Consider the following 57,671-nt stretch of genomic DNA (forward strand, 5'->3'; position numbering starts at 1 on the left):
GAAAAGCTAATTCATCTTGAGCCTTGCGGGTAATTTGCCATTCTTTAACCATCAGTTCACAATGATCGCCCATGGATAGACCTGTTCGGGGTTCGCGAACTTCGGGTAATTGAGGTTTTAACATGCCTAAGCGGAATTCTTTGAGAATACCAAGTTTTTCTTTGAGGCCTTTCGCATGTTGAAGTTTAATTAAAAAATGGGTTAATTTTCTTTGACCAATTAATGGGGTGTCTGAATTCGTATCAGTCCCTCCTCCTATTCCTGCGGTAATTTGTCCACTGGCAATTTTGAGCGCAATCAAATTGATTGATTCTAAACCGGTACCACAGGCTCGTTGTATGGTTAATCCTGGGGTTTCAGGAGATAAGGTACTGCCTAAAACCGTTTCGCGTGCAAGATTCCAATCAAAAGGATGATTCATAATCGCCCCGGCAATAAAATCACCCAATAGCTCACCTTGAATCTTAGTTTTATTGATCAGATCAGCTAATGCTGCTCCTAACAAATCCTGATTGGACTTCCCTAAATAGTAGGTTTGCGATTTGACAAATGGGGTACGGGAACTGCCGAGAATGGCCACTTTTTCTTTGAAGCTCATGTGAAATCCTTTTTGCTGCCTATGATTTCTAAGAATAGCCTAAAAAAAATAACTAAGCATCTCCGTGTATCCAGGTTTTAGAGGTGATTTAAGTTTGGGAATAATCAATAGGTGTCAGATTTGGTTTCTTTAAAATTATAGTCTATCTTGTCATTAATTAGGCCGGGTTAATTTGCATAAAAAAATGATACGGCGCTTTATTTAAAGAATTAACACAGGGAGGTTCTCATGTATACCTTATACTCATTTGGTACTCCGAATGGGATTAAACCGACGATTATGCTTCATGAGTTGGGCCAATCTTATACGATTAAATTAATTGATATTTCCAAAGGCGAACAATTTGATCCGGAATTTTTAAAAATTTCACCGAATAATAAAATTCCAGTTTTATATGATTCGCAAAAAGATTTTTATTTGGCTGAAAGTGTTGCGATTTTGCAATATCTTGCAGAGAAACATCATAAATTTCTGCCAGAATCACCAGAAGATAAATACACGATTTTGCAATGGTGTTTTTTTCAAGCGGCACATATAGGACCTATGTTTGGTCAATTAGGTCATTTTCATCGCGCAGAGGAAAAGATTCCCTATGCAATCAAGCGTTATGCGGATGAAAGTGAGCGTTTGCTCGGTGTGATGGAAAAACAGTTAACGCATGCCATCTATATAGGCGGTTCCGATTATACTATTGCTGATATGGCTATTTGGCCCTGGATTTACTGTTTTCAAATTTTTTACCAACAAACAATTGATGAGAAACGATTTTCTCATTTACTCAAGTGGTATCATCGAGTTGGCGAACGCCCTGCTGTTAAAGCTGCCTTAGAGGCCTATGGTTTGAATTTAGAGGGTAAAAAGTAGTGACTAATCCAATTTTTTAAAATATTACAGCTATGATGAATACCTAAACGGGAAATTATACTCCTTATGCCATCAAGAGGAGGTGAAAATACGTCATCGTGAGGAGTTTACGAAGGCTCTCTTGGATTGGCATCATATTTTATTATGATGCCGTGCCATTTGTTGGAGATCCCTCACTGCGTTCGAGATGACGTATCGCGATAGGTGAAGAGGGGATGAATCAAATACTTTTAGTTAAACTCAGGCGAGCTCGTGGGAGTTACCTCACTTCCGGGTTTTTCTTGTTTTGGAGCATAAAATCCCTTCGTGCTCAGTAACTCGGAAACCGGTGTGGCGTTCGGTGTTTGTTCTGAAGGAACTTGCGTTTTAAGCGTTACGAGTGCATTTAAATGCTGCTCTTGAATTTTCAAAAGTTCTCTATATTGGTGGTTCGTACTTTCCAGGTCCTTTTGTACTAGTCCAAGCTGCTTTCCAGATTGCTCCATATGGGTAGCTATCCCCGAAAAAGTTCCTTCTTTCTGTTCTATGAAGGCATCTAGTTTTTCTTGAAAGGCATGGCGCTGATCTTCGCCCATGACAGTATTTGATAATTGACTTATGGTACTGCTTAAAGTTTCTACCATCGATCGCGCTTTATTTAACTCCATTTCAAGGTCTAACTTTACTTTTTTAATTTCCTCAATTTTTTCAGACAATTCTTTCCTGGTAGCCCCATAAGCCTCAGTAAAGTGGACTAACTTCTCTTGGTTTTGCTTCATTAAGTCAGTGTGCTGGGCGACTCCTTCTTTTAGGACGCTAGAAACTGCCACCAATCCATCTTTTGTTTCGCCTAATACTGTATTTATATTGGTAGTGGCTCTGACTTGTTTATCAATTTCATCAATTTGCTTACTTAAATCGCTGATATTTGCTACAAGTATTTCATTTTCTTTGGCGAATTTTTGAATTTCTACTACTAATTGTTTACGGATAATCTCCAACGCACTAATAGTTAATTCTAGAAGATCAGCCAGCCCCAAAATTCCTTTTTGTAAACTTTCTACAGCACTGGTACTGCATTTGTGATGATCATCAAGAATGACGCCACCTGCGGCATAAGTCACGGCGGTGACGCCACAAAGAGCCAAAAGAAAACCAACATGAGCCATGATACCAATGATTAAGGTAGGGACCGTTAATGCGACACCACCAATAATTTTTTGCCAAAGGGGTAGTTCCCCCCAGTATTCTGCAGCGCGTGAGAAAATACTTGGGTTTTTTTCCATACTTTGAATTGTATTTTGTAGGCTTTTTTTAATTTCATCAAATAGTTCTTTGGTAATGGTAATTTTTTGGAGCTTATCTTGTCCTGTATCCTCATTGAGAATTTTTAATTGAGACTTTATTTTTTCTTCTAAGGTGGTTGGTGCCGATTCTATTTCTTTTGTTTGGGTTGTATCAATTTCGATAAGATGTTGAAGCTCTTCTGCGTTGGTAGCCATATGATTTCCTTTCTGTTGAATAATCTTCCTGTGCCTACTATTTTTAACCAGGATAACTTAAAAAAACAAGGAAAATTTGTTTTTTAGAACGAATAAGAATCGGACTCAGTAAATAGGTATTATTTAACGAGTTAAAATTTACTGCAGTGATGAGTTGGGCTTTATAGCCCAACTTTAAATCAGTGAACTTAATTTATACTAGCAATTTTATAGCTGTCCTCATAATGATCTTCTTTTGCTTCAGAGGAACAAGAAGAGATGCACTTAGATGCTTCATTTACAATACTTGCACCAGAACGAGTAAGAAAATATACAAGAGCTACTGGAGCTAAAACAGCGGTTAATATAGCAGCAGCAATTGTGATGGCAGTACAAGCAGCAGCAAGAATACTTGCCTTTGCAGCAACCATAAGCGCTTCGTTTGTTGTTTCTTGAGCTTCGGGTTGGTGTAGACTATACAATCCAGAACCTGCAGCAAAAACTAAGCTTCCTAAAGCAGTTAATGCAGCCCCTGCCGCAGTGGCTGCTGCTGCAGCACTAGCAATGGCGAAAGCGATGGGAGCTACAATCGGGGCTGATGCTACAATCCCGAACTCTGTTTTGCTATTGTAGGGTGTGAAGAAACCAGGGATATTTTTTTGGAGAAAGGAATACGCTTTCAATGCGCCCGCGTCCAATTTATTGCGCGCGGATTGTTTTTTTTCTTTAGAGCCTATGCACAGATCAAAGATGGAGTCCTCATCTTCTTCAGTGTTAATTAAAATGGGTTGTGGCTTTTTTTCATAATTAATTGTTTGCTTTGAGATTCTTCTTGCGCCACTCAAATTGTCATCGTATTTTGCATCCATTGTATGACCTCAGGTTGTTTAAAACCGAGCCATGCTATTCAAAAAAAGAATACAAGTCAAGTTGAGTTTATTTAATTTTTTGATTATTTTATCCGCACTTAACAATTAAAGATGATTTTTTATGACTTTTAATATTGGGCAACGCTGGATAAGTAATACCGAAACACAACTGGGCTTGGGTATCATTATTGAACTGAATGGTAGGCAAGTAAGTTTGAGTTTTCCTGCTGCTGGCGAGGAGCGAATTTATTCTACGGATAGTGCTCCACTAAGCCGCATCATTTATAAAGCGGGTGAAGAAGTAACTACGTCTGACCAACAAAAGATGCATATTACACAGGTTGAAGAGCGTCAAGGATTGTTATTTTATACTGGAATTGATGAGGCAGGTAATGAGATTCGTATCAGTGAGCTTTCTCTGGATTGTTTTATCAATCTCAATACTCCAGAACAAAGACTTTTTAGTGGATTGCTTGATAAATTAAATACATTTAAATTGAGAATAGATACCCTAAATCATGCCAGTAGACTCCAGCAATCTATGGTAAGGGGATTGTTGGGGTCACGAACCAGCCATCTAAAACATCAGGTTTATATCGCGAGCGAAGTAGCACAACGTTATGCCCCTAGAGTTTTGCTTGCCGATGAGGTAGGGCTTGGTAAGACCATAGAAGCTGGCATGGTGCTCCATTATCAGTTATGTACCGGTCGTGCTAATCGAGTATTGATTGTGGTGCCTCAAACTTTGATTCATCAATGGCTGGTTGAAATGATTCGTCGTTTTAATTTGTATTTCTCCATTATCGATGCGGAGCGCTATGAACTGATATACGAGCTAGATGAAGAAGAAGGGGTGCAGATCGGTACAACGCAAGAGAATCTTTTTGAAAATGAACAATTGGTTTTGTGCAGTTTGGATTTTCTAATGGAAAATGAAAAAGCACGCCAACATGCGCTCAGTAGCCAGTGGGATTTGCTAATTGTCGATGAAGCGCATCACTTGCATTGGTCCGAGGAAGAAAAGAGTCCTGAGTATGAATGCATTGAAGAATTAGCGGGACAAAGTAAAGGTTTGTTGCTTCTTACTGCAACACCGGAACAAGCCGGAATTGCTAGTCATTTTGCTCGTTTAAGACTGCTCGATCCTTCTCGCTTTTATGATTTTTCTGCATTTAAAAAAGAAGAAGAAGGGTACCAGCAAATCAATAAATTGGTACAAGAGTTGATGACTTATGGGGAACATACATCAGCGGATGCTTTAAAACCAGAACATAAGTCGCAATTAGAAGCTTACTTGGGAAAAATAACGGATTTGAGTGTTAATCAGATCATTAAAGACTTACTCGACCGACATGGGACAGGTCGTGTCCTATTTCGTAATACACGCGCAGCGATTCAGGGTTTTCCTGAACGACGGGTGCATGCGAATCCTTTGGAATGTCCTACTATTTATTCTTCTCTGGATGAACAAAAAGGTCAGAGAAAGCTGTATCCCGAACAACTTGTAGCGAACGAACTGTGGCTCGAAAATGATCCTCGAGTAAAGTGGTTAGCAGACAAAATCAAAGAAGTGCACCCCCAAAAAGTGCTCGTTATTTGTGCCAAGGCAAATACCTCCATCGCATTGGATCAGTATTTAAAAGTAAAGATAGGGATTCGTAGTACTTCTTTTCATGAAGGGTTATCGATTATTGAGCGCGATCGGGCTGCAGCTTATTTTGCTGAACAAGAAAATGGAGCTCAGGCACTTATCTGTTCTGAAATAGGAAGTGAAGGTCGCAACTTTCAATTTGCTCATCATCTCGTCTTGTTTGATTTGCCATTAAATCCTGATTTATTGGAACAACGTATTGGTCGACTTGATCGTATAGGTCAGCAGCATACTATTGAAATTCATGTTCCTTATCTGATGAATACGGTGCAAGAAAAATTGTTTCGCTGGTATCACGAAGGGATAAACTTATTTACAAAAAGTTGCTCTGTTGGTTTTACCCTTTATGAAGAATTTGAAGATCAGTTACTCCCAATTCTTGATACGGTAGACATAAATAAGGAAACCTTTGAACATCTGATTACTGAAACCAAAACGCGAGCGGAACAAATTAATCAAGCACTTCATGAAGGACGTGATCGACTGTTGGAGTTAAACTCCTGCAATGCACCCCAAGCAGAGGCATTGATTGCGGCTATTGAAGCAGAAGAAAATTGTTTGGGCTTGGAAAATTATATGGCGCAAGTGTTTCAGGAATATGGTATCGATCATGAATACCATTCTGAGTCTTCTGAAATATTGCGCCCTACGGATCATATGAAGACCAGCCATTTTCCAGGGCTAAAAGAGGATGGGGTTACGGTAACTTATTCGCGCTTGAAAGCGTTAGTGCGTGAGGATGTTGAATTCCTAAGTTGGGAACATCCAATGGTCAGTGAATCCATGGAAATGATCCTGGATTCTGAGTTAGGTAATGCAACTTTAGCGACAATCTCAATTAAAAGTATCAAACCTGGAACGTTATTTTTGGAATCTTTTTTTACAGCAAATTGTGCAGCACCCAAATATCTGCAACTAGATCGTTTTTTACCGGTTACACCAATTCGTGTGCTTATGGATGCATCAGGAAAGAATCTTTCTAAAATCTTGGATTATACGCAATTGAATCAAATGTGCGAACCTGTGAAACGTCATTTAGGATACCCAATCATTCAGCAGATTCGTGGGGATCTTGAGAATATATTGACACAAAGTAAAAAAACAGCTGAAGCCCAACTTCAAGAAATCTTGAGAGAGGCAACAGCACAGATGACACAAAATATCGGTTATGAAGTAAATCGGCTTGAAGCCTTAAAAAGCATTAATCCCTCGATACGTGAGGATGAAATTGCTTTTTACAAAAAGCAGCTTGTTGACAGTGAGGAATTTATTCAAAGTACGTCTTTAAAGTTGCAAGCGTTACGTGTGGTAATCAATAAAATCTGATGATTTTTTTGTAGCTACTTTGACTCATGCTCTTGATGATAAGGTAATTCATAATGCCATGATTTTATAAATGGTTTATTATTTCTTTTGAAGGGGTGTGAGTTGCGTCAAATGCATCATTAAGCTACGGTTGACTCATGATATTTTTGAGCAATAATTATTTGCAATGGATGTAGAGTGGATGCATAGTGTATAAGAATCGGGGCATAGGCTAGGTAGGGTAATATTATTTGCTATCTATTACTCGCTATTTTCTTGAAGCAGGTAGTACAAAGGGATGAGTCTACTAATGAACCAACAGATTAAAAAAATTGTAACGGACCTTTTGCATTCAGCGGGAATCACTCCTAATGGGAATGAAGCCTGGGATATTCAAATTCACAATGAAGGGTTGTACCAGCGTATTTTTAACGGTGGTTCATTGGCACTTGGTGAGTCCTATATGGATGGATGGTGGGATTGTAAAAGTCTCGATCAATTTTTCACGCGCATTCTTCTGGCTCAATTGGATCAAAAAATTAAATCCGACAAATGGTTATGGCCAAAATTAATTTGGCTTAAGCTGATTAACCATCAATCTAAAAAGCATGCCCTGGAAGTGGGTAGAAAACATTATGATTTGGGAAATGATTTATTTAAATTCATGTTGGACAGTCGCATGAATTATACCTGTGGCTATTGGAGAAATGCGAATGATCTGGAGACCGCACAATTAAATAAATTGGAATTAAGCTGCCAAAAATTGAAGCTTGAGCCAGGGATGCGTGTACTGGATATAGGCTGTGGCTTTGGTGCTCTTGCAAAATATGCTGCAGAACATTATGGAGTCAGTGTTGTTGGTATCACTATATCCAAAGAACAATTTGAATATGCAAAACAGAATTGTTCCGGGCTACCCATAGAAATTCGCTTTCAGGATTATCGCGATGTTCATGAACAATTTGATCGAGTGGTCTCTTTAGGGATGTTTGAACATGTTGGTTATCGAAATTACCGCATCTATATGCAAAAAGCTCGCGATTGCCTCAAAGATAATGGTCTGTTTTTGTTACATACTATTGGCGGTGATTTGACGCGCACTACAGCGGATCCTTGGATTAACAAATATATTTTCCCTAATGGCATGATTCCTTCCATGGCACAAATCAGTCAAGCCTCGGAAGGCTTGTTTGTTATGGAAAACTGGGCTAATTTCGGTGCTTATTATGATCACACCTTAATGGCATGGCATGAACATTTTGAACAAAATTGGGACCGCTTAAAAGAGCAATATGACGCCCGTTTTTATCGGATGTGGCGTTATTATTTATTGGCCTGTGCGGGTAGTTTTCGTGCGCGTACGAACCAGTTATGGCAAGTTGTTTTCTCCAAAAATGGAGTTCCCGGGGGGTATCAGGAGCCTTTATTCACAGGTGTTAAAAAAAAAGGGTCTGAATGTAAAGAGGCGATCTCCGATCTTGAATTGTCTTAATTAAAATAAAGGGATACTGCATTGGTGCAGTATCCTCAAAGTGTATGGCTTAGTGCTTTTTGTCAAATACCATACGCAAATGGCTATTAATCGTTTCAATGGCATTGCGGCATGCTGGAGTATCAGCAAGCTCATTTATCATAAGAAAATCATGAATGGTGCCATGATGACGAATACCGGTAACGGGTACACCTGCTTCATTAAGCTTGTGCTCATATGCTTCACCCTCATCACGCAATACATCGCATTCACCGTTTATCACCAGCGCAGGAGGTAATCCTTTTAGTTGCTCAGTAGTTGCTCGTAAGGGGGAGGCTGTTATTTCTTTTCTTTTTGATTTATCAGGTAAATAATTATCCCAAAACCATTCCATTGCTTTTTTGGTTAACCAGGGACCTTCGGCAAATTCTTTGTAGGAATCATTTTCAAAATTTGCATCGGTCACAGGATAAATAAGCACTTGGTAATCAATTTTTGGGCCACCACGCTCTTTCGCGAGCAGTGTCATTACTGCGGCCATATTTCCGCCAACACTATCTCCTGCAACAGCTAAACGAGAAGTATCCAGATTCAATTCTTTACCATGCTCTGCAATATATCTCAGTGCAGTATAATCCTCTTCAATTTGCGTTGGATATTGTGCTTCAGGTGCTAAAGAATAATTGACAAATACAATGGCAGCATGTGCACCAACTGATAGTTCCCGTACAAGACGACCATGAGTTTGCCAGTCACCAAAAACCCAACCTGCTCCATGATAGAACATAACTACCGGAAGTTTTTCTTTTGAGCCTTTAGGACGAACAATGCGAAGCTTTAATTTGCCATTCGCGTGTTGAATAAAACGATCTTCAATATCCACTTCAGTTTTTTCTTTTTCTAAAGGTAATTCTTGTAATTTGTCAAAAATAGCCCTTCCTTCTTTTACCGGAAGATCATAAAGCGGTTTACCCCCAGCTTTCTTGATTTTTTCAACGAAAGCCCAGGTTTTTGGTTCTATACGTTTACTTAGATCCATTTTACTTGTCCTCATGGTTGAAGTTTAAAAATATAATTCATTATTTTTTAAAATATGAAGCCAAAACTGTCACTTTTATTATCGGGACAAAATAATTATAGACAATTTGGACGGCTTTTGTTTTGCACAGTAAAAAATCGAAAAAAATGAACGAATTAATTGATTGAGAAACACCTAGGTGGACAGGAGAGGGAACAGATTTTCAAGTGGTTTTACTTGAAGAGCTGAGATTGTTGTGCCTAAAATTAGTTCATAAAGGATCTTTTGGAGTTCAAAATGAAATCATTAATTGGCGGCATGCTCTCCTTGGTTGCTTTTTCTTGTTGGGCAATAGATCGCGGTATTAATTATGATCCTGCACACAGCAAAGCCTTTACGGATGCTCAGATAAAAAACAATTTACAGGGTATGAAAAATGAGATTATAAAAGATCTACAAGTCGCACAAAAAAATGGATTTACGATCATTAAAACATTTTATGCGGGAATTTCTACTGTAGATGGCAAAAGTACAGCAACTATGGCTGATTTAGCTTGCCCTTTAGGAATGAAATTAATGTTAGGAGTGTATGAGTTCGATCCAGGAAAAGATCATTGTGATAACTGGTGCGATATTGCCAGAAAAAAGCAAGTAGATGATGCCATCGCGAGTGTGAATAAATACAACAAAGATAATAAAAAATGCATTATTGGTATTGCGGTAGGAAATGAAGATATTTACAACTGGAATTTTACCCAGCCCAATACTTTAGTACAAAAACATATCTCTGAAGATCTTAGTCGTCTTAAAAGTGCAGTCGGGAATAAAGTAGTGATTGGCACGGCACAACAAGATGGGGCGTTATTAAAACTGGCAGCGAGCGATCCCAATGGAATTATTGGCAAGCTCGACTTCATAGGCGCCAATATTTACCCTTATTGGAGCAGTAAACCATACACCCCAATATCTGGAGCTGCTACTGAATTTACGACTCGCTATGAAGCCATCAAAACTAAATTCCCTGGTAAAGAAATTATTGTTACCGAGGAAGGCTGGCCAAGCCAGGGGTCCGCACAGCAAAATCCAGGCGCATCATTACCTAATGAAACGACCTATTATAATTGGTGGAAGGGCCGGTCTGATGATTTTGACTCCTATTATTTTGCCTTGTTTGATAAGCAACCAACGGATGGCGATGCAGATAAGTTTTTTGGATTATGTAAAGCAGATCGAAGTGACAAGATACTTAATGATTGTGATTAATAAATGCCTTGAAAAGTTTAGTGAGAAAGAGGTTATTATAGCTACAATATAATAACTTCTTTCATCAATTATCCCACACTATATTGTAGGGACCGAAGCAGATAAACCGGGCACGCTAATGTGTTGTAACTCATCAGGCTCACCCGCTAGATTGAATCCCTGCGGTGTGTAATATCCATCCTTGCCCTTCTCATTTCGATATGAAGTAAATCTTCCTCCTTGAATCATATGTGTATCATTGGCCTGTTTACCCGGTATTACATCTGCAGCCGCTAAAGAAATTTCAATTTCCTGGATTAAATACTCCCATTCGCTAATTGGCCTATTGTCGGAAATATAAACGGTTACATCCTTTCCTGCTGTATTCGCAGAGATGGGTTTGTCTTCTGGAGTAATCTTAAATAAAGGAATATTTTTTTCTACTAAGTGTTTTAGCACAATATTTATTCCTTTTTCATAATTTCCGGGTGTTTCACGATCAAAAGAGAAATGGAGTTTCCATCCATAATCGCTTTCATTCAATTGATAGGGTGTTAGTTGATATGATGTAAATTCTAACCATTGATGAGGGGTTCTTTGACAATAATAGTTACCTGCTTTTATAGTGGAACCTATATGTAATGCATTTATATTTTTACTATTAGCCCAACTTTCAGTATCTCCCTTGTAAACAAAAATCCGTTCGTTATAAAGAAGTCGTATTAAATCTTCTTTCACACTATTTAACAGTGTTTTCATTCGAGGATCAGAAGATTGTTGCGGATCCGCAAGGAGCATGTTTATTTTTTTTATTGCTAGATGGTTTCTTTGGAGAAGGGATAACTGAGTATCACTCAATAAATGAATTAACGACAGGACTGTTTTTTTCCCTTGGAATCCAAAAAAACCAAAAATGCCTAAACTTTTTTCCTGAGCCAAACAAAAAGCATTTAGTTTATCTACACATGATTCAAATGAAATTGGCATACCCACCTCATAATGAATTTTATTTTTAAGTATAGGTCTTCTTTTTCTTTTTGTTTGTTGGACGGTCTAGGATGGGGACGCTCATGAAAGCGGGTAACTATGTTCTACTTCCATTAGCTTAAAAGGAACAGAATCTGAGATTTAAACTTGGTAAATCCCAGTTCCACGGTATCAACATTCCCTTTGTTTATTCATTACCCACTGGGAAGGAACCATTTTCGGCGTTTCTATAGTCAGGAAAAGAACAATGCATGTGGGCTATCTTCCACGATCCGTCTTCTTTTTCAATAGTCAGGGTACCGCGTAAATGTTCAAATAAATGTTCTTCCCCTTCAATGATAATTCGTGCACGACATATGGCAGCAGCCCACAAAGCATCATCAGGAGTTGGGACAAAGCGAATTATTTCTATTTTACCTTGCTCTGATTGGCTCCAGTCCCTTCTTAACTGTTCTTCAATTTCTTCTAAACCAACGCGATATTCATCAATCCCTGACCCCCAGACGTTCGAATTATTATTAAACAGGCTTAGCAAAAAGGATGCGTTGCGCTGCTCATATCCATCACAGAATTGTTTAAAAAGTAGTTCCGCAGGTTTTTTTTCTAGAGTGTTCATGAAGCTTTTTCTCCTGGATAATAAAATCTTGGCGGAGTATAAAAAGATGAGAAAAAATTGTCTGTCCGTGCCGAACACGGACAAAACGAAGCGCTATAATGCTGAGTATAAATACAACATGCGTTCCATTTCTAGCCTAGAAGAAAATCCGGTGCGTTGTTTAATACGCAGCAAATAGGTCTCTACGGTCCGCGGAGAAAGTTCAAGCAACTGGGCGATTTGTTTGTGTGTTGCACCTTGCACCAATAATCTAAGGCAAGTTAACTCTTGAACAGTGAGGTATGTTTTCTCATTTTTTCCAAGCACCGGAATTCTGCCTTGCGTCAAGCACATCTCTTTGTAATTTACATCGCGATAGGCTTCGGGTAATGCGAGCGGATTTTTATTCAGTACATGGATTAAATCTTTATTTTGGATGTCAAAATCAAAAATAAATTGTTCAATCGCCTTGAGTTTATTGAGATAAAAGGAACCGGGATTTGCATGTTCATAGGGTAAGGCAACTGCAATCATATCGTAATAGTTTTTACTCCGACGTACTAAAGTAAGTCCGTTGTGAAAATTAAATTTTTCACGAGCAATTTGCACCGGTGTACGGGGTAATTCTTCATCCCAAAAGAACCAGTATGAATGGTTATTTTCATGCTCATCGTCAAATGAAGAGAATACTACTGGGGCATTATCAATGTGTTGGAAGTATTCAAAGAGCCCTGTGTGGTTGGTCAGGCAATTAATGGAACCGTCTGCAAAACAACGTAAATATTGAAAATAATTAAATCCAAATGCATCTAATAAATTTTTACTTGCTTCATGGACTTTGTTTTTTAATAAAAATATAGGGTGGTTTAAGTCAACTTTTAATGACATGTAAATAAAATAACCTAGGTAAGCGGTACAAAGTGAATGCTATTTTCTCAGTAATTTTATTATTGATCAAATTGGTGTCGCCTCACTTGGTAAATACTCACTCGTTTTGAATTAATAGAGGATGAACACTAGAGCAAGACCTTGAGCGTGTAACCGATGATCATTTGAGTTGATTATGATTGCATTTGCCAATTGATCTCATTACCCTTTTTCATTTTGAGATTATTTTGTAATGAGGAGAGCCCTGGGATGCATGAGGGAGAAGATGAGATACAAGAACCAGTAAAAAAATCCGTTCGAACCAGTGAAAAATTACTTGCCAAACTTTCAAGATACCTCGACGAACTGGATTCTGAAGAGGATCATGAACTACACAAAGAATATGAAATAGCGGCTGAAACCATTCTGGAAATCCATTATGAGCAAATAGTAACAGACGCAAGCCAAGTTCTAGTTGGATTATTAGAGAACTATATAAACAAAATAAATACCGATCTTATCTCTTCATCTTTTTTTGAGCAGCCCCACCGTAACAGCGATCTCATTCTCGCCAAACATTGCTTGAAGGTATTAAATCCTGATTTTGCTACTGGGCCTACGGGTGATGCCGCCATTTATCATTTACTGAAATATCTGAATTTACATCCTGAGAAGTTGGATATGAAACACGGCTCGGCACAAATACTATCTGCCTTTTTTTCTTTGTACAGACACTATACTGATGGCCTCTCTGAAGAGCTTACCAAGAAGTTACACGTTCACAATCTCTGGGATGCTATTACTTATGGGGATTGGGTGGACCCTTTACTGGTTGAAATGAGTTATAGCACTGGTGATGTCCGAAAAAGGGGTTTTGAACAATTAGCAGCCGTTCAAAGCTGGATGCCCGAGAATAAGTCCTCATTTCAGGAATTGTTTACCCTGAATGTCCTGGCCGCACTAAAAAGAAAATGGATGAATAGTGAAGACAGTAGAAGCATGATATCTGGGCTGGAGCAATTGACAGCCTGGGTTTCCCCCGCATCGAATGAAGAAATTGCGGAGAGCCTGGCTTTTCTTTTGGCACATGATAATTATGAGCTGGCATACCCAATCTCCCAAACCATAAAAAAATTAATGGAAGGTAGGATTTTCTATAAACCCATTGATTTTTGTATTAGTGCTTTACTCAATCACAGAGACTTTCTGCAAAAACTTGGCTCTAGAACGGGCGCATTTAATATACTTAATGATATTAATAAGTACAGCGAGCTGGCTTCCCCTGATTACCAAGCCATGTTGATGGCATCTTTTAGCCAAGAATTTTTACAGGTATCTGATGTTGCACTGAGTGGCCTTCTTTGCAAGTCGTTCAATCAATTACACGTACCCCTTCCCCCAGACATACAAGACGATGTGCTTGCAAAAATAGTCCGCTTGTTACGTTATGATAAAGATCGCTCGCCTCCTCGCCATAATTTTAATGATTTTTGCGATACGTTCATAAAATTCGGCGACAATATGACTCCCACATCGCAGGAAAACCTATGCTATGACTTATTTAAGAGTTTTATTCATTATCATGGTTGGGAAACTATTTCAAAACCGGTTAACGAACATTTTTCTAAACTCATTGAAATGATGTCGTCAGAAAAACAAAAACAACTTATTGAATATGCACGTTCGCAAATGATGATGGAATTCGTACCCGATCTATTTGATACACGGAAGACTTTTTTACAGTGGAAGAGTCAGGCAATAATTAATTCGATTACCATTATCGCAGCCTTAGTTGGTACTGTTACTGAGAAAATGGAAATGCAGACCCGATTTTTTGATGATCTCATGGCTCTGGTGATGGATAAGGAGCAATATTTTGAGACTATCTCAAAAGCAACAGATACACTGAATCACTTGCATTGGCATTTATCTGATGAATACAAAATCAAAGCAATTCAAGATTTGTTTGATTTAATTAAGCAAAAGGCAAAATATTATCACCGAAGCAAGAAGCCTTTTGCTTTAAAACTGATAGCGCATCTCTCCGCGGGGTTAGACGAGGCCACCGGTGAGGCTGTAAATGATGGATTGCTTGCTCTTATTCATAAAAAGGGAGCTCCCGGCCTAAAATGCGATGCTATTGCAGCACTTATAAAACTACAAGTGATGTTCAACTCCAAAAAACGTACTGCTGTTGCTGAGTCCTTAATTACCTATTTAAAAAACCCCAAAAAAAAGAAAATAGTCAAAGTAAGCATTATCAACTTTATTAAGGATGAGCAAAAAAGAAATCCGCTGCCCGTTTATGAAACGGTGGTTCCCATTCTTATTGACATTATTAAATTGAAAACCAAACATCTTAATTTTCAAATTGCTGCTTGTCGGGCTTTGTGTCAATTTAGCATGACACAAAACTCCGCATTAAAGCAAAGTATTAGCTCTGCTTTAATTGAAACAATGAACAATCCCACCAATAAGGAGCTTTGGCAAGTGCTTTACCAATCCATAGTGGCACTACAGCATTGGCTAACCCCTGAACAAAAAGCCAGGTTTATGTCTGATTTAATTGAAACCATACCAAACACTAAAAAAAATGACCAGGCTAAGCGTATAAAAGCACTTTTTACTTTAAGAGACTGGTTACCTGCTGAACAGCAATTTCCAGCCCTTGAAGCGACATTAAATAATCTTCTAATTCATCCCAACTGTGTTAGTGACTATCGATTATTAGAAGAGTTAATGCCTGTTCTCAATGAGTCTGAACGCACCAAGGTTCTCCATCATTTGATAGAACATTTGGATCATGATAGTCCCTATCAGACTCGCTGCCTGATAATGCTGTATGCTGCCAACATCAATGATAATGATAAAATATCCCTTTTGGCACGTCTGAGGAAACTTGGGTCACAGGGAGAAACTTGGGATACAAATAAAGCCAGGTCACTCTTCGTAATGATTTATAATAATTACCATCAAAGCATCAAAGAAAAACTCCTGGACAACGTTGCACAACAGCACAATTTGCCGGTGGAAATTTCACAGCATATCTTGAGCTATGCTGGAGCATGATTCTGGGCACGCTCTAAAGCCTGCGGTTTGGCGCAGGCTAATCAACCACATTCTGGTGTAGTGAATTCAGGGTAGTTTGATGTCTAAATTATGGAACATAATTAAATCCAAATGCATCTATAAATTTTAATTGCATTCGTAGACTTGGGTTTTAATAAAAATTTAGGAGATTTAAGCAATTTCTAATGACATGTAAATAAAACTAATTTAATTAGAAAAACAAAGTGAATGCTATTTCGCCAATAATTTTTTTATTGATCAAATTGAATTGTATGGTTTCATCTCCTTAGATTTGATATAAAGTTTTGGAGAACTATGGACTTCTATTTCAGAAAATAGAATAAAGGAGATATAAATGCTTAGGAATAATTTAGGAAGACCGCATAAAGATCTATCATCAACACGGCTAAAACGCCAGTTATCAATATTCTACACAGGCCCTGATGGCCGCATTACTTCAGATGACCCTGACTCCTACAAAGGATTAGAACGTATTGCTTATCAAGATGCGCTAATTAGTCAACACCCGGAGACAGGCTATGCCGATGGAATTTTAAAGAAAAGAGCCAAGGAAAAAAATGCAAACTTTTTTTCTGATGCAAAGACTAGTGAATCTTCTAAGTATGAGGTTTCGGTACCTACTTCTCCGTGATGTAATATAATTAAAAGAGATACCTTTCTTAAGGGGAGGTATCTATTCGCCTCATTCAGGACTGATTAATCTTAAACCTAAACGGATGTAAATAGAATGGCTAAACCAGTAATTCCACAAGAAGTATTTCATGAACTTATCAAGGCAAATGGATTTTTCCCAAATAATTCCCGCTACCCTTTAGTACTCTACAAACAAACTAAAGTAGTTAAAAGTCTGACGCCGCAGGCTATCCAGGCGCTTTTAGAGCGAAATCACTGGGGGAATTCATGGGTCGATTCGATTTATGATTATCATCATTATCACAGTACGACCCATGAAGTACTCGTCATGATTGCGGGAGAAGGATCTGTCCAATTTGGGGGGGATAACGGTACAGTTTATCAAGTAAGCGCGAGCGATGTAGTCATTATTCCTGCGGGGGTGGCGCATAAAAGTTTGTGCTTATCCAGTGACTTTCAATGTATTGGTGCTTATCCATGGAACGTCGATTTTGATATGAATTATGGCAAAGCCGAAGAACATCCGCGAGTGGTTGAGCATATTAAGGCTGCTGGGTTACCCAAAAGTGATCCTATATTCGGTGAGCAAGGACTGTTATTTAATTATTGGAAATAGCATATATGCTAAATCGGCATAGTAGCGATTGCATTAGTCTTTAGCGTTTTTTATCTCTGACTCGAGAAAGGTACGCAATACACCTGTTATTCGTCCTTGATGACGTTTGTGAGGATACCATCCTGGACATTGAGTTAACCGATAAAAACTCAAGCAGTATTTAATGGGGCTTAAACGTTTTGCCAACGTAAATGCCTGTAACAATCGCTCCCGTGATTCAAAAGCTTGCCAATGCTCCAAGTAGCTGTCACGCAATTGATTATAGGTTTGATCCTTTATTTGATGAGCGCGCATCATGTTCAGCAAAAACGAAATCAGAGAAAAAAAAGGATGAGAAAGTACACTTTCTCCCCAATCAATAATTGTAAGATGTTGCGCTTGATACAGAATATTATTTTCGTGAAAATCACTATGTTCTATTGTTTCTGGAATAGAATATTGAGCCAGCTGATGACAAAGCGTTGCAACCTTGGTGTGCATCGAGAGGAGTTGTTGCAGCTCATTTGCAGTTAATCCATCGCGCATTAAAAACGCAGACTCATCCAGTAATTTTAAATATAAATGAGGGAGGTTCGCTAATCGCCAATCGGGTATTCCAAGTGTCAGGAGCAAATCAATTTGACTTATAAGACCTGTCTGGATCACCACATAGGATTTAAGTGCTTCTCTGGACAAATCAATCTGATAGTTGATGGTCAATTTTTCTTTAAGCGGTGTGCCTCGGTCATTCATTAGAAAACAGCGTAAATTTGAATTGTGAGCCAGTACCTCGGGTACCAAAGCGGGGAAAAAACTCCGTAGATATAATAATAAATTAGGCTCAATAGCAAATAACTCGGGGACTTGTTTTAAATACAAAAAGCCTTTAGTTGTAACTAATTGATGAACCCTGGCCCAGGATGTGTTCTGTATTAATCTAAACGGTCCTTGTATGGAATAACCCTGCTGATGCAAATAGTTTTGTGCCCAAAGAAGGGCTGGTTCATTTTCTGCATTCATAGATAATTGTTTCATCCTGTTTATCTGGCGATGCAGTTCTGTCAAATGCTTTAAGTAAGCGAATTTCTCTAAAACCTGTTTCATGAAGTAAGTCAATTAAAAATGCTGGATCATCATAAAGACGAATCTTATATTCTTCGATTTCTGTTTTAATAAGTTGATTTGCTTCGACGAGCTCATATTTACCAATTGAATAACAAAGGGATTTTTCAAGAAGGGCCAGCTGACTGAGCAAAATAGTTTGTCCATCGGCACGGCGCCAACGCGAGCCCCGCCAAATCCCCAATTCTTTAGGGACTGCCTTTGAGGTTTCTGTTTCAAATACAAAAATACCACCATCCTTTAAATGATGATGGATTACCTTGAGCGACTGTTTTATGGCCGCGATGTCAATGATTAGGCCAAATGAACCACTGGGAATGAAGATTAATTCATAGTGTTTTGCTTGGCCGAGTTCTTCAACATACCCATGCCATACCTTAGGCTCTAACTGCTGTGTTTTTGCTTTGGCATGGAGCGCATCCAACATCGATTGACTGGCATCAAATCCTTCGATTGCAAACCCCTCCCTCAACATCGGAAGCAGAAAACGGCCAGTGCCACACATGGGTTCTAAAATAGCCCCTTCTGTTTCTTTTGCATAACTCAAATAAAAATTCCATGCATCTTGTGGGGGATGAGGCTTACTCAGATCATAGACCTGAGTGCAGAGGCTTAAGTAAGTATCCAGAGATTTATTGAGCATACACACGACCTTCATTAGAGTGAAAAAGGATAATTTTATCCACTGTTTTTCTCTTTTTTTATTGATATTATCTGTAATGAATAATCAATGCCAATTTTGTGTTCCGATTTTGAGAATCAATAAATGAATTCAATACCCCCGCACATCCGCTTAATGAGCGAAGAGGACATCGACTTAGTTGTAAAGCAATTCGCAGCTCATAATTGGCCGAAACCTAAAAGTACGTTTACAAACTATTTACAAGAGCAGGAGCATCAAGAACGTCTGATTTGGGTCGCATTCTATGACACCCACTTTGCAGGGTATGTTACCTTAAAGTGGCACTCACTCTATCCATCCTTTAATCAACAAAAAATTCCTGAAATTATGGATTTAAATGTCTTGCCTCCTTATCGAAATAAAGGAATAGCTACTGCTCTTCTTGATTGTGCTGAGGTAGAAGGATTTAAAAAACATCCGGTGCTTGGAATTGGCGTAGGACTTTATGCAGATTATGGTCAAGGGCAAAGACTCTATGTGCAGCGAGGCTATATTCCCGACGGTTTGGGAATCACTTATGCTTATAAAACTGTTGCACCGGGCGCTATGGTTTGCCTAGATGATGATTTAGTTTTGTGGTTTACCAAACGTTTTGCTTAATGAAGGATGATTGTGTCAAAAAATACATTGGTTTTTTTACCTGGGGTTTTGTCGGATCACCGCGTATGGTCCTATCAAGCAACTCATTTGCAAGATCTCGTGCACTGTCAAATCATTCCTTTCACACACGGGAATATGACTGAAGATTTACTCCAAAGGGTGTTAAATCATGTTGAAGGGAAATTTTTCTTGGCAGGACATTCTATGGGTGGGTGGTTGGCGTTGGAACTGGCCAGAAGAGCGCCCGAGCGCATTTTAAAATTATGCTTATTGAATACTTCCGCGCAACCAGATTCTGAAGAAAAACATCAAAGAAGAATAGAAATGATACGAACGGTGGAACAGGGCGCTTTTCAGACGGTTGCTGCTGCACTTGCAGACAACTATGTATACGACGAGCGGGTTAAGGCGGAAGTGCTTTCCATGTTTCTAAGTGTGGGTCCGCAGACGTTTCTTGCCCAGCAAAAAATTCTCTTAGCTCGTGACGAGTGCAACTCGTTTCTTGCATCATTGACCATGCCTACCTTAGTCATGCATGCGCGGCAAGATAAAAATTTTTCTCTGGCAGTTCATGCAGAACTGGCAGACAAAATTCCCCATGCCAAATTAGCGATTATTGAGGACTCTGGCCATATGTCCCCTATGGAGTCGCCACAAGCGGTAACTGCATTATTACGTTTATGGTTGGATTATTTTTGATGCAGTTAGTCTTCATAATCATTCAAATCAAATGCTTCCTGCAGATTTTCTAGCTGCTCTTCAACGACCGTTAATTTTTCAAAGCTCGCAATATGGAACAGGGCCTGTCCTGAATGCACGAGCGGTAACATATTTTCACCAATGATAATGCCAGAAATTGGTGATTTTAATTTATATTCTTCCGTACTGGTTGGATTGGCGATAACTGCAATCACTTGTCCTTTAGCCACTCGATCTCCTGATTTTTTAATATGTCTTAAAATGCCACTTATAGGTGCTCTTATCCAATAACTGCACCTGGATACAGTAGAGGTACATTTTTTTACTTTATATCTACCGGGTTGAACCATTCCTAATGCACCCATAACACTCAAAATACCATTAATACCCGTTCTGATGGATAATTCATCAAAACGCAAAGACTCTCCTCCCTCATATACCAAAATAGGAATGCCTTGCGCATTCGCATATTCGCGCATGGAGCCATCTCTAAAGGTTGAATGCAGAATGACTGGAACATTAAAAGCACGAGCTAAATCTTCAATACCGGGCATATCAAGATTTGCTCTAATTTGAGGTAAATTAAAGCGATGATTGGAGCCCGTATGTAAATCAATGGCATGCGTTGATTGAGATAAAATTTGTTTACTGATAATTTCAGCAAGAATAGAGGCAAGAGAGCCATTCGAGCTGCCTGGAAACGATCGATTTAAATCTCTGCGATCCATTAAATATCGTTCCTGGTATAAAAAACCGTACACATTAACAATAGGAATCGCAATGACATTCCCGTTGATATTTTTTAACCCCTTCTTTTTCAAGAAGCGTCTGATGATCTCAACCCCATTAATTTCATCACCATGAATGGCGGCAGTAATGCATAACGAAGGTCCTTCTTCCACCCCGTTAATGATATGTATTGGCAAACTAATTGGAGTCCAATCATATAATTTGGGCATGGGTAATAAAACGGTTTTGCGTTCCCCGGGCTTAATTTTCATGTCCCCAATTACAATAGGTGCTTTACTCATTATCACTATCCTTAAACGGGTTATATAACAAGTGTAGCTGTAATTGGACAAATATGTTCCAAAAAATAACCTTAAATTTAAGCTTATGAGCGAATCTATTAGTGAATAAAAACAAAAACTTGTTGAATAATTTTTAAATAATTTGTTTACACTTGCATATGAATCAGTTAACTTAAATAAAGTACAAATTGTAATAAAAGGAGTTATTATGTTTGCAAAAGGAATATTATTTTCTTCGGAGTTTACTTGGGATAACGATTTATCAATCAAAAAGAATGTTTGTAATATAATGCGGGGTTATATTCCATATGGATTTAATATACTCACGCAAAAGACTCATGTAGCTGATGCAAAAGCGCTGGTCCTTTTCTTAGAAACGAATACGACGGTCACCGAGTTTGAAATTTATATGAACCTCCAAGCGATGAGACAAGTACTTAAGGATGAACAGGGTGAATATAAGGTAAGGTTGAATTTTTGTGTGCAAAAAATAGAAGAGCAGAATAGTCTACTCAAAACCTTAGGCGTGGCTGGACAAGCTTTTAACACTGTTTTTGGTGTGTCATAAAATTATTTAATCAAGGGTTAAATCGGAATCAACAGAAGGTGTTGTTCCAAGCTTTATACCCTTAAGTTGTTGATTAAATATGGCATAGTTATTATGTGAACCTGTGTTAATTATCGGGAACACAATATGGTCGAAGAAATGGGCTCGTTTTTCGATTTCTTCGCCATATACCTGAGCTACTATGTTAGGGTCATTTTTAAATTCCCCACAACCCCAGGCACCTAAAATTGCGTTGGGTTGTTTTGCCAGGATTAATGTATCAAGTTGGGCGCCGATGCGTCTTCTTAGATCCGCTATATATTGTTCCTTGGTTTCAAGATCCAATCTATGAGGTGTGATAGCAAGTTGTGGGGCTGCGGATCGTAATTCATAGAAGGGGAAAATATCTGATTCAGGAAGAAAGGCATAACTTAAGGCACTATCTGCAATATGTTGTGCTGAGGTAAAGTCTTCAGGAGCCGTAGGGAAAACTATCTCAGGTCCTCTGAAACATACCCTGGATTCTGGGCTAAAAAAAACTTTATATCCTTGAGTGTCCGTTTCGCCACTGTACTTTAATGTCTCACGTTCTTCCGCGGTCATTTTTATCTTGCCCTCTAAAAGCTTTTTTGCGGCGTCACTGTAGCAAAATGTCTTCGCTTCTTTATCTAGATAAATGATTTTGTCTAATAAAGATTGAGCGCAAGTACTTCGATGCCATATATTTTCCTCTTGGGCACTTCCTCCTTCTAAGGCCGCCCCACCTGGGAACAGCGGGTTTGCCATATTAAGTACAGAATAAGGTACGCCATATTTTTTGGTCGCTTCAAGCGCTGCAAGTCCCCAATCTTTATGAACTACTTCAACTAACTTTGGTGCGGATGATTTTTTTTTGGCCCATAGATTTAAATTCACTTGAGCTTGCCGGTGTAATTCATCTGATCTTTTTATATCAGTGATCCAATCCAAGGTTTGCTCCATACTTTTGTGTCGCCATCTCTGACCAGTATAAGAGCCTTTAAACAAACTTGGTTTATGCTCAGCATGCACTTCTTTAATCACAGAAGCGGAGCTTCTCTGAGGTGCGGGTTTAAATAGTCTAATTCTTGCCATCATTTTTTCTATCCTTAATTTCTGGTTCGCGTCTTCTACTTTCAGCGTATGGGTTTTTAATAATCTGTTGATTCGTTTTATTAAGATTCCGCATTTAAGAGAAGACGGTACTCGTCACATTTCCATAGGCACAACAGCTTGGAGTGAGATCTGATTGAATTTCCATGCACAGACAGCACTCGTGATTTTTATTTTTTTTGATAGGGCGAACATGCAACAAGATAGGGAGTAATCTCATCACATATTCTAAGCAATTGTATCCTTCCTTTTGTACATCCTTGACTCAACGATGAATGCGTTGAATCAAATTCAGTAGACCAAAATGATTAAAAAAAGTCAACTTTGTTTTTTGTTGTGAGATGAAGTTCATTTATTGCCATATTCAAAGAGAATGTAGTATCACATAAAAGATGGATTCAAATATTGCTTTTAGATACTAAAACAGGGAGGTGCTCAGAGGATTTTTTCAGCAAAACGTGATTAATATTTGGGCTATAATTATATTAATCTCACTTTTTGCTTGATAAATATGAAAGTTGATGAGAAATCTGTAAAAGCGCTATGTGGTGAGAGTTCCGAAGTTGTTGTATTTGGCTTTGGCAAATATGACTATAAAGAGCTCTGTAACGCCATCAATAAATATAGTGGAATGAATGCTTTAAATTCTGACAATTACGACAGCAAGCATACCGATTTAAGTAAAAACAACCCTTATTCTATGTATAATTATTTTAAGTTTATTCTCAATGACTTAATGGTTGAAAATTATAAGCGGCAAAAAGAAGGTAAACCAATCGTTCCTTTAATTTTTGTAGTGGGAAAAAGTGATGCAAAATATGACCCAAAACAAATTGCTCAAAGAGATGATGATCCTACTGAGAAATGGGTTACGCTCACAGAGCTACGAAGAGTCTATAAATTAGCAACAGAATTTGGCCCCGAATTTTCTCAAGTTGCTTTAGATACAATTAAGTTTGTAAATATTGAAACAAACTCCGATGTAACTACATTAAAGCTTGTTACTCCTTTTTGGGAAAGCCAAGATTGGCAGAAAGATTGGCAAACACGAAAGGAAGACACCCAGAAAAGACATGGTCAACTGATAAAAAACAGTATTTGGCGATCCAATTTACACGATAAAATTCAAGAAATCGACAGTCAATATTCTGATGGGGTAGGTAAAGATGAAAAAAAAACTTTTAATAGTTAACTAGAAATTGGCTAGCTTTAGCAAATTCAATTTTTTCTGCTCGAGATTTTAAATTGTTCATATTTGTAAAAAATTATAATTAAGGAGATTTAGAAACGTTTTTATGGAGACTATCTTAAACTAAGAGATTTCATAACGCAGCGCTATAAATCAATCATCAGTTGAATAAACACGCTTACTAAAATCGAACGCAAGAATCCACTTATATCTAAATTGGATGATTCGCGGATAATTCAACCGCTTCATCAACTTCTAATTCATCCAAATCCAGGCAATTTCGCACTTGCGCGTAAAGTTCTTTATCGATGTGCTGATATTTTTGTTCTTCTTGTATTCCGTCCTTGAGTAATTTTGCGGATAGAAATTTAAAACCAAGCTTCCACCAATATTCGTCCTTTACTTCACGTTCTAATAGTGTTTTACATTTTTTTAATGAGATATTCCCAATTAACATTTCAAGAACTATACTTCTTGCGTTTTGCCTAAAATTTGCAACAATTCCATCATGCATTTTAATTGCCAAGAGATCCTTGTATTCATAATGAACACTAATTGAATCGATTGTTTTTTTAGTGGAACTATCTAGGCTTATTCCTTCTATCTCTGTGCATTCATGTAGGTAATGAGTATTATCGAAACTTTGTCCTAAGTGTATATATCTTTGAAGTATAGGTGGGGTTGAAGCTTGCTGTATTGGGCAACAATAAAAGAAGGTTCCATTTGTTCGGCTCGCATAATTACACGTTTCGGGAGTTTCTCGTACTTTGTCGGCACAAATTTCTTTTAAAGATTTGGGCTTGCACATTACCTCAAAAATACAATCTTTTAGTTCTTCGGGTATAATAGTTTGTTCATATAGTTCTATAATTATCTTTTGTATAGAATCCTCTCCCTTTATTATTTCAGGGCAACCTGAATCAATATAAGTCTCTATTATTTTTTCTATCTCAGAAGGAATACACCGTCCTGAGCGTGTAAAATTTTTTATATCTAAACTGTAATTATTCAGATCAATAACTAACAAACCGATACGAGTTTCGGTTAATGGAGGAATGTATTCATATATAGGGTAAGGCTTATCGGTTAGAGACTTTTCACTGATTGTCCAACCACAAGTTAATATTAACATAATTTTACCTATCTAAATTGACTATGAGGCTTCTATTGAGCAATCGTAATGAAGGAATACAAGAACGCATAATGATCACAAAAAGATCTTAAAATGCTAAAAATGGGCATTTTATAATAAAAGAGCATAAAAGCATATTAATTTAACCCAAGTAATAGATAGGTTAGTATGGGTGATTTACTGCCCCGTGGCTCTTCCAAGAAACTACTCATGAATTTGAAGAATGTAAAAAATATAAAAGAATATTTATTATGTTTTAGAAGTGATTATTATCTTTAAATATCCAAAATGCGTTTACAATTCGCACAGCACTGATCTTCTTATTAAGGAAATTTAGTGATTATTGTCGAGTTGGGGCGGATATCATTCGCTCCTTAAAATCCTTCATGCCTTTGAAGATTGGTTGTGCAATTTTTTCTGGGAAGTGCCTCGGTAATTGTGCTGAGACCTCATCAATAGCAGAATCAATACGGTCAATCACTTCTTCAAAAATCTGAACTGCTTTAATTTTAGAATATTGTATGTATTTTGCTGTTTCAATAAAGTGTCTTTTTTGAATATTGTAAACCGTGTAATGACTGGTGTTGCCATATAAAGCCATGGCCATTTTCAATTTCTTAAACGCTAGCTGTTTTTGTTCCACGATAGGATAAGCTGAAATGACGTCGTATAATGGAGTGAGCTGGTAACCACCTTGTGGTTGTATACGTATACTGAAATTTTTGGCATGCGCATCAATTGCGCCAAGGCACCAGTAAGCAACCTGTGCTCTGAAAAATTCATCTCTATCTTTTTGAGGCCGCTGTGAACCATTAAGTAGCTGCATAATTTCTTTAATGCCGGGCCCACCATCTGACTGATATTTTAAATTTGGCGAATAACCCAATGATTGACATAGGTCTTCTTGTGGTAACCTAAGTATATAATGGTTATCTCGACTCCATTTTCTATCAAATCTTTCGACAACCAGCACCTTTTCATCTTCGAATTGTAAGATTTTTGATTTTGCAACATCCAAACCAAATTTGCTGGCCAGTAGTAAACAGAGATGTTCATTTTCACAACTCTCACTTAAATCAATTCCTTGATGTGGTAAATATCCAATAGGTAATTTGAATATGTGAGTTGTTGGTGTAGGTCCTAATGGTTTATGCCATCCATTTTGGTAATATAGAAAAGCTGTTTTTTCCTGAGCACCTGCTATTGATATTCTGAACTCATCATCCTCTTTATCCATTCCCAGTGGTGCGGTTTGGTAAGAACGTAAAGTACGAGCTATCTCGGCCTCACTGACAATGTGACTTTCAATGTTTAGACGCTGCGTCTGAGGAATATGTTCAACAATTTGTATTGCACCAACACAATCACTGCCAATTAAGGCCAATAAATCAAAGGGTCGTGATGATTTTGCCTGAAAACGAGCTTGAATTCTGGCTCTTATCTGCGGATTATCAGGAAGCAAGTTATCAAAAAAGTTATAAACAACTTCTCCTGAAAATTTTTGATTTACTAACGGTAACGATAAAGATACTGGTCGCGAATGTGGCTTGGAAATCCAGTCCGCAACATAGGAAAAACCTAAACCCCCTGCTTTATCCTGGGTAAGCTCCCCCACGAGCTCATTGTTCATCAATATGTATAATTTACGCATTACCATTCTATTTCTTCATGAGTTTCTTGGCCTTTTTCAACAAGACTAATATTTAAATTTAGTGCGGACAATATTCTAAATAAGGTATCAATTCGACTATTGTCGGGGCTATTTTCAAATTTTGATATGGTATCCTGTTTTAAACCCACTAAATCTGCAACTTCAGATTGACTCATTTTGAGTTGCTTGCGTTGATCATTTAAAAATAATGCCAAATCTTTTGCTGATCGAATGATCATAAATTTCCTCTTTTTACCCCCAATTGCCAATAATGTTAACTATACCCTCAAATGCGGGTAAAATCAATTATACCCGCATTTGAGGGTAAAAATTATTGGCTGCCCTGTACTTTGTCTATGTCTGATAAATTACTATTTTGTTTAGGAATGAAAGTTCTTACTCGTTTGCAAGGGGCTACCTTGCTGAAGTTTGGGTTGGGGCGCAGATTAGGAGCAAAAAATATTCTCATTCATACTGCTTATCATCGAATGATAGTTACTTCCTAAAATATTAAAAATTTAAAGTTATTATCTGTATTGCACTTCAACTTAGAAACGGAAATTAATATTTTGATGAGAGAACTTAAAAGTCTTATGGGATTGGCTCCCCGGACAAGACTCGAACTTGTGACCTAATGATTAACAGTCATCCGCTCTACCGACTGAGCTACCGGGGAATAGGGTCGGAATCTTAAAACGATTCTGATTGGTGGTCAAGTAGATTTACTAATAATTTTTTAAAATTTGCTTTTGTAGAGGAGGTTTTTGTTTTGTTCTCGTATTTTCATTCATTTTGGGGGCGTTATTACAAACGCCCTCATCCGCCCTTGCGGGCACCTTCTCCCCATTGGGGAGAAGGATTATTGGTTTTAACTGCAAAAGCGTTGTAGGCGATTTAAAGCATCTTCTAATATTTCCATGCTGGTCGCAAAGGATAAGCGAATACAGCCCTCATTGCCAAATGCAGAACCGGGAACTAAGGCAACGCCTACTTCAGTTAACAGTTTTTCAGAAAACTCAAGGTCATTGGCATATCCACGCTTTTCAATGATTGCTTGTACACTTGGGAAAATATAAAAAGTACCATCCGCTGGAATGACTTCTACTCCAGGTATTTCTTGTAATCGAGATGCTACAAAGTCGTGTCGTTGGCGAAAGGCTTTTACCATTTCCAATACACTTTCATTGCCACCGGTTAGTGCAGCTACCGCTGCTCTTTGAGCAATGGAACAAGGATTTGAGGTTGATTGGGATTGGATGGTTTTCATCGCATTCATTAATGGAAGAGGACCTGCTGCGTAACCGATGCGCCAACCGGTCATCGCATAAGCTTTAGAGACGCCATTTAACACAATGGTCCGCTCATAGAGCTCGGGACATGCGTTAAGAATATTGGCAAAAGGTTGGCTCCAAAGAATATGCTCATACATGTCATCCGTAGCAATAATAATTTGCGGATGCTTTTTCAGGACCTCAGCTAAAGTCTTTAATTCATCCAGTGTGTAGGCGATCCCCGATGGATTGGAAGGACTATTTAAAAAGATCATTCTTGTTTTGGGGGTGATGGCTGCTTCAAGTTGCTGGGCATTAATTTTATAACGTTGTGCTGGAGTTGTAGAAATAATAACCGGGATTGCTTCAGCTAATAACACCATATCAGGGTAAGAAACCCAGTATGGAGCAGGAATAATGACCTCATCGCCAGGATTAAGCAGGGCTTGGCATAAGTTGTAACAGCTTTGTTTGCCACCTACTGACACGAGAATTTGATTGACCTGGTAATCAAGATTATTATCTTTTTTGAATTTATTTTTAACAGCTTCTTTAAGTTCGGGAATGCCATCAACGGCGGTATACTTGGTGTACCCTTGATTAATGGCAGTGATAGCCGCTTCTTTTATGTAATTGGGTGTGTCAAAATCGGGTTCGCCTGTACCCAGATTAATGACATCATGCCCTTGAGCACGCATTTGGGTAGCCTTTGCTGCTACGGCCAAAGTAGGTGAAGGCTTAACTTTTTGCACGCGTTTTGCTAATGCGATATCCATTTGTTGCTCCTGTGAGATATACTATAAAGATATGAAAGATTTATTTAAACTATATGCCGATTATAAGCCTGCTGGCGACCAGCCGACTGCCATAGCCTCATTAATTGACGGCTTGAAATCAGGGTTATCCAAACAAACCCTTTTAGGGGTTACTGGCTCAGGCAAGACTTTTACTATAGCACATGTTATACAAGCCATGCGCCGGCCTGCCTTAATTATGGCTCCTAACAAAACGCTTGCTGCTCAGCTTTATGGCGAGTTTAAAGCCTATTTCCCCGATAATGCGGTGGAATATTTTGTTTCCTACTATGATTATTATCAGCCGGAAGCTTATGTGCCTGCTTCGGATACCTTTATCGAAAAAGATTCATCCATCAATGAGCACATAGAACAGATGCGTTTGTCTGCAACCAAAGCCTTAATTGAACGTAAAGATGCGATTATTGTCGCAACCGTTTCTGCAATTTATGGTTTGGGTGATCCTGATTCCTATTTGCGTATGGTATTACATCTTTCCCGCGGAGAACAATCCGATCAGCGTAAAATTTTAAGACGACTTGCTGAAATGCAATACACACGTAGCAACTTGTCTCTAGAACGTGGCCAATTTCGGGTCCATGGTGACATTATTGATATTTTCCCTGCTGATTCAGAGCGTGAAGCCATACGCATCGAACTATTTGATGACGAGGTGGAAAATATTGCTCAGTTTGATCCCCTTACCGGCGAAATTCTGCGGCGGGTGCCTCGGATTACCATTTTTCCTAAAACTCATTACGTAACTCCTCGCGAGCGTATTTTACAAACAGTAGATTGGGTCAAGGAAGAGTTACAAGAACGTCTGGCTGAATTTAAAGAGCAAAACAAATTGGTTGAGGCTCAGCGTTTGGAGCAACGTACTTTTTTCGATGTAGAAATGATGCTGGAATTGGGGTATTGCTCTGGTATTGAAAACTATTCTCGTTATTTATCTGCACGAGAAGCAGGGGAACCCCCTCCAACCTTATTTGACTATTTGCCACAAGAAGCGCTGCTGATTATCGATGAATCACATGTAACCGTACCGCAAATTGGGGGTATGTATCGAGGGGATCGATCCCGTAAGGAAACATTAGTGCAGTATGGTTTTAGACTGCCTTCGGCGCTAGATAACCGACCGTTACGATTTGAAGAGTTTGAGGGGCGCTCACCACAAACTATCTATATTTCTGCAACTCCTGGCCCGTATGAACAAGAGCATTCTGATAATGTGGCTGAACAGGTAGTCCGTCCTACAGGGCTTATCGATCCCGAAGTGGAAATTCGCCCGGTGCGTACCCAGGTGGATGATTTAATGTCAGAAATTCGTTTAGTGGTCCAACAAAATGCCCGCGTTTTAGTGACGACTTTAACGAAACGAATGGCCGAAGATTTAACCGACTATCTGAATGAACATGGCGTTAAAGTGCGTTATTTGCATTCGGATATCGACACGGTTGAACGCGTTGAAATTATTCGAGATTTGCGTCTAGGTGTTTTTGATGTTTTGGTTGGAATCAATTTATTGCGCGAAGGTTTGGATATGCCTGAAGTTGCTTTAGTTGCGATTCTTGATGCAGATAAAGAGGGTTTTTTACGCTCCGATCGTTCTTTGATCCAGACTATAGGGCGTGCAGCACGTAACATGAAAGGGCGTGCTATTCTTTATGCGGATAAAATTACCGGCTCCATGCAAAGAGCTTTGGATGAAACCAGCAGAAGGCGCGAAAAGCAACAGGCATATAATGAAGAACATGGAATCATCCCCAAAGGGATTAATAAGTCCATAACCGATATCATGGAAGGCGCATATCAAGGAAAACGCAATGTTGCCGTTGCAGAGCCAAGCCCAGAATATTTACAGTGGTCAACTCAGGAGTTAGTGAAACATATCAATACATTAGAAAAGCAAATGTATGTACATGCAAAGAATATGGAATTTGAAGCGGCAGCTAAAGTGCGCGATGAGTATCTTTTATTAAAAGAGCAATTAATGAAAGGATAGCCCGACAGACATGGATTATGAACCCTGAGGTTCAAGTGGGTAGCGGATGAGTCGGTTCAGGCTTCCCACTACAGGGTGGGCTTGCACAACGCCGACTTCAGGATGCTTCCCATGCTGTTAGCATTGGTTCTAAAATCACTCGCTATCGGGTTAAGTTGATTATACCATGGTCAACTCGCCTAAAGTCAAGAATGAAGCTGTTTCGGACGGAACCACGATTCGTCATCTTGTTCTTAGGGCATCTCAAACTACCACGCTGTCTTTTCGGGCTGCCAAATGACTGCTGCTTACTTTTTTATTATTCTCGACCCTCGATTAAATAAATCGCAAATGCTTAGGAAGATTCAGGATTAACCCATTTGATTACCCATAATTTTTCATTTAACATGTCCGCAAAAGAGGTTATCCCATTCTTTTTGAATTTTTATTCAAACTTAGCGCAACTGACCCATTCAATGAACTTACACCCAGTTATTCTCTAGATATTATGCTGCAGTGATTGAATAAAAGTGCATAGGATGATGATGTGGCATATATGATTAATGAGAGGTAATTATGGCAGCAACTGCATCAAATATGCTTCCACTAGGAAGTAAGGCATCTGATTTTACTTTAATTGATACGCGTAACGATCAGTGGATTTCTCTTGCTCAGATCAAATCACCCATTGCAACCGTGATTATGTTTTTGTGTAATCATTGTCCCTATGTCAAACATATTCAGACCAAAATAGTGGAGTTGGCGGAACACTATCAAAAAGATGGGATTCAATTTGTCGCGATCAGTTCCAATGATGCAGAAGCCTACCCCGCTGATGGTCCTGAAAAAATGCGGATTGAGGCGGATAATTTTCATTATCCATTTCCTTATTTATATGATGAATCACAAGAAGTTGCAAAAGCCTACAAAGCTGCCTGTACTCCTGATTTTTATATTTTTGATAAAGACCTGCTTTGTGTCTATCGTGGTTGTTTGGATGAATCAACACCTGGTAATAATAAACCTGTGACCGGCTCTCACTTGCAAAATGCGCTGGACAATATCCTTGCTGGTAATCCAGTAAGTCCAGAACAAAAGCCTAGCCTGGGTTGTAATATTAAGTGGAAATAATAGGTAGCCTGGGTGAAGGTCTGAAGGACCGTAACCGGGCTCCCCTGCGCTTCGTCCAGGACTACAATAGTGGAGAATACGTCAATCTCGAATGAAGGGCTCCCAATACACCTTAAGTTTACTGACTTATAACAATACCCCGTCCCGCGGCTTGTCCGCGGGATCCAGTGATTGAAGCACTAAACTCGCTTTTTGCTGGATGCTGCGAATAAGTCCAGCACGTAGGGCTCTACTTAAGGTGAATTGGAGACTATTGAGTATCTCCAGAAGATAGCTATAAGTAGAAATTAAAATTTGTCTGGGTCGGCCTTTTCCCAATGTGCTTTAAAACTTTCAGGGATATCAGGACCTAGTAGTTGTCCTGGTGTCAGATACTCATAAATATCATTAAAGCATTTAACTTCTTGGACGCTGATTCGTCTCATGATGTGGCCAGGTTTCAAATCACTTGGGTTATCTAAACCGATAGAGCCCACCATTTCCAAAAAGCTTTTCATGGTGTTTTTATGAAAGTTGGCAACGTGATATTTTTTCTGATCGACAACCAAACCATATTGTAAACGTTTATTTTGTGTTGCAATTCCTGTGGGACAGGTATTCGTGTTGCATTGTTTGGTCTGCAAACAACCTGCAGCCATCATCATTGCGCGTGCGGCATTACACATATCGGCACCCAGCGCGATATTGGTTAATAAATCAAACCCGTTTGCAACTTTACCGCTGCAGATGATGCGTATTTTGTCGCGTACATTGATTCCTACCAATGCATTATGCACAAAGATCAAGCCCGCTTCCAAGGGGGTGCCGATAAAATTAACATATTCTACGGGTGCAGCACCAGTTCCTCCTTCAGCACCATCTACAGTAATAAAATCAGGTAAAATATTGGTTTTTAACATGGCCTTACAAATAGCCAGAAACTCATCTCTGCGTCCTAGGCATAATTTAAAACCAATTGGTTTGCCATGAGATAAGTCACGCAATTTTTTTACGAAAAGAAGTAACTCTACAGGAGTAGTGAATGCAGAATGAGCCATGGGGGAGATGACATCTCTTCCCATAGAGACTTTCCTTACTTTAGCTATCTCTTCAGTTAATTTGGCAGCAGGTAAAATACCTCCATGCGAGGGTTTTGCTCCTTGAGACAGTTTAATTTCAATCATTTTTACTTCTTTACGATTGGCTTCAGCAGCAAATTCCTGCTCATCAAAATTTCCTTGAGCGTCGCGACAACCAAAGTAGGCGGTTCCAAATTGAAATATTAAATCGCCGCCTTGCAGGTGGTATGTGCTTAATCCCCCCTCACCAGTAGCTTGAGCAAAACCACCAATCAATGCCCCCTTGTTCATGGCCATAATCGCTTTACCAGAAAGTGCGCCAAAACTCATGCTGGAAATATTAAACCGGGAGGCATTGTAAGGTTGAAGGCAGTCCGGACCGCCCACCATAATTCTTGGCTCAACTTCTGAGTGATGTTTAGGGGCTAAAGAGTGAAGTGCCCAGGTGTATCCCACACTTAAAATATCGCGTTCGGTACCAAAAGGTACGGTATCGCGCGTATTTTTGGCTCGCTCATAAATAAGAGAACGTGTTTCACGATTAAATGGGAGTTCATTTTGGTCGGTGGCAATAAAATATTGTTGGATTTCTGGGCGAAGAAACTCGAGTAAATAACGTACATGACCTAGCACGGGAAAGTTTCGTAGAATCGTGTGCTCTTTTTGAATCAAGTCATAGATCCAAATGATAATAATGGGAATAAGAAAAGCGATAAACCATTTGAGGCTATGGAACATAGCGAAAAGAGCAAATGTAATTAATAAAGCTACTCCAAAGCCTACATACCATTGGCGTCTCATTTTAAATCCCTTCAATTAAATTGGTTCGCTTTCTCTTACTCAGAGAGCATCCATTAAATTATATTGTCTCCCCGCGTAAGGCGAGGAGGCTCATTCATAAATGACTCACCATAAAACTAATCTAGTTCTGATAGGCGTTCTACCATCTCACCACCTACCATTTTGTTAATTTTATTTTCTAGTGAGTTAATAAATTGTGTTACTTGATGCTGTTGGTGTGCTTGTTTGTTTTTGCATAATATCAATTCATGACTGATATCGAGAGCAGCGAGCAGTAAGGTTTGGAAATCATCCAACTGCTTCGCTTTCTTTTTATTAATCCCTATTTGGTTATTTAATTTTTGAACCGCAAGCAGCAAATTGGGTTCTTCGCCTTCAGGGCATTTAATTTCATAAGTTTTATTTAATAATTTAACTGTACACGATTTCATTTGCGTCATAATAATAAGACCTTTGCAATTCCATAGAGAGCCTAGGTGAATAGTAACAATTTTGCTCGCAAGCAGCAATTAGTAGGGTGAACGCTTGCGTTAAATCGGTTATCATGGGGTATTTTTTATAAATGAGTTGAATATGTCCCAAGAAAGAGCACATTTGCATTTGCCCAATTATGATGAATTTTCTGCAACGATTTCGGTTTTGATGTTACACATATCTGCCAGTTTATTACACGGGATGATGTGTGGCTACCTATGCGCTGGCTCCGACGCCCAAGGTGAAGCCTATTTGCGTGCTTTATTAAATAATAAAAAAGATGAAGCCAGTCGTAATGCGGTATTAGCGATGTTTTCTGTTTTTTCCATAAGCCAGCAACAAATTAATACTATGGATTTTGAGTTTGAAATGTTGCTCCCAGATGATGAAGAGTCCTTGCTAGTCCGAGCGCAAGCGTTTAGTGAGTGGTGCGAAGGTTTTACTCAAGCCTTAACCTTGGCTGGTATTACTGCCAACCAATTTCATGAGGATGAAGCGCAAGATGCATTTCAACATCTTGTTGAATTTGCGGAGCTTGATTGTGATACTTTAGATGTAGACGAAGAAGATGAGCGTGCATTAATGGAAGTCAGTGAATATGCACGAATGGCGGTGCTCCGTTTATACAGTGATTTAGTGACGAGTGAAACAGACCGTGGCGGCCATACTGGAATGACCCATTAATAAGGATGTTAATATGATTTCCCAACAAGAATATCAAACAAGAAGAAATCAACTGGCAAAGAAATTGCCCGAAGGCAGTATCGCCATTATTCCCGCGGCTCACGAAGTATTACGTAATGGCGATGCCCATTATCGTTTTCGTCAGGACAGCAATTTTTATTATTTAACTGGATTTAATGAACCTGATGCATTGTTAGTTCTTATTAGCGGGGCGAATACTCAGAGTATTTTATTTAGCCGTACCCGCAATCCTGCAGAAGAACAATGGACTGGAAAACGCCTAGGGCAAGATGGCGCGCTATCGAAATTAGGCATGCATGCTGCTTTTCCAATAGATAGTGTTGAGGAAGAGTTACCGAAACTATTAAGTGGTAAATCAGCGGTTTATTATGCTCTTGCGCGAAATCCAGACATGGAAAAAACCATCATGCAGTCTTTGGTGACCCTTAAAGGTCAGGTACGACGTGGAGTTAAAGTACCGGATTACTTGTGTGATTTGGAGCCAATATTAGGGGAAATGCGTTTATTTAAAAGCGATGCAGAACTGGATTTAATGCGCCGAGCGGCAACTATTTCTGTTAAAGCCCATGAACACGCAATGCGTCGTTGCAAGCATTTGGAACATGAATATCAGTTGGAAGCAGAGCTGATTTATGAATTCAGTCGTCATGGTTGTCGAAGCGTCGCTTATGATCCTATTGTAGGTTGTGGCGAAAATGCATGTGTTCTGCATTACACGGACAACAATAAACCCCTACACCGAGGCAGTTTAGTGCTTATTGATGCAGGGGGCGAATTTGAAAATTATGCTGCGGATATCACAAGAACATTTCCAATCAATGGCAAATTCAGCGCAGAACAAAAAAGCATTTATGAACTGGTGCTCAAGGCACAAAAAGCAGGAATTGCAGCGGTTAAGCCTGGGCTTCCATGGAATTCGGTACAACAAATAATGGTACGGATTTTAACAGAAGGTCTTTGTGCGTTGGGAATTTTACACGGCAACGTGGATGAATTAGTTGCTAAAGAGGCGTATAAACCTTTTTACATGCATAATTCAGGACACTGGTTGGGGTTAGATGTTCATGATTGTGGCCTTTATAAAATTAATGGCGAGTGGCGTCCTTTAGAACCAGGAATGGTTTTAACTGTTGAGCCAGGTTTGTACATTAGTGCAAATATCCCAGGAGTAGATAAACGTTGGTGGGATATTGGTGTGCGTATCGAGGATGATGTAATCGTAACGAAAACAGGTCATGAAGTATTAACTGCGGCATTGCCTGTAGAGGTAGATGATATTGAGGCGTTAATGCGTGATTAATAAAGAAATTGATATACTGGTCATTGGTGGGGGGCTTACGGGGGCAACCTTAATGCTTGCTTTGCAAGGATTGGGCCATAGCACCTTGTTGGTCGAGGCAAAGCCTTTTAGTGATAAAGTAAACCCTGATTTTGATGCGCGATCCTTAGCTTTATCTCCTGCGAGTCGACGCATTTTAACCATGCTTGGCGTTTGGGATCTCCTTAAAGATCATGCCACTGCTATCGATTCGATTCATGTTTCTGATCAAAATCATTTTGGGATATCACGTCTCCAAGGGGAATCAGATGCTCCGTTAGGCTATGTTGCTGAAATGCAGCATATAAATCAGGCCTTGCATCAATTATTGCCTCATAACCAGATTATTGCGCCAGCAAGCCTAAAGTCCTTGGATTATGAACAGAATACGGCAACAATTCTTACTGACTCTGGAGAAATGAATGTTACCGCACGTTTAATTGTTGCTGCAGATGGTGCGCAATCCTTAGCGCGTCGTTTTTGTTCATTACCCGCCAAGACCAAACTTTATGGTCAACATGGGATTGTCACTAACGTGGGCTTACTTAAGCCCCATAATCATCGTGCTTATGAGCGCTTTACTATCCATGGTCCGTTGGCACTTTTACCCATGCAAGAAAATCGGATGTCATTAGTTTGGGCGGTTCCACCTAAGGAAGCAGAGCGTCTATTGTCTTTATCAGAAGCCGCTTTTTTAGGAGAATTACAACAAGCTTTCGGTTACCGCTTAGGTCGTTTTGCCAAAGTGGGTAAGCGCTTTTCTTATCCCTTACAACAAGTTTTAATGCCAATACAAACTAAATGGCCCGTAGTTTTTGTAGGCAATGCGGCACACACTCTGCATCCAGTGGCGGGACAGGGATTTAATTTAGGGCTTAGAGATGTGGCTACTTTAGCGCAATGCATTGCTGAGCAAGGACTGAATGCGGAGATGTTGCAACATTATGTGCAATTAAGATCCCACGATCAAAAAGCGATTACTCGTTTAACAGATGGTTTGATTCACGTATTTACCAGTCGCTTACCAGGATTTGGAGTAGCACGTGGGCTCGGATTGCTTGCTTTTGATAATATTCCTGTATTGAAGAGCCTTTTAGCGCGTTATGCACGAGGATTTGGGGGAGTGGTTCCTGATTTGGTTTGTGAAATCGCATTGGCAAAGCGATAAAAATAGTTATGAAGGAAAAAACATGAGTCTGCAATTTAACGTATTAGTAATTGGCGGTGGCATTGTGGGTTTAACTGCTGCCCTAGCCATGGCTCAGCGTGGTTACTCTGTAGCAATAATCGATGCAGGCTCATTAAAAGTTGATGGCTCAGAACCCGATACGCGTGTCTATGCAATTAATTTTGCCTCACAAACACTGTTACATCAATTAAATGCTTGGCAACATTTGGATAAGTCGCGTCTTTCTCCTTACCGTAGTATGTATGTTTGGGATGCTGAAAGTAAGGCCCATATTGATTTTGACTCACGTTATATAGGGAAACAGTATCTAGGGAATATCATTGAAGAATCCGTGTTGAAACAGGCTTTACTACAGCAAGTTTCCACTTTGCCTTCTATCCATTTATTCCCTAATAGCCGTGTTGAGGAAGTGTTTAGTGGAGCAGATGGGGTTAAAGTGTGCAGTAATCAGCAAACTTGGGAAGGGCAATTGTTAATGATTGCTGATGGAGCTAACTCGCCCGCCCGACAAAAACTGAAGGTGCCATTAAACAGCTGGTCTTATGAGCAACATGCTATAGTAGCCACTGTATCGGTAGAGAAACCGCACCAACAAACCGCATACCAAGTATTTCGTGCTGATGGGCCTTTGGCATTTTTACCGCTTGCTGATGCACATCAATGTTCTATTGTTTGGTCCACTGATCCTGAGCACGCAAAAAAATTAATGACTCTTTCAGAACAGGAGTTTAATGAGTCATTAACCCAGGCCTTTACTAACAAACTAGGTCGGGTTGAAGTACTAAGTACGCGCCATCAGTTTCCTTTACAGATGCGCCATGTCAAACAATATGTGGGGGATCGTTGGTTGCTTCTTGGTGATGCAGCGCATACCATCCATCCTTTGGCTGGCTTGGGTTTAAATGTTGGTCTGGCTGATGTACGCTCTTGGATAGAGTGTTTGGATATAGTACAAGATAAGCTGTTATCTAAAAAGGCGTTAGGTGCTTATCAACGTGAACGCAAAAATGCAGTATGGCAAATTATTATGATGATGGAAGGGTTCAAACGATTATTCAGTAATTCCTTTATACCGATTGTTACCTTACGTGGTTTAGGGTTACGGTTATGTAATCGATTTATGCCTATTAAACGATTATTTATTCAACATGCTCAAGGCGGGCGTCAATAAGTTCCCTCTTTATTACAAAGCTTGTATTCATAATCCTACTTTATCGGGATGCTCATCATTTAACATGAAGAATGTTTATTAGGCCAAGCGCTTAATATTTGGTTAATGTTATCTTTGTATAATTTCAACAAGAAGCTAATTTTTGTTGAGGTGTTTTATGTGGGCAAGATTTTCTCCTAAGACTTTTTTTGGGAAAGGACTTAGTATTGGCGACCCTGTAGTGGGTAATAAAATTATCGAACTCCAACGCTCTTCTTTACTCGTACGTGTAGATGGACGCAGTCTTGAGCAATTATTCCAACAAAATGGCTTGTTACCGCGTGTATCAGGGATGAAACTAGAAACACTTCGTTTTTCTCATGTAGAACGATATCAAAAATATAATGAAGAACCCTTTGCATGGGGAGCGTGTTCATCATTACATGATTTAATGCGCTTTATTAAGAACAATTCCTCCCATACGCAAGATGCCTGGATACATAAGTTTTATGGCAGGGCAACATCACTAATGGTATTGAAGTGGGAAACTGGAATAGAGAGTGAAGGACATGATGATGAAAAAGAGGAGTTGGTAGTAGAACATGTTCCCTTCGCACAGTTTATTGCCTCAACATGTCCTAAATACAGAGAAAAGTTTTTAAGTGGTGGTTTAGTACCTAACGCCATGTTTGAGTACAATAACTCTCTGCCTAAGTCAATGCGAAAGAGCGATTTACTCACTGAAGGGGATGTTCTTAGCTGGTTATTGATCAATAACTGTGAAGAAGCATTTACTACTATTTGCCAAACCAGCTACAGCAATTTGAGTCAACAAACGTTGAAACGACGCTTTGAGGGAGATCAGAAAATTTTGGACGCAATTGCTAGTGCTTTAGGTACGTCGACTTTACAAATTCATCTGTAACTTGCCGGATTTTATCTCACCAAGTTCAGCCCCAAAGTTGCTGTTGATTTTGACCGGAATGTGATGGTCAGAATCAAGCAACGGAGGGTTTGCCAAAGGTATTTGATCGAAACGCAATGATGAATTTAAACCTATCATTGCCTCAACACTACCAAATGACCATTCATTTCCAGCATAGGAGAATGCATCGGAAGGATTGATGGCACACACGTAATAATTTTGCGTCTCTTCTTCGGTAAACTCTAGAACATCGCGGTTTTGTCGATATACCTCAACATGTTCAAATGGTTCATCCATAATCAAGTCAAATTGTGCCTGAACTTGCTCGCCGAATGTAGGAAATTCAATTTTTGCTATCCAAGGATAGGAGTTATCTTGTAATAGTTTTTGAAATGCACGAAGAAAACGAGGATAAAGGAGATATTGAATATCATATTGTCCATCCACCTTAGCAAAAAAACCCATTCCCACTGCCGTAGCTTTTAACAAAGCAGGTTTTCCTGATTCCTTAGCTGCTTCATTTACTGAAGCTAACAACATGGAAATATCTTCCAGCTGATGCCGGTAATACGCTTCTCCTAAAAAAATAACCGCATTTTTTTTAGAAAAAGAAGAATAAAATTTTCCAGATTCAGAACGGGCTAGTAGCGGAAATCCGGTTCGAATTCGGGTAATAGAGCCATCTGAATCGTAGGTTCCAAGGGATGTTTGTGCCTCTTTAAAATCAGATGGTAAGTTTTCAAATAAATGATCAAACATTGGATTTTTATTTTTGGGATTCACTGCATCCAGCATAAAAAGGGAATAATGTAGGTAGTGATTTTCAAAACTAGCCCCCGCTAGAGAAAAAATTCCAACTTCAAAAGGATCTTTCTTAATAATTCTGGGATTCATTGCAGGATAACCGCCTACAGCAAACACGGAGCTATTCGAATAAATAATTTTTTTTGCAGCACTTAAGCGTTCAATAGGCGACAAAAGTTCAGGATGATGCAATGGGATTTTTTCAAAAAACTCTGGGGATGGCGGAAATGGAGTGCCATTTGGAAATACCCCTTCTCTATCGCCCGCCACATTAATTGCAGGTATTTTGCACAATGCTCTACCTAGGGAAAAAGGAGCTCCTGGATTAGTACTCGTGAAATAACGTGTGTTATAAAATACTTTTGCGGTGCTTTGGGTTTTTTCTCGGACAAGTTGGGGAATGAATTCGTTTAATCCACTTACATTTAATCGTTCATTGAGCCATTCTTTGGGAGGTCTCGGGCTACTAGGCTTGGTTGGACGAAAAAAATTTTTTAAAAACATATAATTCCCTAAAAATGTGCGAGTGTCTTCCTCATTATATTATACAAAAGGGGTAAATTGAAACAAATTGGTTATTATTTTTATATATGAAATGAATTTTTTTTGAAAATTATTTGTGACATAATGAACAAATTTTTCTGTTGCTAAGGATAGTCAGTATTATGTTAAGTCGTATGTTCACTCAAGCGTTCACCAAAACTGGTGAACGCTACGCTGTTTCTTCAAACAAAATTCTTCCAAGTGTTCGTGTTGGCCGTATGGCTCCAGAAACTACCAGGGAGACGATTGCTCAAGAGTTGCAAGCCGAGCTGGAAGAAAAAGGATTGGTTCAACTAGGCAAGACTCTAAAGGAGGAACAAATAATCTTACAAGAGCTGCAAGCGTCGCAAGAAGAAAGTTTACAGCGCATAAAAGAATTATGCGTTACTCCGGCCAAAAAGCGAGCTGCTGAGGGATATAGTATTAATGGTTTGTTCTGGCAGCAAAAACAACAAGATATGACACAAATAGCAACAAAAGAGACCTTGCAAATTAGAGAGGAGAACATTGACTGGCTAAAAACCAGGCAAGATTTATATGCGGTTCTTAAAGAACGTCATAATAAGACACAAGAAAGTTCCGACAATTATGCATTTAATTGGTGAAATGAACCCCCATTTTTTTAGAAACATTCTTAACGGGTGATAGTGTTTGCTCAACTTACCACCCAACATCTTCTTTGTTTAGAAATTAGCTGGACAGGTTAATTTTTTTTATTAAAATTCATCCGCATTCAAACGGTGAAGAATTAATATGAAAAAATCCATTACATTTTTAGACAACTCAGAAAAAGTAAAAGCCAGTGAAGATATGCTTAGAGAGCAACTCATTTTTTTTCCTGAAGAGGATGATTCTGTACTTAGATTAGGAAATTATTTAAAGTATAGTTGCGGGCAAGCAGATTTTGATTACCAACATACCGAGTATGATGATGGCGTAATAATAGCTGCTAGTCCGAATCTGGGTCCTAATCAACTAGCTGTCTATGCAGCTAAATCCTTTAGACAAGGAGACATTGTAGGAGAAATAAAAGGCACGGATTTATTCGGCATCCTACCTAATACTACTATAGAGCGCAAAGTTGAAGACTACCAAGGAGATTCCACTTTTGTTTGGAAATTAAACTTAGATGACGAAGATAAATATGCTGTAGTAATCGATTTACTTAAATCAGGTTCAAGTACACGTTGGGTTAACCATGCTAATAAACCCAATCTAGAAGTAAAAGTAATTTGTAAAAAAACAAAAGATGAGAATGGAAAAATTTTATTTGATTATCATGCTTATTATATTGCAGTGAAAAAAATTAATTTTGCCGATGAATTGACTATCTCTTATGGAGATGAGTATTTTACGGAAGAACGTCCTCAAATTGTATGTCAACCACAAACCTTGGTCGGAATTCTAGAGGATCTCGCAAAAAAACAAGAAGTTGCAGTAAGTAAGATAAGTACACCTAAGGAAATAAAAGATTTGTTCACTTTATTAAGATCAGACATGTTAAGCAAACAAGAACAAAAAAAACAAATGTATTTAGATAAAAACTTAGATCCTAAGATCTATGATTTAAGAGCGTTCGACGATGTGTTGCGTTTTCAAAAAGAGCAAAAAATAAAGCTGGAACAAACCTCTCCCTATCATTTATTTATAGCCCCTACGGTACGAGGTAATGGGGAATATCGGTATTCATTATTTAGTACTGAGAAAATTCCTGCTAAGAAAACCCTATGCCAGCTTGTGGGGCAGAAAATGGAAGGCGTGCCCGAAAAGAATAAAGAGATGCAGTTATGGGCAGCAAAGCATAATATTGATACGAATTATTTAGTGCAATCAGGCAAGGGAGGATATCTTTATACTAAAGATAATGCATCAGAAGCCTATTGCGTAGAAGGAGCAAAGTACCGAAGTGATATGAATGTTCGTTTCGATTTTGCAACCAATTCTTATATAACGACACGTCAAATTCAACCGGGTGAAGAAATTCTGGCTTTTTATGAGGGCTATAATTACGGCGCCTCTCCGGTCACGTTGGCTAAAGTGTTCACTGATTTTAATGAAGCTCAATATTATTACAAAGCTACTTGGGAGAACGATACAGCAATTGTGGAATACGTAACACCAAAAACTCCGGGTTATGGTTTAGAAGATTTTGATGAGACGATTTATTCCCAATCAGCAGAACAAGGGAGTAGCCCGGTGTGGAGTCCGATATCGAATTATGATAATGAGCACATTTTAACCCCTGGTCGTGATTTGGAAGATGATGAAAAAATCCCCACATCTGATTATATTGATACAGTTGGTGGGGACTTTTATCGAGATTCGAAGGAAGGGCTTTTAATGGATCAAGAAAGCACCTCTGAAAAAAGGAAAACTTGGAGTCCAACTTTTCAATTTGGTGAAAATCTTAGTAACAAAAAAAGAAAAAATTCAAAAATGGAAAAGGATGAACATAAAGATGAGGAATCTCTTTCTGAAACAGAGTATACCCCTTAACGAATAACATAAGTCATGCTGAATGCAGTGGGAGCTCCAGTAGGGAGCACGGTATTGTAATAAAGTATAATGCCAAAACAAGAAGATACTTCGGGTAAACGCCTCAGGATGACGTGGTTCTAAGGGACGAGCCCCGGTCATCCCGAATGCAGTGAGGAATCCTCCGGGAGAGAAAATTGTTTTAGATTTTAACTCTATGAGGACAATAGCCCGACACGCTACTTTAACCGAGCAAAATGTTCACGGCTAAAAGCCACTTTTGCGGCAACTGATTCTTTAGGATGATTCTGATAGTGGGCTTCAATTGTTCGATAGCGTTTTAATCCGCCTTCCCTGTTCGCAATTTGAATATTTAAACCGGGCCGTGCATTCAATTCAAGCATTAAAGGTCCGTGTTCTTTATCAAGTACTATATCAACCCCAAGATAGCCTAGACCTGTTAACTCATAACAGCTGGAAGCTATCTCAAGTATTTTATTCCAATAGGGTACTTCAATACCTACGATAGAATTTAGAGTGTCAGGATGATAATCGATGATGTCATTATGATATACGCCACCAAGGGTTTTACCTGTAGCTAGATCGACTCCAACGCCAATAGCACCTTGATGTAAATTTGCTTTTCCACCGGACAAACGGGTCGGGAGCCTCACCATGGCCATAGCTGGATAACCCAATAAACTAATAATGCGAATATCAGGAATGCCCTCATAACTTACTTCGGCAAATACCGGGTCTACCACTACTCGTTTCTCTATAATTGCATAATCTGAGGAGCCTCCCAGACTATATGCTCCTGAAAGAAGACAGGATAAATGATAGCTAAGCTCTTGGGTGGTGGTGAGTTTGCCGTTAATTTGTCGATAACGGCCATAAACTTTATCCTTAAAAACCAAAATACCATCTCCCCCAGAACCACGAGCTGGTTTAACAACAAAGTCATTATAAGGTTCTAAACGTTCCTCTATGGTTTTAATTTGTTGTTCTGTTTCAATGATATCGTATAAAGGAGGGACCGCGATGCCTGCTTTTAGAGCCAGCTTTTTTGTTTTTAATTTATCATCAACTAGAGGGAATAGTTTTCTGGGATTATAGCGTAAAACAAAATCTGAATTACGCTGGTTAATACTTAATATTCCGTGGTCTTTTAAACGGCGAAACAGATTAATCATTTGACGTGTCCCGCAAGTGATTTAAAGCGTTTCAACTCAAATAATCGGTATCCTCGATATTGTCCAAACCACAAGATTAACGCGAGCAGAACTAAAACCAACTCAGGGAAGGCAAAGACAAGATATTGTAATGGTTCATAACTCATTGCCCAATAAGAGATAACCGCGGCGATTAGGCTGCCTATACCTGATTTGATGGCTTCTGATGCCCCTCGCTCATCCCAAGTAATGCACATACGTTCTATAGTCATAGTCAAAATGACCAGAGGGAATAAGGCAACTGATAGGCCCGCATCGAGTCCAAGATTTTGACTGATAATACTAATGAAGATCATAAGCATGATCACGACAGTTAAAATTGCCGCGAGTCTTGGTACCAAAAGCAGCCTTAATTGGTCTAAATAAAAGCGTGCCAGTAAACCAAAAGATACAATAATAACGAAGAGGGAAATCCCCCAGACTACGTGCGTCTCTCTAAACGCTAAAGCGATTAGAACGGGCATAAAAGTCCCAAATGTTTTGAGTCCGATAAAGTTTCGTAGAATCAAGATAATAAAAGCACCTATAGGCACGGTTAATAAAATCTTATAAGTAGCTTGAGCATTAACTGGCAATTGTAATAAGGAAAATCGCAACAGTTGCGAATCGGATTGCAAACCCCTGGATTTAGCAATACTTAAGGCATTGATGGGCGTAGGTGATACAGTTAAGCTAAATTGCGCCTTTTTGCCCCCTTCGACGTTAAATACAGGCTCATTGCCATATTGCCAAATCAGGAAATCTTTAGGCAAGCCTGCACCACCGGTTTTAGGATTAATGTAAATCCAATTTTTACCATTGAATACCGCTAAAAATGGGCTTAATTCAGCTTTGCTTTTTTGGGATAAATAAATTCCCTTTACCGGAATCGCAGAAATTTTAGATTGATTTAAAATTAAAATGGCTGCATTGATAAGGTGTTCATCACTAAAGTCATTACCTGTTAATAACTTAGCATTTCCATCTTTTTTATTCAGTTCTTTTATGGTGCTCTGAGCAAAGGTTTTAATATCCGCCGAAGATTGGCGCACTTGGCTGATAATGGTTTCCACAGCGGATTTTTGACTTTCTTCAAGTGGTTGTGTTTTGGCAGCAGGAGGAGTGGCCAGTGGTGATTCATTGCCTTCGGTTTGGCGAAAAATTGCTCTGTAATACAGCGATTGCGCGCCATGGGCTCGCCGGATTGACCAAACGGTTTCCCGATTATCACCATTTAAGTTCGTCGTTACCCCGTAATTTCTTGAGACGAAATACTCATCAAGAATAGCAAAATGTGGCGGTAAATAAGGGATATTAAAACTCGCTTTAATCGGCGTATTCGGGTCCGCAACGAAACGCAAATTGGATTCAACCATCCAACTGTTTATCGTTTCAGTATCAGTTAACGGCACATCGAGTACGAAGTGCCGATACAAAAAAATTCCTGCTCCAAGGATAAATAGTGTAAAGATCAATCCATAAACATGACGCGTGTTGTTTTTCATTGTTTCTTAAAACTCTGATTTCTTAACGTAAATGTGAGTGCTGGATTAACTGCACCATTAAAAGCAATAATTGCATCTCTACCTAAAAGTAAAGGATAGAGGAACCGCTTGCGGTTTGTTAAATTTACTTTAATTGTTCTGACCTTATCTCCAAGTTGAATATCAAGCAGTACCACGGGCCGTTTGATTGGTGCGTGTGCAATGATCTCTGAACCATGCTCTCCATCACGAACTTTAATTTTTACTCGGCCTTTGTATTCAGCTTCAAATATAAATTCGCCTGTCTTTGTTGGCACTGTAAAACGTAAATAAGGGACCCCATTTTTAGTAATTTCAGTAATGTTAGTCGCATTTAAAGATGCTGATTTAGCCCCGGTATCCAATTTAGCTGATAGAGTCAAATTTTTTTCGGGAAACGAAACTTTTTCAACATAACCATAAATTTGTGTTTCATTCGATGCCATAACGGGTCCAGTCATTAGTGCTGCAAAAATAAAGAGAGCAAATATTGATCTCATTGAATCCTCTTTCCTTAGTTGTTTTTATATTAGGGCAATATCGTAGCAGGTTTGCCTCCTAAGTCACAACCCGTAAGTGGATTTAATGAAATATTTTTTGTACGAACTTAGTGTGATATCATGATTAACTGCCTGAAAATTGTATTTTTTTAGCTCATGATGAAACGATTATTGACATCGAGAGCAACAATCAATATAATCCGCCCATCCAAACTGGTGGCCATTTCTGTGTGTAAGAATGACTGTTAAGGGCGAAGAAAATTCACAGTTAAAATCGGAAGACCTCGTTTTCCTCTTGGCAATCGCCGGTCGTATTGACGCGCAAAGTAGACTTCTCGCTCAAAAGCTCGATAAAGATCGTTATATTTATCATGCTTATGCCATTATGGATTCCCTAAGCTCCTCTTACAGTATGTTTAAATACTTTTTTGAAGTATTTTTTTCCAAGACTGATCCTGACTTAATACACAAAGTACTGACCTCTCCTGAGGGAATCGCCGCGGTTGCTGCAGAAGCGATATTTTTAGTTTCGTTTTCCTTTTTAGCAAGTGTTTATGATAAAGAGAAAAAAGATTCTGTAAAGAAATTCATAGCATCTGCCTGGCCCTATTTTCGTGACCTGATGAAAGGCCTAAAGAATGCTTATAAAGGATGGCGAAGTACTGTACAAGTTTTAAGCTTAATTAGTGGGATGGACCTTAAATATATGGTGATCCCCGTAGGATTAGTTTTAGGCATATTTGCTGCCGCTAATCGTCTTTGGATACGCAGCATGGTTGAGCAGCGTAAAATACAAATGGATAAGAATAAAGAGCTTTTATTGCAAATCCAACAATTAAGCTCCATAACTCCGTTAGACCGTAATTCCTATTTATCAAGAATAGAATATCAGGATAATGATACTCGCGCTTATGCTTATTTAGCAGTAGCGACTGGGGGATTGCTTGATGGGTTATATCTTTATATTGGTGTAGTAAGTCTTTCGGTTCTTTCGCCACCTCTTCTTCTTGCTCTGTCAATTATTGGCGTTTTTTACACTCTATCCTGTGTCATTTCACGAATTTATGAAGAATATGATTTTCAGTTACGTTTGGAAGTTACCCAAACCCGGTGTAAGTTGGCATTGACCACTAAAGAATTGGAGTTGACCTATGCTAAATTGCTTGAGTTACAAGCGCATAAGAGCACCCAAAATAATGACCTAGAAGAAATCAGGGCATTGAAACGGGAGATTTGTCGCTTAATTGATAATTTTGAAGAAGAGCGTCAATTATTACAAGATCAATTAACCTACAGTTATGCAACAGCTGGCCTGTTAGGTATGAAGTATGGCTTATTTGCTTACGGTGTGTTGACCAGTATCATATTTACAGCCGCCTCGCTTTCTTTAATCACAGCAGGTAGCTTTCCTCCGGCTTTATTGGCAGTAATTATCGTTTCTGGCCTGGTGCTAATGATAGGGTTGGCCGCATACACGCTGAATGCTCATTATCAACACATGCAGCGACGCGAAGAAGCGAGCAAAAAAGAACGTCCTTATACGCAAATCATGGATATGAGGAAACGTATCGAGACCAACATAGATGCTGATGTTTTAGATGCAGAACCTTTTGCGACCTCATTAAAGGATGGTCTTAAACTGGATCCTTCACCACAGACTTTTTTCCAGGAGTGGTTTGAAGTGTTCCGCTCTTTTGCTTCCGGTCTATCCAAGGGAAATAATTTCTTCAATTTTGCAATGACCTTTGCTCAAGAGGCAGATTCTGATGGGCATTATCACGATATCCCTATAATGGGTGAATTCGCAATCGTAAGTGGGGTCTTATTTTCATTAGTTCTAGGCCTTCGGGCTCTAGCAAAAGGTTTGGGGCGTCTTCAAGACCAAGCTAGTTCCACTAAAACTAAAGGAACTGACTGTGCTGGTGTGTCGATGGAGGAAATAAAAACCCGGTCTTTACGGGAATCAAGTGAGCGTCCGAAACGCAAAGCCTCTGATTCCCAGCCGAAAAACGGTTCTTCCTTTTTGAATTTCTTTTATCATAAAAAAACCTCACCAGCCGCCACGCTGCCTCATTCAAGGAGCGACACTAACTTAAGTCAGCACCATCCTTCTTCTTCTCCTGGGAGTATATTTGGGGGTTTAGAGTAGGATCATTATACATTTTAAATTGATGATAGATTCTGAACGTACGTTTTTTCATCTGTACTTCTTCAAGCAATTCGTTAAAGCACTGAGTTAATTGTTCTAATTGCTGATTAATAATTAGTAATTTATCGGCACAATTGTTTCGATGCTCGTCCGAGACGTCTTCGCGCTTGGTTTGTAGACCCATGTGATAAGATTTCAAAGATAAAATAGAAAGCCTATCGATAATCATTCCCGGTGATTCAGAGTTCACTGGACATGCATTATAATTGGCTGGTTGTAATTTCTTAAACAGCCATTCATCCATTGCTTCCATACGGTTATTACGCAATTGATTGAAGCGGTCAATTTCTCGCTTTGCTTGGTAGACAAATTCATATCCTTGATCGTCACGACGTGCTCTATCTTCTGCGTGCCAGAGTTGATAGTTAAAGGCATGATTTTCTTCAACTAAGCGATAAAATTCCTGGTGTTGATGCACAATACCCGAGGCTTTCCATTGAATGATGCAGTTTTTATGTAGACTGATGATTTCTGCGCTATTAATACGATCTGACATGTTTTATCCTGTCTCTTTGAAAAGAGGTGCCAGTTTAACCTATACTGCATAACGCTACAAATTGGAGCCAAAGTATTTATTATAAATGGTTTCATAAGTACCATCATTTTCCATTTGTAATAAAACTTTGTTGATTCCATTAATGAGTGCAGTGTTTTTGGGGAGTGCGAGGATTCCATATCCATTTCCCAGAACAATAGGTTTACCTACAGTTTGAAAGTTAATCACTTTATTGAGGGTAAGATATTTAAAGATATTGACGTTCAACACAATTGCATCGACATTATTACTAAGCAATGCTGTAATCATTAAAGAAATTTTTGGATATGATTTTATATTATCTTTGCTGGTATACAGTGCAAGGGTATCATCAAGGTGGCTTGCTTCTAGAGTGCCAATTTTTTTGTTTTTAAGATCAGCAATGGTTTTTATAGTTGAGGACATCGTTAAAAATTGTCCATCACTTGTCATATAGGGCAAACTGTAAACATAACTTGGGGATAGAGCTGATGGTATGGGACTTGGCGGGAACGTAACATCAATGTTTCCTGCATTTAGTTCATCCATTTGGTTTTTCATGGTGACAGCTTTGTATTCACAGGTAATATGGAGACGGTTACACATTTCATTCATAAGATCGATGCAAAAACCAAAATAGTGATTGCTGCCATCCACTGCAGAAAAAGGCGGTGCTGATTTGGAAACCCCTACGATAATGATGTTGCTATAAGCGAGCGTAGTACCCACTAACAGAATAAAAAATAGAATATGTCGAACCAGCTTCATGCAGTTGTACCATTCCATCTTGAGCATATTTAAAATCTAGGTTGCTGGGAATTATTTGTCAAATTTTTATATTTTCTTGGCTAAGCATCGATCTAAGGCATTGGCAAATGCAGTTTTTTCCTTAATGCTTAATGCAGCTGGCCCCCCCGAATAATGACCCGTAGCGCGTAATTGTTCGTGTATATTCCTTAAATTTAAACGTTGTTTGATATTGTTTTCAGTATATTCTTCTCCGCGTGGATTAATTGCTAATCCTTTTTTAGCAATAACATCTGCAGCCAGAGGGATATCTGCGGTAATAACTAAATCAAAAGGTTTCAAATGAGTTGTGATATAATGGTCGGCACTATCAAAGCCTTTCACGACTTGTACTGCATCGATAAAAGGCGAGGGAGGATAATTAATAAAGGAATTAGCCACCAAGGTGAGTCGTGTTTTTGTACGGACTGCGGCGCGAAATAAGATCTCTTTAATTATTTTAGGGCACGCATCGGCATCTACCCAGATATGCATATTAATTAGATTGTCAGGCGAAAGTTAGAATGATTTTAGCAAGTAAGGCTGACAAGTAATATAGCCTAACTATATAATTTTATCCTTGCAAGCTGCCTTCATGATTTGAATCATCAGATTTTTCTTTTTTGGGAGAAAGTAATGAAAGTTTTCGCTTTTCTTTGTTGTTCACTGGTATCTTTTTGTGTTGCTGCTGAATCAACCTTGCCTGTTGGATGTCAGGCTGTTGCTGTTCAAGGTGAGTCAGTGACCCTACAAGCTAAAAGGAGCAGCCTCGTTTTTATTCATAATCTCACTTCTGCCGATTTATGGATTACCCATCCCGTTACCGAGCCAAGCGCTAGCGCAGGTTGGACAACCCGATTACAAGGTGGAAATTGGTCTGCATTAGCTTTGAATAAAGGCCCATTTGCTTTAAATTGCATTGAATCGAAGCCTGGCCATGAACAACAAGTTCCTTGTGAAGGTCTCATCGCGGTATGCAAATGGATTGGGGTGAAAACTCCCGCTAACGGACAAGACAGTACGTTTTGGGCAGCAGAAGATATGTCATTATCTGCCCTAAAGGCTGCGGTAGGTGCTCGTGGTTTTGTGATTCCGGTATCTAAGAGCTCTAAGTAAGCAAGAGAACGTTATTTCATCAATCAAAATTTGGACAAAGAAATTTAATTTTAAGGATTTATGATGTACATGAAGTTATTTGATAAAAAAACAGATCCAACAGAAAATAAGGTAACAGAGGATAAGGAAAAAAAAATCCAGTTAATACGTAATGTTTATTCTGTATTATCTCGTGATTTCTCAATGAGTGACGAGATGAAGCAGAAGATATTAATTGGTGCATTGATTCATACAACGCTCTCTGCAAAAGAAGTTCAAGCAGATATAGAAAATAGATATACATTCAGTACTATTCACTAAAAATTAGTGAAGCGAGATTAACTGGCGGTTGACTACTTATCTTGCTACTTTTATAGATAAGTGGTAGAACTGGGCAAAAGATATGTAACTTAAATGATAACAACTAAATACAAACAGGATAAGCGGTGAGCAAAAAATCAAAAGATCCCTTTTATAAACGGGAAAGTGAAAAATATACCGATCCTGTCCCCAGTCGCGAATTCATTATGGAAATTCTCAATGAATACGGGAAGCCGATGTCGCGCAATCAATTATTTGACAAATTAAAGATAAGCGATGAGCGAAAACAAGAGTCTATGGGGTTTAGACTAAAAGCTATGTTGCGCGATGGCCAAATTATGCAAGACCGCCGTAACCGCTTTTGTCTGATGCAACGCATTAATTTATCTCGTGGTACTGTTCAAGGACATCCAGATGGTTTTGGCTTTTTTATCCCTGGTGATGGTTCAGAAGATATGTTTTTATCCGCTAAAGAAATGCGGGGGGTGATGCATGGAGATGTGGTTCTGGCCTATCAGGTGGGTGTGGACCGACGCGGAAGACCCGAGGCAAAAATTCATGAAGTAATTGAGCATGCGAATGCCTCCGTGGTGGGACGGTTTTTTACCGATCATGGAGTTAGTTTTGTCTTGCCAGATAGCAAACATTTGACTCAGGATATTTCTATTCCACAAGAAATGGTGAATGGTGCCAAAAATGGTCAAATCGTTTTAGTTGAATTAATCTCCTTCCCCAGTAAGCGAACACAAGCCATAGGTAAAGTGGTTCATGTGCTTGGTGAGCATATGGCGCCAGGCATGGAAATTCAAGTTGCACTTTATGCACACGGAATACCTTTTGAGTGGCCAGAGGATGTGAGCATTGAAGTAGCAAAAATTCCACTCCATGTGGGTGAGGAACAAATTAAGGGGCGTACCGATCTTCGCAGCCTTCCTTTTGTTACGATTGACGGTGAAGATGCCAAAGATTTTGATGATGCAGTTTATTGTTACAAAAAGCCAAAAGGCGGTTTCCAATTATATGTTGCGATAGCAGATGTCAGTAATTACGTAATGCAAGATTCCGCGTTGGATAAAGAGGCCGCACGCCGTGGTAATTCGGTTTACTTTCCTGGGAAAGTAATTCCCATGTTACCTGAAGCTTTATCCAATGGTGTATGTTCGTTAAATCCTCATGTCGACCGGCTGTGTATGGTTGCTGAAATGTCTATTAGCAACGAAGGAAAGATTTCACGTTCCCGTTTTTATCGCGCAGTGATTCATTCCCATGCTCGATTGACCTATACTCAGGTTGGTTCTTGGCTTGAGCAGGGCGCCACAGACGAACAACATGGTTCTTTATGGCCTACTTTGCAAGCTCTTTATGATTTGTATCAAGTTTTATTGGTAACCCGGAAACTTCGCGGGGCAATGGATTTCGAAACAACTGAGACGCGAATAGAGTTTGATGAACATAAAAAAATTCAATGCATCATACCAGTGATTCGCAATGATGCTCATAAATTGATTGAAGAGTGTATGTTGGCTGCCAATGTGGCTACGGCACGATTTTTGGAAAAAGCGCAGATTCCTACTCTTTATCGAGTGCATGCTGCTCCTGAAGAGGATAAAGTTACGGCATTAAGGCAGTTTTTAGGTGAGTTAGGATTGCAATTGGGTGGGGGTAAGAGACCCGGGCCCAAAGATTTTCAGCGTACTATGAATTCTATAGAAGGACGGCCCGACCAACATTTGATTGAAACAGTAATGCTCCGTTCTTTAAAACAAGCGCACTATGTTGAAGCGAATGAAGGGCACTTTGGTCTCGCTTATTCTGCGTACACTCATTTTACTTCGCCCATCAGACGCTATCCGGATTTATTGATCCATCGTGCAATTGGTCATTTGTTAGACGATAATCCGGTTTATGAATTTAGTTATACCCATGAAGACATGAATCGATTGGGTAAACATTCATCGATGACCGAGCGTCGTGCAGATGAAGCTACAAGAGAAGTCGTGGCTTGGTTAAAATGTGAGTACATGCAAGATAAATTAGGGCAAGTATTCAAAGGGCGAATTTCTGCAGTGACGAGTTTTGGAATTTTTGTCGAACTTGATGAAATTTACGTCGAAGGTTTAGTCCACGTCACTTCATTAAAGAATGATTATTATAATTTTGACTCTGTAAAACATCGTTTGATTGGGACACGAGGAGGACAGGTATATCGCTTGGGAGACAAGATGACTGTTTTAGTGGCCCGCGTTGATCTGGATGAGCGTAAAATTGATTTTGAGCCGGTAGAGGAAGCAGTAAGTCATGAGTGAGCAGTATGTTTATGGGGTTCATGCGGTTTCTGCTTTGTTAACCAATCCGCATCGAGTGACTAAGAAACTCTATATAAGTGAAGACCGAGTAGACACACGATTGCAGGGCATCATTGATAAAGCTTTACAAGCGCATATCCATATTGAAAAGTTAAGCACCCAAAAAATGAACCAGCGTTTCCCAGACTTTACCCATCAAGGAGTCGTTGCAAGCGCTTCATCGTTGCCTGATTATAATGAGTCTCATTTGCTTGCATTATTGGAATCGAGTAAACAGCCTACATTGATTCTTATTCTAGATGGAGTGACCGATCCTCATAATTTAGGAGCCTGTTTGCGCACCGCAGATGCAACGGGTGTTGATTTTGTGGTAATTCCTAAAGATAAAAGCGCCAGTATTACTCCTGTAGTGAGCAAAGTCGCCTGTGGTGCAGCGGAATCAGTACCTTTGGTGAGAGTGACCAATTTAGTACGAAGCATGAAGCTTTTAAAGGAGAATGGGGTTTGGATTTATGGTGCAGCTGGCGAGGCAACCAGTTCTCTATATCAAATAGATTGCACTGGTGATGTTGCTATTGTGATGGGTGCTGAAGGTGAAGGGCTGCGTCGCCTGACCCGTGAACATTGTGATGGTTTATTTTCTTTGCCTATGTCAGGCAGTGTAACAAGTTTAAACGTTTCTGTAGCCACTGGTGTTTCTTTATATGAAATTATAAGGCAAAGAAAAGGGAGCGGTTCCTAATGAGTGAATTGAAAATGAAAGCGGCAAAAGCCGCGCTGCAATACATTGAAGATGATATGGTGGTTGGTGTAGGTACAGGATCTACAGTGAATTTCTTTATTAAAGAGCTTGCTACTATAAAACACCGAATTGATGCGTGTGTGTCAAGTTCCAAAGCAACAGAAGCGTTATTACGAAAAGAAGGTCTTCCTGTTATTGATTTAAACTCAGTACAGGATTTACCCATTTATATTGATGGGGCCGATGAAGTGACTGAGCATGGCGAAATGATTAAGGGTGGCGGTGGTGCACATACGCGCGAAAAAATAGTAGCCCAAGTAGCAGAAAAGTTTATTTGCATCGTCGACAACTCAAAGCTTGTGAAGCATTTGGGAAATTTCCCTGTAGCTGTTGAAGTGCTTCCTATGGCAAGAAGTCTGGTTGCGCGTCAATTAGTTCAATTGGGTGGTGATCCCGAATATAGAGAAGGATTTGTTACCGATAATGGTAATATTATTCTGGACTTGTTTAATTTAACCATCAATGAACCTATGGATATGGAAGAACGCATCAATCGAATAACTGGAGTGGTGGAAAACGGGATTTTTGCACATCGGACAGCGGATATAATTTTATTGGCTTCTCAAGATGGTGTGAAGCGTGTGAAATAGACAATCCAGGGAAATGTTTTAATGAGCCACTCTACCTTTTTCACAGGATAATACTTGGATACCGCGCATAAAGCGCGGTACGTAGGGAAAAAAATATGAGAGTCTCTTAAGACAAGTTCTGAGGTTTTGGTATTGTTCAATACCATAAAGTTAAGAAACTAAGTATCTCTACGTTCCGCAGCTTGTCCGCGGAACTCAGAGTCCCGTAATATCACCGGATCCCGCGGGTAAGCTGCGAACAAATTGTGAGGCGGAATATAAGATAATAGTATTAACTTAAGGTACTAACACTACGTTACGCTGAGTACTTTATAACTAAATAGGTTTTAGGCTAATGAACGAACATAAAGTTTACGTAAACCGAATTTTAAATATGAAAAAAATCAAGTTAATTGGTCTGGACATGGACCATACCTTGATTCGTTATAATTCTGAAAATTTTGAGTCGCTGGTTTATCAACTTGTTAAAGAGCAGTTGGTAGAAGTAAAGCATTATCCTGAGCAAATTAAAAAATTAAATTTTAATTATCATGATGCCATTCGTGGTTTGGTTATTGATAGAAAAAATGGCAATATTTTAAAGCTCAGTCGTTATGGTGCAATTCGGCAGAGTTATCACGGCACGAAACCTATCGATTATGTAGAACAACAACAAATTTATCGAAGTATCTATGTGGATTTGAGTGATCCGAATTATATGGCTATTGATACCTCTTTTTCCATTGCCTTTTGCGTTTTATATGGTCAATTGGTTCACTTGAAAGATACTCTATATCCTGAGGAAATTCCTAGTTATCAAACCATAGCGCAGGATGTACAATTTTGTGTAGATAAGGTCCATTCTGATGGTAGCTTAAAAACAATCATCAGTAAAAATTTACCAACATATGTAATTAAAGAACGCGCGCTGGTTGATGGGCTGAAGCACTTCATCCATCATGGTAAAAAAATATTTATTCTCACCAACTCTGATTTTTCTTATACCAAGCTATTGCTGGAATACGCAATTAATCCTTTTCTAAAGAAAGGTGAGAGTTGGATCAATTTATTTGAATTTGTCATTACCTTAGCCAATAAACCCCGCTTTTTTTACGATAATCTTCGTTTTTTATCAATTCATCCAGCTGTGGGTACAATGACTAATACAGTAGGTCCAATAGTGCCAGGCGTGTACCAAGGAGGTAATGCCAAAAAATTTACCGAAGATCTACATGTCCGTGGTGATGAGATTCTGTATATTGGCGATCACATTTATGGGGATATCTTAAGGTTGAAAAAAGATTGTAATTGGCGCACTGCTTTAGTTGTCGAAGAGCTTGGAGATGAAATAGCGGCGCAAGCACGAGCCATGCCCATAGAGAAAGAAATCAGCAAGGCAATGGACGTCAAAAAAGATTTAGAAAAACAATACGTCAAGTTGTACACTAAAATGGTTGATGAAGACTCAAAGCAATACAGCAATGAAATACAGGAGTTGCAAGCACAAATCAGCAGAATTGACGCACAGCTTACCAAATTGTTAAAAGAGCAACAAAGCTATTTTAATCCAAAATGGGAACGTATTTTTCGCGCGGGTGCCGAGGAAAGTTATTTTGCCTATCAAGTGGACCGTTTTGCATGTATTTATATGGAAAAACTATCGGATTTATTAGAGTACTCTCCTGTAACTTATTTTCGTGCGAACAGACGTCTCCTGGCGCATGATGTCGAAGTGTAGGCATCTTTGGTTGATCTTGAGTTAAAATGGTTCTAAGAAATGCTCACATGGCAGCTATGCTGTAATGGCACTAAGTTAAGCTTATTCTCTTAGAGCCTACGTTCAGCGACTTGTTCGCGGAAACCAAAGAGTGCTGGCTTCGTAGCTGGATCCCGCGAACAAGTCGCGGACGTAGGCAGAGAGGAAATATAAAAAATACTTTTAACTTAGTTCCATTAATCTGTGCTGCGTTTTTCTAAAACCAATTCAACCTGTACGCATTTGATTTTTCAGCAAGATTTTCTACTCGTGGCTAGGAGACAACAACTGTTTGAGGTAATAATGATGGTACAAATTGATGTTTCACTTGTACGAAGATTGATTGATTCACAATTTCCACAATGGGCTAATTTACCTATCAAACCCGTAGAATTTAGTGGTTGGGATAATAGAACCTTTCATCTAGG

Annotated in this window: 52 protein-coding genes, 1 tRNA gene and 1 other RNA gene (2 of these 54 cut by a window edge); 28 read left to right on the forward strand and 26 right to left on the reverse strand. The window is 39.1% G+C overall.

Features of this window, described 5'->3' with window-relative positions; all coding sequences use genetic code 11:
• Nucleotides 1–598 carry the beginning of an acetyl-CoA C-acetyltransferase gene (locus ACWTEW_RS29400; protein ID WP_454781563.1) on the reverse strand. 677 nt of this gene lie to the left of the window's left edge, so only the first 598 of its 1,275 coding nucleotides appear in the window; the start codon lies at nucleotides 596–598; its stop codon lies off the left edge, out of view.
• Between the two features lie 228 nt (nucleotides 599–826).
• On the opposite strand from ACWTEW_RS29400, the gene ACWTEW_RS29405 reads away from it, so the two are divergent.
• A complete protein-coding gene (locus ACWTEW_RS29405) occupies nucleotides 827–1,462 on the forward strand; it encodes a glutathione S-transferase family protein (RefSeq protein ID WP_454781564.1) in 636 nt (211 codons plus the stop codon).
• 230 nt (nucleotides 1,463–1,692) lie between these two features.
• On the opposite strand, the gene ACWTEW_RS29410 is transcribed toward ACWTEW_RS29405, so the two are convergent.
• Both ACWTEW_RS29410 and ACWTEW_RS29415 read right to left on the reverse strand, forming a co-directional pair.
• The gene (locus tag ACWTEW_RS29410; RefSeq protein WP_454781565.1) at nucleotides 1,693–2,943 is read right to left on the reverse strand and encodes a LegC2/C7 family Dot/Icm T4SS effector; all 1,251 of its coding nucleotides are present in this window, start codon (nucleotides 2,941–2,943) and stop codon (nucleotides 1,693–1,695) included.
• A 188-nt stretch (nucleotides 2,944–3,131) separates the two neighbouring features.
• Entirely contained in the window at nucleotides 3,132–3,791 is a 660-nt protein-coding gene (locus ACWTEW_RS29415; RefSeq protein WP_454781566.1) for a hypothetical protein, read from the reverse strand.
• Between the two features lie 121 nt (nucleotides 3,792–3,912).
• Between ACWTEW_RS29415 and rapA the strand changes: the two genes are divergently transcribed.
• Nucleotides 3,913–6,768, forward strand: a complete 2,856-nt coding sequence (rapA, locus tag ACWTEW_RS29420) for an RNA polymerase-associated protein RapA (protein ID WP_454781567.1) — start codon at nucleotides 3,913–3,915, stop codon at nucleotides 6,766–6,768.
• 289 nt (nucleotides 6,769–7,057) lie between these two features.
• Entirely contained in the window at nucleotides 7,058–8,239 is a 1,182-nt protein-coding gene (gene cfa / locus ACWTEW_RS29425; RefSeq protein ID WP_454781568.1) for a cyclopropane fatty acyl phospholipid synthase, read from the forward strand.
• 49 nt (nucleotides 8,240–8,288) lie between these two features.
• Here cfa and ACWTEW_RS29430 read toward each other — a convergent pair whose 3' ends face one another.
• Nucleotides 8,289–9,257, reverse strand: a complete 969-nt coding sequence (locus tag ACWTEW_RS29430; protein ID WP_454781569.1) for an alpha/beta hydrolase — start codon at nucleotides 9,255–9,257, stop codon at nucleotides 8,289–8,291.
• A 276-nt stretch (nucleotides 9,258–9,533) separates the two neighbouring features.
• Here ACWTEW_RS29430 and ACWTEW_RS29435 point away from each other — a divergent pair, with 276 nt between their 5' ends.
• Nucleotides 9,534–10,499 (forward strand): glycoside hydrolase family 17 protein, encoded by a 966-nt coding sequence (locus tag ACWTEW_RS29435; protein WP_454781570.1) that lies wholly within the window; start codon nucleotides 9,534–9,536, stop codon nucleotides 10,497–10,499.
• A 78-nt stretch (nucleotides 10,500–10,577) separates the two neighbouring features.
• Here ACWTEW_RS29435 and ACWTEW_RS29440 read toward each other — a convergent pair whose 3' ends face one another.
• The 3 genes from ACWTEW_RS29440 to ACWTEW_RS29450 all read right to left on the reverse strand — a co-directional run bounded on the left by ACWTEW_RS29440 (nucleotide 10,578) and on the right by ACWTEW_RS29450 (nucleotide 12,948).
• The gene (locus ACWTEW_RS29440) at nucleotides 10,578–11,465 is read right to left on the reverse strand and encodes a hypothetical protein (protein WP_454781571.1); all 888 of its coding nucleotides are present in this window, start codon (nucleotides 11,463–11,465) and stop codon (nucleotides 10,578–10,580) included.
• Nucleotides 11,466–11,652: 187 nt separating this feature from the next.
• The gene (locus tag ACWTEW_RS29445; protein WP_454781572.1) at nucleotides 11,653–12,081 is read right to left on the reverse strand and encodes a nuclear transport factor 2 family protein; all 429 of its coding nucleotides are present in this window, start codon (nucleotides 12,079–12,081) and stop codon (nucleotides 11,653–11,655) included.
• Between the two features lie 93 nt (nucleotides 12,082–12,174).
• Complete coding sequence (locus ACWTEW_RS29450) at nucleotides 12,175–12,948, reverse strand: helix-turn-helix domain-containing protein (RefSeq protein WP_454781573.1); 774 nt, start codon at nucleotides 12,946–12,948, stop codon at nucleotides 12,175–12,177.
• Nucleotides 12,949–13,197: 249 nt separating this feature from the next.
• Between ACWTEW_RS29450 and ACWTEW_RS29455 the strand changes: the two genes are divergently transcribed.
• The 3 genes from ACWTEW_RS29455 to ACWTEW_RS29465 all read left to right on the forward strand — a co-directional run bounded on the left by ACWTEW_RS29455 (nucleotide 13,198) and on the right by ACWTEW_RS29465 (nucleotide 17,266).
• On the forward strand, nucleotides 13,198–15,996 hold the full coding sequence (locus ACWTEW_RS29455) for a hypothetical protein (protein ID WP_454781574.1): 2,799 nt from the start codon (nucleotides 13,198–13,200) through the stop codon (nucleotides 15,994–15,996).
• Between the two features lie 355 nt (nucleotides 15,997–16,351).
• On the forward strand, nucleotides 16,352–16,648 hold the full coding sequence (locus ACWTEW_RS29460) for a hypothetical protein (protein ID WP_454781575.1): 297 nt from the start codon (nucleotides 16,352–16,354) through the stop codon (nucleotides 16,646–16,648).
• A gap of 96 nt (nucleotides 16,649–16,744) precedes the next feature.
• Nucleotides 16,745–17,266 carry a cupin domain-containing protein gene (locus ACWTEW_RS29465; protein WP_454781576.1) on the forward strand — a complete coding sequence of 174 codons (522 nt, stop codon included), beginning with the start codon at nucleotides 16,745–16,747 and terminating at the stop codon, nucleotides 17,264–17,266.
• 33 nt (nucleotides 17,267–17,299) lie between these two features.
• Here the strand turns inward: ACWTEW_RS29465 and ACWTEW_RS29470 are convergent, their stop codons facing one another.
• Entirely contained in the window at nucleotides 17,300–18,280 is a 981-nt protein-coding gene (locus ACWTEW_RS29470) for a phosphotransferase (protein ID WP_454781577.1), read from the reverse strand.
• Nucleotides 18,249–19,010: a class I SAM-dependent methyltransferase gene (locus ACWTEW_RS29475; protein WP_454781578.1), complete on the reverse strand. Its 762-nt coding sequence runs from the start codon at nucleotides 19,008–19,010 to the stop codon at nucleotides 18,249–18,251. Before ACWTEW_RS29475 ends, ACWTEW_RS29470 begins: the two co-directional genes overlap by 32 nt.
• Nucleotides 19,011–19,133: 123 nt before the next feature.
• Here ACWTEW_RS29475 and ACWTEW_RS29480 point away from each other — a divergent pair, with 123 nt between their 5' ends.
• Together ACWTEW_RS29480 and ACWTEW_RS29485 are read left to right on the forward strand one after the other, a co-directional pair.
• A complete protein-coding gene (locus ACWTEW_RS29480; RefSeq protein ID WP_454781579.1) occupies nucleotides 19,134–19,649 on the forward strand; it encodes a GNAT family N-acetyltransferase in 516 nt (171 codons plus the stop codon).
• Nucleotides 19,650–19,655: 6 nt separating this feature from the next.
• Nucleotides 19,656–20,348, forward strand: a complete 693-nt coding sequence (locus ACWTEW_RS29485; RefSeq protein WP_454781580.1) for an alpha/beta fold hydrolase — start codon at nucleotides 19,656–19,658, stop codon at nucleotides 20,346–20,348.
• A gap of 5 nt (nucleotides 20,349–20,353) precedes the next feature.
• Here the strand turns inward: ACWTEW_RS29485 and ACWTEW_RS29490 are convergent, their stop codons facing one another.
• A complete protein-coding gene (locus ACWTEW_RS29490) occupies nucleotides 20,354–21,379 on the reverse strand; it encodes a succinylglutamate desuccinylase/aspartoacylase family protein (protein ID WP_454781581.1) in 1,026 nt (341 codons plus the stop codon).
• Nucleotides 21,380–21,587: 208 nt separating this feature from the next.
• Between ACWTEW_RS29490 and ACWTEW_RS29495 the strand changes: the two genes are divergently transcribed.
• Entirely contained in the window at nucleotides 21,588–21,947 is a 360-nt protein-coding gene (locus ACWTEW_RS29495; RefSeq protein ID WP_454781582.1) for a hypothetical protein, read from the forward strand.
• 6 nt (nucleotides 21,948–21,953) lie between these two features.
• On the opposite strand, the gene ACWTEW_RS29500 is transcribed toward ACWTEW_RS29495, so the two are convergent.
• Nucleotides 21,954–23,042, reverse strand: coding sequence for a poly(ADP-ribose) glycohydrolase domain-containing protein (locus ACWTEW_RS29500; RefSeq protein ID WP_454781583.1), 1,089 nt, complete (start codon nucleotides 23,040–23,042; stop codon nucleotides 21,954–21,956).
• A 526-nt stretch (nucleotides 23,043–23,568) separates the two neighbouring features.
• On the opposite strand from ACWTEW_RS29500, the gene ACWTEW_RS29505 reads away from it, so the two are divergent.
• Complete coding sequence (locus ACWTEW_RS29505) at nucleotides 23,569–24,249, forward strand: hypothetical protein (protein WP_454781584.1); 681 nt, start codon at nucleotides 23,569–23,571, stop codon at nucleotides 24,247–24,249.
• A gap of 208 nt (nucleotides 24,250–24,457) precedes the next feature.
• On the opposite strand, the gene ACWTEW_RS29510 is transcribed toward ACWTEW_RS29505, so the two are convergent.
• From ACWTEW_RS29510 to ACWTEW_RS29530, 5 genes are all read right to left on the reverse strand, one after another.
• Nucleotides 24,458–25,378, reverse strand: a complete 921-nt coding sequence (locus tag ACWTEW_RS29510; RefSeq protein ID WP_454781585.1) for a hypothetical protein — start codon at nucleotides 25,376–25,378, stop codon at nucleotides 24,458–24,460.
• A 340-nt stretch (nucleotides 25,379–25,718) separates the two neighbouring features.
• The gene (locus ACWTEW_RS29515) at nucleotides 25,719–27,029 is read right to left on the reverse strand and encodes a type II toxin-antitoxin system HipA family toxin (protein WP_454781586.1); all 1,311 of its coding nucleotides are present in this window, start codon (nucleotides 27,027–27,029) and stop codon (nucleotides 25,719–25,721) included.
• On the reverse strand, nucleotides 27,029–27,268 hold the full coding sequence (locus tag ACWTEW_RS29520; RefSeq protein WP_454781587.1) for a helix-turn-helix domain-containing protein: 240 nt from the start codon (nucleotides 27,266–27,268) through the stop codon (nucleotides 27,029–27,031). The genes ACWTEW_RS29515 and ACWTEW_RS29520 overlap by 1 nt, the downstream gene beginning before the upstream one ends.
• A 361-nt stretch (nucleotides 27,269–27,629) precedes the next feature.
• A tRNA-Asn gene (locus ACWTEW_RS29525) sits at nucleotides 27,630–27,705 on the reverse strand.
• Between the two features lie 192 nt (nucleotides 27,706–27,897).
• Nucleotides 27,898–29,076: a pyridoxal phosphate-dependent aminotransferase gene (locus tag ACWTEW_RS29530; RefSeq protein ID WP_454781588.1), complete on the reverse strand. Its 1,179-nt coding sequence runs from the start codon at nucleotides 29,074–29,076 to the stop codon at nucleotides 27,898–27,900.
• A 31-nt stretch (nucleotides 29,077–29,107) separates the two neighbouring features.
• On the opposite strand from ACWTEW_RS29530, the gene uvrB reads away from it, so the two are divergent.
• Nucleotides 29,108–31,099, forward strand: a complete 1,992-nt coding sequence (uvrB, locus tag ACWTEW_RS29535; RefSeq protein ID WP_454781589.1) for an excinuclease ABC subunit UvrB — start codon at nucleotides 29,108–29,110, stop codon at nucleotides 31,097–31,099.
• On the opposite strand, the gene ssrS is transcribed toward uvrB, so the two are convergent.
• Nucleotides 31,094–31,254: non-coding RNA, 6S RNA (gene ssrS / locus ACWTEW_RS29540), on the reverse strand. The genes uvrB and ssrS overlap by 6 nt on opposite strands.
• A 400-nt stretch (nucleotides 31,255–31,654) precedes the next feature.
• Here ssrS and ACWTEW_RS29545 point away from each other — a divergent pair.
• Nucleotides 31,655–32,209, forward strand: coding sequence for a thioredoxin family protein (locus ACWTEW_RS29545; RefSeq protein ID WP_454781590.1), 555 nt, complete (start codon nucleotides 31,655–31,657; stop codon nucleotides 32,207–32,209).
• Between the two features lie 287 nt (nucleotides 32,210–32,496).
• Here the strand turns inward: ACWTEW_RS29545 and ACWTEW_RS29550 are convergent, their stop codons facing one another.
• Nucleotides 32,497–34,068: an FMN-binding glutamate synthase family protein gene (locus ACWTEW_RS29550; protein WP_454781591.1), complete on the reverse strand. Its 1,572-nt coding sequence runs from the start codon at nucleotides 34,066–34,068 to the stop codon at nucleotides 32,497–32,499.
• A gap of 116 nt (nucleotides 34,069–34,184) precedes the next feature.
• A complete protein-coding gene (locus tag ACWTEW_RS29555) occupies nucleotides 34,185–34,508 on the reverse strand; it encodes a cell division protein ZapA (RefSeq protein ID WP_454781592.1) in 324 nt (107 codons plus the stop codon).
• 133 nt (nucleotides 34,509–34,641) lie between these two features.
• Here ACWTEW_RS29555 and ACWTEW_RS29560 point away from each other — a divergent pair, with 133 nt between their 5' ends.
• From ACWTEW_RS29560 to ACWTEW_RS29580, 5 genes are all read left to right on the forward strand, one after another.
• Nucleotides 34,642–35,226, forward strand: a complete 585-nt coding sequence (locus ACWTEW_RS29560; RefSeq protein WP_454781593.1) for a UPF0149 family protein — start codon at nucleotides 34,642–34,644, stop codon at nucleotides 35,224–35,226.
• A gap of 13 nt (nucleotides 35,227–35,239) precedes the next feature.
• Nucleotides 35,240–36,547: a Xaa-Pro aminopeptidase gene (gene pepP, locus ACWTEW_RS29565; RefSeq protein ID WP_454781594.1), complete on the forward strand. Its 1,308-nt coding sequence runs from the start codon at nucleotides 35,240–35,242 to the stop codon at nucleotides 36,545–36,547.
• The gene (ubiH, locus tag ACWTEW_RS29570) at nucleotides 36,540–37,733 is read left to right on the forward strand and encodes a 2-octaprenyl-6-methoxyphenyl hydroxylase (protein ID WP_454781595.1); all 1,194 of its coding nucleotides are present in this window, start codon (nucleotides 36,540–36,542) and stop codon (nucleotides 37,731–37,733) included. Before pepP ends, ubiH begins: the two co-directional genes overlap by 8 nt.
• A 22-nt stretch (nucleotides 37,734–37,755) precedes the next feature.
• Nucleotides 37,756–38,925 (forward strand): UbiH/UbiF/VisC/COQ6 family ubiquinone biosynthesis hydroxylase, encoded by a 1,170-nt coding sequence (locus tag ACWTEW_RS29575; protein WP_454781596.1) that lies wholly within the window; start codon nucleotides 37,756–37,758, stop codon nucleotides 38,923–38,925.
• A gap of 157 nt (nucleotides 38,926–39,082) precedes the next feature.
• Nucleotides 39,083–39,829: a hypothetical protein gene (locus ACWTEW_RS29580; RefSeq protein WP_454781597.1), complete on the forward strand. Its 747-nt coding sequence runs from the start codon at nucleotides 39,083–39,085 to the stop codon at nucleotides 39,827–39,829.
• Here the strand turns inward: ACWTEW_RS29580 and ACWTEW_RS29585 are convergent.
• Nucleotides 39,812–41,137 carry a type IV secretion protein Dot gene (locus ACWTEW_RS29585; RefSeq protein WP_454781598.1) on the reverse strand — a complete coding sequence of 442 codons (1,326 nt, stop codon included), beginning with the start codon at nucleotides 41,135–41,137 and terminating at the stop codon, nucleotides 39,812–39,814. The genes ACWTEW_RS29580 and ACWTEW_RS29585 overlap by 18 nt on opposite strands.
• 161 nt (nucleotides 41,138–41,298) lie before the next feature.
• On the opposite strand from ACWTEW_RS29585, the gene ACWTEW_RS29590 reads away from it, so the two are divergent.
• A complete protein-coding gene (locus tag ACWTEW_RS29590) occupies nucleotides 41,299–41,781 on the forward strand; it encodes a hypothetical protein (RefSeq protein ID WP_454781599.1) in 483 nt (160 codons plus the stop codon).
• A gap of 148 nt (nucleotides 41,782–41,929) precedes the next feature.
• Nucleotides 41,930–43,672: an SET domain-containing protein-lysine N-methyltransferase gene (locus tag ACWTEW_RS29595; protein WP_454781600.1), complete on the forward strand. Its 1,743-nt coding sequence runs from the start codon at nucleotides 41,930–41,932 to the stop codon at nucleotides 43,670–43,672.
• A gap of 218 nt (nucleotides 43,673–43,890) precedes the next feature.
• Here the strand turns inward: ACWTEW_RS29595 and ACWTEW_RS29600 are convergent, their stop codons facing one another.
• The 3 genes from ACWTEW_RS29600 to ACWTEW_RS29610 are packed head-to-tail and all read right to left on the reverse strand — an operon-like array spanning nucleotide 43,891 to nucleotide 46,885.
• Nucleotides 43,891–44,844 (reverse strand): alpha-L-glutamate ligase-like protein, encoded by a 954-nt coding sequence (locus ACWTEW_RS29600; protein WP_454781601.1) that lies wholly within the window; start codon nucleotides 44,842–44,844, stop codon nucleotides 43,891–43,893.
• Nucleotides 44,841–46,367: an inactive transglutaminase family protein gene (locus ACWTEW_RS29605; protein ID WP_454781602.1), complete on the reverse strand. Its 1,527-nt coding sequence runs from the start codon at nucleotides 46,365–46,367 to the stop codon at nucleotides 44,841–44,843. Before ACWTEW_RS29605 ends, ACWTEW_RS29600 begins: the two co-directional genes overlap by 4 nt.
• On the reverse strand, nucleotides 46,364–46,885 hold the full coding sequence (locus tag ACWTEW_RS29610; RefSeq protein WP_454781603.1) for an ATP-dependent zinc protease family protein: 522 nt from the start codon (nucleotides 46,883–46,885) through the stop codon (nucleotides 46,364–46,366). The genes ACWTEW_RS29605 and ACWTEW_RS29610 overlap by 4 nt, the downstream gene beginning before the upstream one ends.
• Nucleotides 46,886–47,123: 238 nt before the next feature.
• Between ACWTEW_RS29610 and ACWTEW_RS29615 the strand changes: the two genes are divergently transcribed.
• Nucleotides 47,124–49,034, forward strand: coding sequence for a hypothetical protein (locus tag ACWTEW_RS29615; protein WP_454781604.1), 1,911 nt, complete (start codon nucleotides 47,124–47,126; stop codon nucleotides 49,032–49,034).
• Here ACWTEW_RS29615 and ACWTEW_RS29620 read toward each other — a convergent pair.
• From ACWTEW_RS29620 to ACWTEW_RS29630, 3 genes are all read right to left on the reverse strand, one after another.
• The gene (locus ACWTEW_RS29620) at nucleotides 48,973–49,590 is read right to left on the reverse strand and encodes a DUF4254 domain-containing protein (RefSeq protein ID WP_454781605.1); all 618 of its coding nucleotides are present in this window, start codon (nucleotides 49,588–49,590) and stop codon (nucleotides 48,973–48,975) included. The genes ACWTEW_RS29615 and ACWTEW_RS29620 overlap by 62 nt on opposite strands.
• Nucleotides 49,591–49,644: 54 nt before the next feature.
• Nucleotides 49,645–50,376: a transporter substrate-binding domain-containing protein gene (locus ACWTEW_RS29625; RefSeq protein WP_454781606.1), complete on the reverse strand. Its 732-nt coding sequence runs from the start codon at nucleotides 50,374–50,376 to the stop codon at nucleotides 49,645–49,647.
• 66 nt (nucleotides 50,377–50,442) lie between these two features.
• A complete protein-coding gene (locus ACWTEW_RS29630; protein ID WP_454781607.1) occupies nucleotides 50,443–50,889 on the reverse strand; it encodes a YaiI/YqxD family protein in 447 nt (148 codons plus the stop codon).
• Nucleotides 50,890–51,030: 141 nt separating this feature from the next.
• Between ACWTEW_RS29630 and ACWTEW_RS29635 the strand changes: the two genes are divergently transcribed.
• The 7 genes from ACWTEW_RS29635 to ACWTEW_RS29665 all read left to right on the forward strand — a co-directional run.
• A complete protein-coding gene (locus ACWTEW_RS29635; RefSeq protein WP_454781608.1) occupies nucleotides 51,031–51,510 on the forward strand; it encodes a hypothetical protein in 480 nt (159 codons plus the stop codon).
• Nucleotides 51,511–51,570: 60 nt separating this feature from the next.
• The gene (locus tag ACWTEW_RS29640; RefSeq protein ID WP_454781609.1) at nucleotides 51,571–51,810 is read left to right on the forward strand and encodes a hypothetical protein; all 240 of its coding nucleotides are present in this window, start codon (nucleotides 51,571–51,573) and stop codon (nucleotides 51,808–51,810) included.
• Nucleotides 51,811–51,935: 125 nt separating this feature from the next.
• Nucleotides 51,936–54,116, forward strand: coding sequence for a ribonuclease R (rnr, locus tag ACWTEW_RS29645; RefSeq protein WP_454781610.1), 2,181 nt, complete (start codon nucleotides 51,936–51,938; stop codon nucleotides 54,114–54,116).
• On the forward strand, nucleotides 54,109–54,858 hold the full coding sequence (gene rlmB / locus ACWTEW_RS29650) for a 23S rRNA (guanosine(2251)-2'-O)-methyltransferase RlmB (protein WP_454781611.1): 750 nt from the start codon (nucleotides 54,109–54,111) through the stop codon (nucleotides 54,856–54,858). The genes rnr and rlmB overlap by 8 nt, the downstream gene beginning before the upstream one ends.
• Nucleotides 54,858–55,508, forward strand: a complete 651-nt coding sequence (gene rpiA, locus ACWTEW_RS29655) for a ribose-5-phosphate isomerase RpiA (protein WP_454781612.1) — start codon at nucleotides 54,858–54,860, stop codon at nucleotides 55,506–55,508. Before rlmB ends, rpiA begins: the two co-directional genes overlap by 1 nt.
• Before the next feature lie 334 nt (nucleotides 55,509–55,842).
• Nucleotides 55,843–57,225, forward strand: coding sequence for an HAD-IG family 5'-nucleotidase (locus ACWTEW_RS29660; RefSeq protein ID WP_454781613.1), 1,383 nt, complete (start codon nucleotides 55,843–55,845; stop codon nucleotides 57,223–57,225).
• Nucleotides 57,226–57,546: 321 nt separating this feature from the next.
• Nucleotides 57,547–57,671 carry the start of an aminoglycoside phosphotransferase family protein gene (locus ACWTEW_RS29665; RefSeq protein WP_454781614.1) on the forward strand. Its footprint extends 763 nt past the window's final position, so the window shows 125 of its 888 coding nt (coding positions 1–125); the start codon lies at nucleotides 57,547–57,549; its stop codon lies off the right edge, out of view.

It is taken from the genome of Legionella stuttgartensis (assembly GCF_977063405.2).

Bases quoted from the DNA above. Each gene is read 5' to 3' on its own strand.
- ACWTEW_RS29405 (WP_454781564.1), top strand. From the start codon at position 827: ATGTATACCTTATACTCATTTGGTACTCCGAATGGGATTAAACCGACG.
- ACWTEW_RS29410 (WP_454781565.1), bottom strand. From the start codon at position 2,943: ATGGCTACCAACGCAGAAGAGCTTCAACATCTTATCGAAATTGATACA.
- ACWTEW_RS29415 (WP_454781566.1), bottom strand. From the start codon at position 3,791: ATGGATGCAAAATACGATGACAATTTGAGTGGCGCAAGAAGAATCTCA.
- rapA (WP_454781567.1), top strand. From the start codon at position 3,913: ATGACTTTTAATATTGGGCAACGCTGGATAAGTAATACCGAAACACAA.
- cfa (WP_454781568.1), top strand. From the start codon at position 7,058: ATGAACCAACAGATTAAAAAAATTGTAACGGACCTTTTGCATTCAGCG.
- ACWTEW_RS29430 (WP_454781569.1), bottom strand. From the start codon at position 9,257: ATGGATCTAAGTAAACGTATAGAACCAAAAACCTGGGCTTTCGTTGAA.
- ACWTEW_RS29435 (WP_454781570.1), top strand. From the start codon at position 9,534: ATGAAATCATTAATTGGCGGCATGCTCTCCTTGGTTGCTTTTTCTTGT.
- ACWTEW_RS29440 (WP_454781571.1), bottom strand. From the start codon at position 11,465: ATGCCAATTTCATTTGAATCATGTGTAGATAAACTAAATGCTTTTTGT.
- ACWTEW_RS29445 (WP_454781572.1), bottom strand. From the start codon at position 12,081: ATGAACACTCTAGAAAAAAAACCTGCGGAACTACTTTTTAAACAATTC.
- ACWTEW_RS29450 (WP_454781573.1), bottom strand. From the start codon at position 12,948: ATGTCATTAAAAGTTGACTTAAACCACCCTATATTTTTATTAAAAAAC.
- ACWTEW_RS29455 (WP_454781574.1), top strand. From the start codon at position 13,198: ATGCATGAGGGAGAAGATGAGATACAAGAACCAGTAAAAAAATCCGTT.
- ACWTEW_RS29460 (WP_454781575.1), top strand. From the start codon at position 16,352: ATGCTTAGGAATAATTTAGGAAGACCGCATAAAGATCTATCATCAACA.
- ACWTEW_RS29465 (WP_454781576.1), top strand. From the start codon at position 16,745: ATGGCTAAACCAGTAATTCCACAAGAAGTATTTCATGAACTTATCAAG.
- ACWTEW_RS29470 (WP_454781577.1), bottom strand. From the start codon at position 18,280: ATGAAACAATTATCTATGAATGCAGAAAATGAACCAGCCCTTCTTTGG.
- ACWTEW_RS29475 (WP_454781578.1), bottom strand. From the start codon at position 19,010: ATGCTCAATAAATCTCTGGATACTTACTTAAGCCTCTGCACTCAGGTC.
- ACWTEW_RS29480 (WP_454781579.1), top strand. From the start codon at position 19,134: ATGAATTCAATACCCCCGCACATCCGCTTAATGAGCGAAGAGGACATC.
- ACWTEW_RS29485 (WP_454781580.1), top strand. From the start codon at position 19,656: ATGATTGTGTCAAAAAATACATTGGTTTTTTTACCTGGGGTTTTGTCG.
- ACWTEW_RS29490 (WP_454781581.1), bottom strand. From the start codon at position 21,379: ATGAGTAAAGCACCTATTGTAATTGGGGACATGAAAATTAAGCCCGGG.
- ACWTEW_RS29495 (WP_454781582.1), top strand. From the start codon at position 21,588: ATGTTTGCAAAAGGAATATTATTTTCTTCGGAGTTTACTTGGGATAAC.
- ACWTEW_RS29500 (WP_454781583.1), bottom strand. From the start codon at position 23,042: ATGATGGCAAGAATTAGACTATTTAAACCCGCACCTCAGAGAAGCTCC.
- ACWTEW_RS29505 (WP_454781584.1), top strand. From the start codon at position 23,569: ATGAAAGTTGATGAGAAATCTGTAAAAGCGCTATGTGGTGAGAGTTCC.
- ACWTEW_RS29510 (WP_454781585.1), bottom strand. From the start codon at position 25,378: ATGTTAATATTAACTTGTGGTTGGACAATCAGTGAAAAGTCTCTAACC.
- ACWTEW_RS29515 (WP_454781586.1), bottom strand. From the start codon at position 27,029: ATGCGTAAATTATACATATTGATGAACAATGAGCTCGTGGGGGAGCTT.
- ACWTEW_RS29520 (WP_454781587.1), bottom strand. From the start codon at position 27,268: ATGATCATTCGATCAGCAAAAGATTTGGCATTATTTTTAAATGATCAA.
- ACWTEW_RS29530 (WP_454781588.1), bottom strand. From the start codon at position 29,076: ATGGATATCGCATTAGCAAAACGCGTGCAAAAAGTTAAGCCTTCACCT.
- uvrB (WP_454781589.1), top strand. From the start codon at position 29,108: ATGAAAGATTTATTTAAACTATATGCCGATTATAAGCCTGCTGGCGAC.
- ACWTEW_RS29545 (WP_454781590.1), top strand. From the start codon at position 31,655: ATGGCAGCAACTGCATCAAATATGCTTCCACTAGGAAGTAAGGCATCT.
- ACWTEW_RS29550 (WP_454781591.1), bottom strand. From the start codon at position 34,068: ATGAGACGCCAATGGTATGTAGGCTTTGGAGTAGCTTTATTAATTACA.
- ACWTEW_RS29555 (WP_454781592.1), bottom strand. From the start codon at position 34,508: ATGACGCAAATGAAATCGTGTACAGTTAAATTATTAAATAAAACTTAT.
- ACWTEW_RS29560 (WP_454781593.1), top strand. From the start codon at position 34,642: ATGTCCCAAGAAAGAGCACATTTGCATTTGCCCAATTATGATGAATTT.
- pepP (WP_454781594.1), top strand. From the start codon at position 35,240: ATGATTTCCCAACAAGAATATCAAACAAGAAGAAATCAACTGGCAAAG.
- ACWTEW_RS29575 (WP_454781596.1), top strand. From the start codon at position 37,756: ATGAGTCTGCAATTTAACGTATTAGTAATTGGCGGTGGCATTGTGGGT.
- ACWTEW_RS29580 (WP_454781597.1), top strand. From the start codon at position 39,083: ATGTGGGCAAGATTTTCTCCTAAGACTTTTTTTGGGAAAGGACTTAGT.
- ACWTEW_RS29585 (WP_454781598.1), bottom strand. From the start codon at position 41,137: ATGTTTTTAAAAAATTTTTTTCGTCCAACCAAGCCTAGTAGCCCGAGA.
- ACWTEW_RS29590 (WP_454781599.1), top strand. From the start codon at position 41,299: ATGTTAAGTCGTATGTTCACTCAAGCGTTCACCAAAACTGGTGAACGC.
- ACWTEW_RS29595 (WP_454781600.1), top strand. From the start codon at position 41,930: ATGAAAAAATCCATTACATTTTTAGACAACTCAGAAAAAGTAAAAGCC.
- ACWTEW_RS29600 (WP_454781601.1), bottom strand. From the start codon at position 44,844: ATGATTAATCTGTTTCGCCGTTTAAAAGACCACGGAATATTAAGTATT.
- ACWTEW_RS29605 (WP_454781602.1), bottom strand. From the start codon at position 46,367: ATGAAAAACAACACGCGTCATGTTTATGGATTGATCTTTACACTATTT.
- ACWTEW_RS29610 (WP_454781603.1), bottom strand. From the start codon at position 46,885: ATGAGATCAATATTTGCTCTCTTTATTTTTGCAGCACTAATGACTGGA.
- ACWTEW_RS29615 (WP_454781604.1), top strand. From the start codon at position 47,124: ATGACTGTTAAGGGCGAAGAAAATTCACAGTTAAAATCGGAAGACCTC.
- ACWTEW_RS29620 (WP_454781605.1), bottom strand. From the start codon at position 49,590: ATGTCAGATCGTATTAATAGCGCAGAAATCATCAGTCTACATAAAAAC.
- ACWTEW_RS29625 (WP_454781606.1), bottom strand. From the start codon at position 50,376: ATGAAGCTGGTTCGACATATTCTATTTTTTATTCTGTTAGTGGGTACT.
- ACWTEW_RS29630 (WP_454781607.1), bottom strand. From the start codon at position 50,889: ATGCATATCTGGGTAGATGCCGATGCGTGCCCTAAAATAATTAAAGAG.
- ACWTEW_RS29635 (WP_454781608.1), top strand. From the start codon at position 51,031: ATGAAAGTTTTCGCTTTTCTTTGTTGTTCACTGGTATCTTTTTGTGTT.
- ACWTEW_RS29640 (WP_454781609.1), top strand. From the start codon at position 51,571: ATGATGTACATGAAGTTATTTGATAAAAAAACAGATCCAACAGAAAAT.
- rlmB (WP_454781611.1), top strand. From the start codon at position 54,109: ATGAGTGAGCAGTATGTTTATGGGGTTCATGCGGTTTCTGCTTTGTTA.
- rpiA (WP_454781612.1), top strand. From the start codon at position 54,858: ATGAGTGAATTGAAAATGAAAGCGGCAAAAGCCGCGCTGCAATACATT.
- ACWTEW_RS29660 (WP_454781613.1), top strand. From the start codon at position 55,843: ATGAACGAACATAAAGTTTACGTAAACCGAATTTTAAATATGAAAAAA.